The 54731-nt window shown below is 61.8% G+C and carries 57 protein-coding genes (2 of these 57 cut by a window edge); 25 read left to right on the top strand and 32 right to left on the bottom strand.

The genetic code is table 11. The features are described 5' to 3' along the window. On the top strand, positions 1-544 hold the final stretch of the coding sequence (locus ACYVM5_RS21365; protein WP_460620111.1) for a PP2C family protein-serine/threonine phosphatase. The gene continues 761 nt to the left of window position 1, outside the view; the window shows 544 of its 1305 coding nt (coding positions 762-1305); the start codon falls outside the window, past its left edge; the stop codon is at positions 542-544. 6 nt (positions 545-550) lie between these two features. Next, positions 551-1117, top strand: coding sequence for a DinB family protein (locus ACYVM5_RS21360; protein ID WP_460620110.1), 567 nt, complete (start codon positions 551-553; stop codon positions 1115-1117). On the opposite strand, the gene ACYVM5_RS21355 is transcribed toward ACYVM5_RS21360, so the two are convergent. Both ACYVM5_RS21355 and ACYVM5_RS21350 read right to left on the bottom strand, forming a co-directional pair. Continuing rightward, the gene (locus tag ACYVM5_RS21355) at positions 1114-2586 is read right to left on the bottom strand and encodes an O-antigen ligase family protein (protein ID WP_460620109.1); all 1473 of its coding nucleotides are present in this window, start codon (positions 2584-2586) and stop codon (positions 1114-1116) included. The two genes, ACYVM5_RS21360 and ACYVM5_RS21355, sit on opposite strands and share 4 nt — an antisense overlap. A gap of 8 nt (positions 2587-2594) precedes the next feature. Next, the gene (locus ACYVM5_RS21350) at positions 2595-3677 is read right to left on the bottom strand and encodes a GumC domain-containing protein (protein ID WP_460620108.1); all 1083 of its coding nucleotides are present in this window, start codon (positions 3675-3677) and stop codon (positions 2595-2597) included. A 189-nt stretch (positions 3678-3866) separates the two neighbouring features. Here ACYVM5_RS21350 and ACYVM5_RS21345 point away from each other — a divergent pair, with 189 nt between their 5' ends. The 5 genes from ACYVM5_RS21345 (at position 3867) to ACYVM5_RS21325 (ending at position 8857) form a co-directional block, all read left to right on the top strand. Beyond that, positions 3867-5297 (top strand): oligosaccharide flippase family protein, encoded by a 1431-nt coding sequence (locus tag ACYVM5_RS21345; protein WP_460620208.1) that lies wholly within the window; start codon positions 3867-3869, stop codon positions 5295-5297. Then, on the top strand, positions 5294-6454 hold the full coding sequence (locus ACYVM5_RS21340) for a glycosyltransferase family 4 protein (RefSeq protein WP_460620107.1): 1161 nt from the start codon (positions 5294-5296) through the stop codon (positions 6452-6454). The genes ACYVM5_RS21345 and ACYVM5_RS21340 overlap by 4 nt, the downstream gene beginning before the upstream one ends. Positions 6455-6516: 62 nt before the next feature. After that, entirely contained in the window at positions 6517-7062 is a 546-nt protein-coding gene (locus tag ACYVM5_RS21335; protein ID WP_460620106.1) for a hypothetical protein, read from the top strand. After that, the gene (locus tag ACYVM5_RS21330) at positions 7062-7742 is read left to right on the top strand and encodes a polysaccharide deacetylase family protein (protein WP_460620105.1); all 681 of its coding nucleotides are present in this window, start codon (positions 7062-7064) and stop codon (positions 7740-7742) included. The genes ACYVM5_RS21335 and ACYVM5_RS21330 overlap by 1 nt, the downstream gene beginning before the upstream one ends. Then, positions 7739-8857, top strand: a complete 1119-nt coding sequence (locus ACYVM5_RS21325) for a glycosyltransferase family protein (protein WP_460620104.1) — start codon at positions 7739-7741, stop codon at positions 8855-8857. Before ACYVM5_RS21330 ends, ACYVM5_RS21325 begins: the two co-directional genes overlap by 4 nt. Before the next feature lie 139 nt (positions 8858-8996). On the opposite strand, the gene ACYVM5_RS21320 is transcribed toward ACYVM5_RS21325, so the two are convergent. Further along, positions 8997-10490, bottom strand: coding sequence for a M56 family metallopeptidase (locus ACYVM5_RS21320; RefSeq protein WP_460620103.1), 1494 nt, complete (start codon positions 10488-10490; stop codon positions 8997-8999). Continuing rightward, positions 10480-10869 (bottom strand): BlaI/MecI/CopY family transcriptional regulator, encoded by a 390-nt coding sequence (locus ACYVM5_RS21315; protein WP_460620102.1) that lies wholly within the window; start codon positions 10867-10869, stop codon positions 10480-10482. Before ACYVM5_RS21315 ends, ACYVM5_RS21320 begins: the two co-directional genes overlap by 11 nt. A 152-nt stretch (positions 10870-11021) precedes the next feature. Between ACYVM5_RS21315 and ACYVM5_RS21310 the strand changes: the two genes are divergently transcribed. Beyond that, positions 11022-11789 carry a TatD family hydrolase gene (locus tag ACYVM5_RS21310; protein ID WP_460620101.1) on the top strand — a complete coding sequence of 256 codons (768 nt, stop codon included), beginning with the start codon at positions 11022-11024 and terminating at the stop codon, positions 11787-11789. A gap of 175 nt (positions 11790-11964) precedes the next feature. Here ACYVM5_RS21310 and ACYVM5_RS21305 read toward each other — a convergent pair whose 3' ends face one another. The 5 genes from ACYVM5_RS21305 to ACYVM5_RS21285 form a co-directional block, all read right to left on the bottom strand. Further along, positions 11965-12315: a hypothetical protein gene (locus ACYVM5_RS21305; RefSeq protein WP_460620100.1), complete on the bottom strand. Its 351-nt coding sequence runs from the start codon at positions 12313-12315 to the stop codon at positions 11965-11967. Between the two features lie 51 nt (positions 12316-12366). Then, the gene (locus ACYVM5_RS21300; RefSeq protein WP_460620099.1) at positions 12367-13692 is read right to left on the bottom strand and encodes a PAS domain-containing protein; all 1326 of its coding nucleotides are present in this window, start codon (positions 13690-13692) and stop codon (positions 12367-12369) included. Between the two features lie 120 nt (positions 13693-13812). Next, positions 13813-14172, bottom strand: a complete 360-nt coding sequence (locus ACYVM5_RS21295) for a hypothetical protein (protein ID WP_460620098.1) — start codon at positions 14170-14172, stop codon at positions 13813-13815. A gap of 101 nt (positions 14173-14273) precedes the next feature. Beyond that, complete coding sequence (locus ACYVM5_RS21290; RefSeq protein WP_460620097.1) at positions 14274-15584, bottom strand: PAS domain-containing protein; 1311 nt, start codon at positions 15582-15584, stop codon at positions 14274-14276. 213 nt (positions 15585-15797) lie between these two features. Then, the gene (locus ACYVM5_RS21285) at positions 15798-16409 is read right to left on the bottom strand and encodes a Riean_0653 family protein (RefSeq protein WP_460620096.1); all 612 of its coding nucleotides are present in this window, start codon (positions 16407-16409) and stop codon (positions 15798-15800) included. 176 nt (positions 16410-16585) lie between these two features. Between ACYVM5_RS21285 and ACYVM5_RS21280 the strand changes: the two genes are divergently transcribed. Next, a complete protein-coding gene (locus ACYVM5_RS21280) occupies positions 16586-18823 on the top strand; it encodes a TonB-dependent receptor (protein WP_460620095.1) in 2238 nt (745 codons plus the stop codon). An 814-nt stretch (positions 18824-19637) separates the two neighbouring features. Next, positions 19638-20210, top strand: coding sequence for a dihydrofolate reductase family protein (locus ACYVM5_RS21275; RefSeq protein WP_460620094.1), 573 nt, complete (start codon positions 19638-19640; stop codon positions 20208-20210). Positions 20211-20221: 11 nt separating this feature from the next. Here the strand turns inward: ACYVM5_RS21275 and ACYVM5_RS21270 are convergent, their stop codons facing one another. Next, entirely contained in the window at positions 20222-20899 is a 678-nt protein-coding gene (locus ACYVM5_RS21270; protein WP_460620093.1) for a porin family protein, read from the bottom strand. A 239-nt stretch (positions 20900-21138) separates the two neighbouring features. On the opposite strand from ACYVM5_RS21270, the gene ACYVM5_RS21265 reads away from it, so the two are divergent. From ACYVM5_RS21265 to ACYVM5_RS21255, 3 genes are all read left to right on the top strand, one after another. Further along, positions 21139-21852 carry a hypothetical protein gene (locus tag ACYVM5_RS21265; protein WP_460620092.1) on the top strand — a complete coding sequence of 238 codons (714 nt, stop codon included), beginning with the start codon at positions 21139-21141 and terminating at the stop codon, positions 21850-21852. Between the two features lie 165 nt (positions 21853-22017). Next, complete coding sequence (locus ACYVM5_RS21260; RefSeq protein WP_460620091.1) at positions 22018-23151, top strand: sensor histidine kinase; 1134 nt, start codon at positions 22018-22020, stop codon at positions 23149-23151. Positions 23152-23308: 157 nt separating this feature from the next. Then, entirely contained in the window at positions 23309-24106 is a 798-nt protein-coding gene (locus tag ACYVM5_RS21255) for a LytR/AlgR family response regulator transcription factor (RefSeq protein ID WP_460620090.1), read from the top strand. Between the two features lie 156 nt (positions 24107-24262). Here ACYVM5_RS21255 and ACYVM5_RS21250 read toward each other — a convergent pair whose 3' ends face one another. The 5 genes from ACYVM5_RS21250 to ACYVM5_RS21230 all read right to left on the bottom strand — a co-directional run bounded on the left by ACYVM5_RS21250 (position 24263) and on the right by ACYVM5_RS21230 (position 28020). Then, positions 24263-25075, bottom strand: coding sequence for a LytR/AlgR family response regulator transcription factor (locus ACYVM5_RS21250; protein ID WP_460620089.1), 813 nt, complete (start codon positions 25073-25075; stop codon positions 24263-24265). Between the two features lie 9 nt (positions 25076-25084). Beyond that, positions 25085-26125 (bottom strand): sensor histidine kinase, encoded by a 1041-nt coding sequence (locus ACYVM5_RS21245; RefSeq protein WP_460620088.1) that lies wholly within the window; start codon positions 26123-26125, stop codon positions 25085-25087. Between the two features lie 45 nt (positions 26126-26170). Beyond that, the gene (locus ACYVM5_RS21240; protein ID WP_460620087.1) at positions 26171-26986 is read right to left on the bottom strand and encodes a hypothetical protein; all 816 of its coding nucleotides are present in this window, start codon (positions 26984-26986) and stop codon (positions 26171-26173) included. A gap of 96 nt (positions 26987-27082) precedes the next feature. Continuing rightward, on the bottom strand, positions 27083-27547 hold the full coding sequence (locus ACYVM5_RS21235; RefSeq protein ID WP_460620086.1) for an anthrone oxygenase family protein: 465 nt from the start codon (positions 27545-27547) through the stop codon (positions 27083-27085). A 32-nt stretch (positions 27548-27579) separates the two neighbouring features. Continuing rightward, positions 27580-28020: an ABA4-like family protein gene (locus tag ACYVM5_RS21230; protein WP_460620085.1), complete on the bottom strand. Its 441-nt coding sequence runs from the start codon at positions 28018-28020 to the stop codon at positions 27580-27582. 153 nt (positions 28021-28173) lie between these two features. Between ACYVM5_RS21230 and ACYVM5_RS21225 the strand changes: the two genes are divergently transcribed. Beyond that, a complete protein-coding gene (locus ACYVM5_RS21225; protein ID WP_460620084.1) occupies positions 28174-28875 on the top strand; it encodes a hypothetical protein in 702 nt (233 codons plus the stop codon). 86 nt (positions 28876-28961) lie between these two features. Here the strand turns inward: ACYVM5_RS21225 and ACYVM5_RS21220 are convergent, their stop codons facing one another. The 3 genes from ACYVM5_RS21220 to ACYVM5_RS21210 form a co-directional block, all read right to left on the bottom strand. Next, complete coding sequence (locus tag ACYVM5_RS21220) at positions 28962-30596, bottom strand: S1C family serine protease (RefSeq protein WP_460620083.1); 1635 nt, start codon at positions 30594-30596, stop codon at positions 28962-28964. A 119-nt stretch (positions 30597-30715) separates the two neighbouring features. Further along, a complete protein-coding gene (locus ACYVM5_RS21215) occupies positions 30716-31561 on the bottom strand; it encodes a DUF481 domain-containing protein (protein WP_460620082.1) in 846 nt (281 codons plus the stop codon). A gap of 4 nt (positions 31562-31565) precedes the next feature. Continuing rightward, positions 31566-32669, bottom strand: coding sequence for an acyl-CoA synthetase family protein (locus tag ACYVM5_RS21210; protein WP_460620081.1), 1104 nt, complete (start codon positions 32667-32669; stop codon positions 31566-31568). Positions 32670-32752: 83 nt separating this feature from the next. On the opposite strand from ACYVM5_RS21210, the gene ACYVM5_RS21205 reads away from it, so the two are divergent. Then, positions 32753-32944: a hypothetical protein gene (locus ACYVM5_RS21205; protein WP_460620080.1), complete on the top strand. Its 192-nt coding sequence runs from the start codon at positions 32753-32755 to the stop codon at positions 32942-32944. A gap of 97 nt (positions 32945-33041) precedes the next feature. Here ACYVM5_RS21205 and menB read toward each other — a convergent pair whose 3' ends face one another. Genes menB through ACYVM5_RS21185 form a run of 4 tightly spaced genes read right to left on the bottom strand, consistent with a single transcriptional unit; the run spans position 33042 to position 37355 of the window. Beyond that, positions 33042-33866 (bottom strand): 1,4-dihydroxy-2-naphthoyl-CoA synthase, encoded by an 825-nt coding sequence (menB, locus tag ACYVM5_RS21200; protein WP_460620079.1) that lies wholly within the window; start codon positions 33864-33866, stop codon positions 33042-33044. A 22-nt stretch (positions 33867-33888) separates the two neighbouring features. Then, a complete protein-coding gene (gene menD / locus ACYVM5_RS21195) occupies positions 33889-35667 on the bottom strand; it encodes a 2-succinyl-5-enolpyruvyl-6-hydroxy-3-cyclohexene-1-carboxylate synthase (protein WP_460620078.1) in 1779 nt (592 codons plus the stop codon). 17 nt (positions 35668-35684) lie between these two features. Then, positions 35685-36920 carry a chorismate-binding protein gene (locus ACYVM5_RS21190; RefSeq protein WP_460620077.1) on the bottom strand — a complete coding sequence of 412 codons (1236 nt, stop codon included), beginning with the start codon at positions 36918-36920 and terminating at the stop codon, positions 35685-35687. Further along, complete coding sequence (locus tag ACYVM5_RS21185; RefSeq protein WP_460620076.1) at positions 36921-37355, bottom strand: hotdog family protein; 435 nt, start codon at positions 37353-37355, stop codon at positions 36921-36923. 164 nt (positions 37356-37519) lie between these two features. Here ACYVM5_RS21185 and ACYVM5_RS21180 point away from each other — a divergent pair, with 164 nt between their 5' ends. The 4 genes from ACYVM5_RS21180 to ACYVM5_RS21165 all read left to right on the top strand — a co-directional run bounded on the left by ACYVM5_RS21180 (position 37520) and on the right by ACYVM5_RS21165 (position 41747). Next, positions 37520-38143, top strand: coding sequence for a histidine phosphatase family protein (locus ACYVM5_RS21180; RefSeq protein WP_460620075.1), 624 nt, complete (start codon positions 37520-37522; stop codon positions 38141-38143). 145 nt (positions 38144-38288) lie between these two features. Next, positions 38289-40010 (top strand): pyruvate dehydrogenase complex dihydrolipoamide acetyltransferase, encoded by a 1722-nt coding sequence (locus ACYVM5_RS21175; RefSeq protein WP_460620074.1) that lies wholly within the window; start codon positions 38289-38291, stop codon positions 40008-40010. A 135-nt stretch (positions 40011-40145) separates the two neighbouring features. After that, positions 40146-40685, top strand: coding sequence for an ATP-dependent protease subunit HslV (hslV, locus tag ACYVM5_RS21170; protein WP_460608619.1), 540 nt, complete (start codon positions 40146-40148; stop codon positions 40683-40685). A gap of 90 nt (positions 40686-40775) precedes the next feature. Next, entirely contained in the window at positions 40776-41747 is a 972-nt protein-coding gene (locus ACYVM5_RS21165; protein WP_460620073.1) for a deoxyhypusine synthase family protein, read from the top strand. 72 nt (positions 41748-41819) lie between these two features. Here ACYVM5_RS21165 and ACYVM5_RS21160 read toward each other — a convergent pair whose 3' ends face one another. The 4 genes from ACYVM5_RS21160 to ACYVM5_RS21145 all read right to left on the bottom strand — a co-directional run bounded on the left by ACYVM5_RS21160 (position 41820) and on the right by ACYVM5_RS21145 (position 45937). Further along, positions 41820-43217, bottom strand: a complete 1398-nt coding sequence (locus ACYVM5_RS21160; RefSeq protein ID WP_460620072.1) for a DUF937 domain-containing protein — start codon at positions 43215-43217, stop codon at positions 41820-41822. A gap of 245 nt (positions 43218-43462) precedes the next feature. Further along, entirely contained in the window at positions 43463-43843 is a 381-nt protein-coding gene (locus tag ACYVM5_RS21155; protein ID WP_460620071.1) for a PH domain-containing protein, read from the bottom strand. A 51-nt stretch (positions 43844-43894) separates the two neighbouring features. After that, on the bottom strand, positions 43895-45202 hold the full coding sequence (locus tag ACYVM5_RS21150) for a PLP-dependent aminotransferase family protein (RefSeq protein WP_460620070.1): 1308 nt from the start codon (positions 45200-45202) through the stop codon (positions 43895-43897). A gap of 168 nt (positions 45203-45370) precedes the next feature. Continuing rightward, positions 45371-45937 (bottom strand): hypothetical protein, encoded by a 567-nt coding sequence (locus ACYVM5_RS21145; RefSeq protein WP_460620069.1) that lies wholly within the window; start codon positions 45935-45937, stop codon positions 45371-45373. Between the two features lie 79 nt (positions 45938-46016). Here ACYVM5_RS21145 and ACYVM5_RS21140 point away from each other — a divergent pair, with 79 nt between their 5' ends. Continuing rightward, positions 46017-46460 carry a helix-turn-helix domain-containing protein gene (locus tag ACYVM5_RS21140; RefSeq protein ID WP_460620068.1) on the top strand — a complete coding sequence of 148 codons (444 nt, stop codon included), beginning with the start codon at positions 46017-46019 and terminating at the stop codon, positions 46458-46460. Between the two features lie 114 nt (positions 46461-46574). After that, a complete protein-coding gene (locus ACYVM5_RS21135) occupies positions 46575-47336 on the top strand; it encodes a Rossmann-fold NAD(P)-binding domain-containing protein (protein WP_460620067.1) in 762 nt (253 codons plus the stop codon). Between the two features lie 90 nt (positions 47337-47426). Here the strand turns inward: ACYVM5_RS21135 and ACYVM5_RS21130 are convergent, their stop codons facing one another. The 5 genes from ACYVM5_RS21130 to ACYVM5_RS21110 form a co-directional block, all read right to left on the bottom strand. Continuing rightward, positions 47427-47600, bottom strand: coding sequence for a hypothetical protein (locus ACYVM5_RS21130; RefSeq protein ID WP_460620066.1), 174 nt, complete (start codon positions 47598-47600; stop codon positions 47427-47429). A 74-nt stretch (positions 47601-47674) separates the two neighbouring features. Next, entirely contained in the window at positions 47675-48133 is a 459-nt protein-coding gene (locus ACYVM5_RS21125; RefSeq protein ID WP_460620065.1) for a hypothetical protein, read from the bottom strand. Positions 48134-48178: 45 nt separating this feature from the next. Then, entirely contained in the window at positions 48179-48373 is a 195-nt protein-coding gene (locus ACYVM5_RS21120; RefSeq protein ID WP_460620064.1) for a hypothetical protein, read from the bottom strand. 76 nt (positions 48374-48449) lie between these two features. Then, entirely contained in the window at positions 48450-48686 is a 237-nt protein-coding gene (locus ACYVM5_RS21115; RefSeq protein WP_198070204.1) for a hypothetical protein, read from the bottom strand. A 156-nt stretch (positions 48687-48842) separates the two neighbouring features. After that, a complete protein-coding gene (locus ACYVM5_RS21110) occupies positions 48843-49760 on the bottom strand; it encodes a DUF58 domain-containing protein (RefSeq protein ID WP_460620063.1) in 918 nt (305 codons plus the stop codon). Between the two features lie 192 nt (positions 49761-49952). On the opposite strand from ACYVM5_RS21110, the gene ACYVM5_RS21105 reads away from it, so the two are divergent. The 3 genes from ACYVM5_RS21105 to ACYVM5_RS21095 all read left to right on the top strand — a co-directional run bounded on the left by ACYVM5_RS21105 (position 49953) and on the right by ACYVM5_RS21095 (position 52273). Next, positions 49953-50321: a DUF3276 family protein gene (locus ACYVM5_RS21105; protein ID WP_460620062.1), complete on the top strand. Its 369-nt coding sequence runs from the start codon at positions 49953-49955 to the stop codon at positions 50319-50321. 250 nt (positions 50322-50571) lie between these two features. Continuing rightward, on the top strand, positions 50572-51672 hold the full coding sequence (gene ychF, locus ACYVM5_RS21100; RefSeq protein ID WP_460620061.1) for a redox-regulated ATPase YchF: 1101 nt from the start codon (positions 50572-50574) through the stop codon (positions 51670-51672). 61 nt (positions 51673-51733) lie between these two features. Beyond that, positions 51734-52273, top strand: a complete 540-nt coding sequence (locus ACYVM5_RS21095; RefSeq protein ID WP_460620060.1) for a hypothetical protein — start codon at positions 51734-51736, stop codon at positions 52271-52273. Between the two features lie 94 nt (positions 52274-52367). Here ACYVM5_RS21095 and ACYVM5_RS21090 read toward each other — a convergent pair whose 3' ends face one another. Beyond that, the gene (locus ACYVM5_RS21090) at positions 52368-53837 is read right to left on the bottom strand and encodes a M48 family metalloprotease (RefSeq protein WP_460620059.1); all 1470 of its coding nucleotides are present in this window, start codon (positions 53835-53837) and stop codon (positions 52368-52370) included. Between the two features lie 262 nt (positions 53838-54099). Here ACYVM5_RS21090 and ACYVM5_RS21085 point away from each other — a divergent pair, with 262 nt between their 5' ends. After that, positions 54100-54731 carry the 5' portion of a hypothetical protein gene (locus tag ACYVM5_RS21085; protein WP_460620058.1) on the top strand. It continues 259 nt past the right edge of the window, so 632 of the gene's 891 nt are visible here — the first part of the coding sequence; its start codon is at positions 54100-54102; its stop codon lies off the right edge, out of view.

Here is a 54731-nt window from a genome sequence, read left to right as displayed (position 1 = left end):
CAAAGGCGTACCGGCCTCCCTGCTTATGTCAAACTTCCAGGCCGGCTTGCGCACGCTGCTGCGGCAAGGCGTGCCGCTGGCCACCATCGTGCCCGAGCTCAACCACTTGCTGTTCCGCAACTCGGGCGGCGAGAAGTTCATCACGGCCTTTCTGGGCATCTACAACCGCCGCACGCGCCGCCTGCAATACGTGAATGCCGGCCACAACGACCCGCTGCTGCTGGCCGATAACGGCACCGTGACCACGCTCAAAGACGGCACCGTGATGCTGGGCATCATGGAAGAACTGCCGCTGCTGCGGGTGGGCGAAATCAAAATTCCCAGCCATTCGCTGCTGCTGCTCTACACCGACGGCCTCACCGAAGTATTCGACGTCGAAAACAATGAGTTTGGCGAAGAAGGCGTGCTGGCCGTGCTGCACCGCAGCCGCTACCTGCCGCTGCCCAAATTGCACCAGGAACTGTTGCGCAGCATCAACGCCTTCAGCGCCCACAACGCGCAGTTTGCTGATGATGTGACGATTCTCAGCTGCCGGTTTAAGTAGGGCACCATGGCTCCTGCTTTTTTGATTGCCGAAATCAACCAACGGCTGACCACGGCCTTCGATGAACTCAATGATTGGTTTGCGGCCCCGGCCTTCCTGCGGAACTACCACCCGGCTAACGGCGGCTGGAACATTGACGAGATTCTCGAACACGTCGCCCTCACCAACCATTTTCTGCTTATCCTAATCGAAAAAGGGGCAGTTAAAGCGCTTAAAAATGCTCAAGGACTGGACTTGGCCACCGAACTAGCCGCCCGCCAGTCGGCGCGCGCACGTCTCGACGAGATTAGCCAGCCGGGGGCCTTCACTTGGATGCGGCCCGACCATATGGAACCGCAAGGGCTGAAAACGGGCACGGAAGTAGCAGCTACGCTTCGGAAACAATTGGCGCAGTGCCAGGCCGTGCTGGCCCGTCTGCCCAACGGCGAAGGTGTGCTATACCGCACCACGATGACCGTGAATGACCTGGGCAAAATGGACGTGTATGATTTCGTCTACTTCTTGGCTAAGCACGCCGAGCGACACCTAGCCCAAATTGCCAAAGTGGCAGATGAATGTAGCTTGCTAGGCTAAGCTTCCGTCACCGGTAATTCCGCCCCATCCTCCAGCCACGACTGCGCCCGCACCAGCAGAGCCAGGCAGATGAAAAATATCGGCCCAATCTTATCCACTTCAATCAGCTCATTGAGCGTGAGGTGGAAGATTATGACTACCAGCGACATCGACGCGGCCAGCACCACCCGGCGCACCTCCGGCTGTGCGCGGGAGCGGTGGTAGAGGTTTTCGGCGAATAGGAGGGAAGTAGCTATCAGCGTGACAAACAGCAGAAACCCCGGAATTCCCTGCTCGGCCAGCTGGAGCAGGAAGTAGTTGTGCGTGGTCGATTTTTCGGGGTTGTCGCTCACGTAGGTACGGAAGCTCTTCACCGTGTAGCGCTTGTACTCGGGGTAGAAAGTGGCCGCGCCGCTGCCGGTGATGGGCTTGTCTCCAATCATGCGAGCGGCGGCTACCCAACGGTACACCCGCTCCATGCCCGACACATCCTGCAATTTGTAGGTGGCTTCGAGGTGCTTTTCGAAGTTCTGGCCGTTAAAAACGGTGCGCTCATAGTTAGGCGCGAATTCCATGTATCGGTCGCCGGTCACCACGTAGGTCACGCCCAGCGTAACGCCCACGGCCACGGCCAGCAGCAGCACCCGCGTGAGTCGTAGGCGCATTACTAAGTAGAAAAGTCCCGCGATGGGCAACGACAGGATGGAAGCGCGCGTGTAGGAAGTGAGCAGGCCAAACAGCACAATACCCAGCCCTATGCGCCACGCCAGCCGCACACCACCCCGACTCGTGGCCTGAATTGCAAACCAGGCAAACGGCACCAGCAGCGCCAGCATGGCGGCATAGATAACGTGGTTGCGAAAAAACGGGTGCAGCGCCCAGTTAATTTCAGCAAAGCTGAAGCCCTTGGTGGCGTGGCGGCTGGCCACGTAGAGCACGCTCAGGGCGGCCCCGGCCACATACACCGCCGCAAAGCGCCAGGTTTCGTTCGGCCGCCGCACAATCAGGAGCGTGCCCAGCAGGAAGGGCACGATGTACCATGCCTTGGCCAGCAAATACTTGAAGGACTTGAGGGTGTCAACCGAAAACAGCAGGTCGACGCCCGTCCACAGCAGCATCAGGGCCAGAATGACCAGCAACGGGTTTAGCAGCTCGCGGCGCGGAATGTGGCCCACGCCCAGCATCAGGGCGCCCAGCACGCAGGCCGTGAGCACCAGCATCAGCGGCTCGGAGGGCACATCCATGCTCAAGCCGCCAAAAAGGCCGATTTCCTGCGAAAAAGGCAGCACGAAGAACAGCAGGTAGTAGAGCCAGCGCCATTCGACCAGGGCCACCAGCACGCCCACGGCCAGCAGCGCCGGCAGAAACAGCGCCGGCATCTCGGCCAGGGCCGCCGCCGCGCCACCGGCTAGCAACAGCCCCACAAACCCCATAAAGAGAAGTTGGGGAGTGTCGAAAGACCGCCAGAGCTGGCCCAGCCGCTCGTTCACGGGCGGGTTCACGCCGGGCGCACGGCCCCGGGCCGGTTGTAGCGGTACAGCTCCAGCAGCGCAATGAACACCACCGAAAGCGCGAAAGTGAGCAGCATGGAACCCAGCACGATAAGCGAGCGCACCGGCTTGAATTTCTTGGTGGCCGGGTAGGCCTTCTGCACCAGGTACACGCTCGAAAGGCGGCCTTTGATGCTTAGCTCCGCCGTTTCGAAAGCCGAGCGGGCGGCGATAAGGCGTCCCTGCAAGTCGGCCACGCGGGTCGTGAACATGGCCAGCGAGTCGGTACCCGCCACGTATTTTTCCAGGTTGATGAGGTTGCCCCCGTCGGCGCGGGTCAGGCCGCGGAGGCTGCGCTTGAGGCCGGCCACGTCGCCGCCGCTGGCTTCGGCCTTGCGCAGGGCGGCCTCGGTTTCGATGAGCTGCTTCACCATGTAGCGCCCTTGCATTTCGAGGCCGAAGATGCCGTAGCGGTGGCGGGCGCCCACCAGTTCGCGGCGGCTACGCTCGTAGCTGGTGCTCAGGTACTGGTAGCGCTGGCGGTAGAGGTTCAGGACGGTGCGGCGGTTCTCCAGCGTCAGCTGCTGATTAATCGAGTCAATGGCGTGGACCAGGGCATTGGCTACGGCCGCCGCCAGCTTCTTGTCTTTGTCCATAAACGTCAGCTCGATGGCGTCGCGCTCGTTGTGCACGATGCTCAGGTTGTTGCTGAACTCGCTTAGTACGAAGTTATCAACGGCATCATCGCCCGGTTCGCCGGCCTTATAGTGCTTATACAGGTTGAACTGCTTGATAATTATCTCGGCCACCGGTTGCGATTCGCCGATGGTGATGACGCGGTCCAAGTCTTCGGCCCGGCCACCGAGCTCCAGCTTGCTGCCCGACTGACTGCCCGGTTCCAGCAAGCGGTCAGGGTCAGCCGTTTGCGGATTGGTGGGGATGAATATAGCCGTGGAGCGGTACACATTGGGCAGCAGCAGCGCCACAATGATGCTCACAATGGCCGCCAGCGCCACGGCGCCGGCCACGAAATATTTCCAGCGGTTGATAATGGGCCCCAGGCCCACCAGCGAGAAAGAAGGTGCGGACATACAGAAAGGAAAACCGCTGGCTCTGCCTGCAAAAATTAGTTGGGCAGGGAGCGGGAAAGCGGCCGGCAAAGATAGCCGGAAAATCGCCCTTCATACCTAATAGTGCGGCTGCCCCGGCGCGGTGCGTAGCTTTGCGGGCCCCGCGCCACGCGCCGGGATGCATTTTCGAAATCTAGCTCTCCCTCCAGCATCAAACGGTTTTTCGGCAATATCAGCTTCGTCGTCCTGCTCAACCTGCTGGTAAAGCCCGGCTGGGTGGTGGTCGAAAACCTGGTGCAGGACCGGCTCGGGCACGCCACCTTCGGCCTCGTCACGGCGCTGTCGGCCCTCACGATGGTGGTAGCGGCCATTTCCGATTTGGGCCTGACGCCCTACGCCGTACAGCGCGTAGCGGCCGAGCCTAGCTTCATGGCCGAGACCTTTCCCACGCTGCTGCCCCTGCGCGGCGCCCTCAATTTTGTGGCCCTGGCCGCCATGCTCGTGGTGGGCTGGGTGCTGGGCTACCGCGGCCCCGAGCTGGCCTTGCTGGCGGCCGTGGGTGCGGCACTGCTGCTGGCCCAGTACGGGCAGTTTTTGCGCGGCACCCTCCAGGCCCACCAGAAATTCAACACCGACGCCGTGCTCTCGGTGGTCGAAAAATTCCTGTTGCTCGGGGCCGTGCTGGCACTGCTGCCGGTGGGCCTCACGCTGCCGCGCTACGTAGGGGCGCGGCTGGGTGCGGCGGCCTTCACCACAGTAATTCTGTATGGGCTGATGACGCGGTTTTTTGGCCGCGTGAAGTACCGCTGGAAAGGCCCCGTGGCCCGCACCGCCCTGCGCGCCAGCCTACCCTTCGCCCTCATGACGCTGCTCTACGGCGTGAACGAGCGCATCGACATGGTGATGCTCGAGCGCCTGGCCTCGCCCACCGAGGCGGGCTACTACGCCGGGGCCTACCGCTGGGTCGATGCCGTGATGATGTACGCCTGGACGGTGCTGCCGCTGTTTTTTGCCAAGTTTGCCAGCGTGCCGAAGGATGCCGGGGCCCAGCGTGAGCTGCTGCGCTTCGGGCAGCGCATCGTGACGCTGCCGCTGCTGTTCGTGGTGGCATTCATCCTGTTTCGGGGCGAGGTGGTGTTCTGGCAGTTCAAGCACAGCAGCCCGGCCGAAGTGGCCCGCATGACGCTCTGTCTGAAAATATTATTCATTAACGTGCTGGTCCACGGCTTCTTCGCTATTTATAGCACGCTGCTCACCAGTACCACCCACGAGCGCGCCGTGAGCTGGCTGGTGGCCCTCAGCATCGTCCTCAACATCGGCCTGAACCTGGTTTTTCTGCCTAAATTCGGGGCCGTCGCGGCTTCCGTCGATACCTTGGTTTGCGCGGCGGCGGTGTCGGTGGGCTACCTTGTGCTGGTGACGCGGCGCACCAGCGTGGGCGTGCCCGGGCGCCTGCTGGCCCGCCTGCTGCTGTGTTTCGGGCTGCTGTGCGGGGCGTGGGCCGGCCTGCAATACGGCATATACCTGAAATGGTGGCTGGAGGCGGGCATCATGGCCGTGGTATTTGGGCTGCTTGTGCTGGGCACCGGCCTGGTGCGCCGCAGCGAAATCAACCAGCTCATTCCGGGCAAAAAAGCATGACCTCTGCGCCGCTGCACATCGCCGTAAATACCCGCTTCCTGCTGCCCGGCGACCACCTCGAAGGCATCGGCCGCTTTACTTATGAGACGCTGGTGCGCCTCGTGGCGCAGCACCCGGAGGTCACGTTTCATTTCCTGTTCGACCGCGCTTACGATTCCCGCTACCTGTTCGGGCCCAACGTGGTGCCGCACGTGCTGCAGCCGCCGGCGCGGCATCCGTTCCTGTTTGTGGCGTGGTTTGAGGGCGCGGTGGCGGCGTGGCTGGCCCGGCACCGGCCGGCCGCTTTCCTCAGCCCCGACGGCTTTACGACGCTGAATACCAGCGTGCCCCGCGTCACGGTCATCCACGACCTGGCTTTTGAGCATTTCCCGCTCGATGTGGGCCTGCTCCAGCGCAAGTATTACCATTTTTTCTCGCCGCGTTTCGCCCGCGCTTCGGCGCAATTAGTAGCAGTATCCGAAGCCACGAAGGCCGACATCGTGCAGACTTACGGCATCGCGCCCGAAAAAATCAGCGTAGCCTACAACGCGCCCGCCGATTTATTTCAGCCCCAATCAGAAGTTGAGCAGCGGGAAATTCGCCGGAAATTCAGCCACGGGCAGCCGTATTTTCTGTTCGTCGGGGCCTTGCAGCCGCGCAAAAACCTGGGCAATCTGCTCCGCGCCTTCGACCAGCTCAAAGCCACCGGCGGCGCGGATGTGGCTGATGCGCAACTGCTCATCGTGGGCCGCAAAGCCTGGAAAGCCGGCCCCATCCTGGCTGCCTACCAGCAGATGCGCCACCAGAACGCCGTGCATTTCACTGGTCGCGTGGCCGATGCCGAGCTGGCCGGCCTCTACGCGGCAGCCCGGGCCACGGTGTACGTGCCTTATTTCGAGGGTTTTGGAATCCCCATTGTGGAGGCGCAGGCCAGCGGCTGCCCGGTGCTCACGTCGAGTGTCAGCTCGATGCCGGAGGTGGCCGGGGAGGGCGGGGCGCTGCTGGTCGACCCGCGTGATGTGGCCAGCATTGCCGCCGGCCTGGCCCGTTTGTGGAGCAATGCCGACCTACGCCAGCAGCTGGTGGCCCGGGGGCACGAGAATCTGAGCCGGTTTTCGTGGGCGCAGAGCGCCGAAGTGCTGTGGCAGTCGATAGAAAAGGCCATCCGCAATCCGTAGTATTTAGCGCGGCAAAAGGTGCCGCACGAAGCGCCGGCCGGCCGTACTTTTGCACCTACGTTATGGCCCGCTTGCACCCCTATAATTTCGCCCACGTTCTGCTGCCGCAACTGGCATGGCGTCGTCCCTCGTCGGTGCGCCGGGAGCTGAGCGACCCGTATCTGGCCAAGGAGCTGCTGCATTACGTGTGGGACAAAGCGGCCGAACACGTGGCCCCCGCCGACCGCGTGCCGCCCAAGGGCCTGCGCCTGAGCTGGCACGAGGTAGCTGGCCGCGTCACGGCCCTGTTTCACCTGCCCGCACCCCAGGCCACCATGGAGGCCCATTTTTCGGCCTTGGTATATGAGGAAGACGACGAGCCCGCCGAAACCGAAGCCGAAGAAACGCGCCCCCGTTACTTTACCCTCGAAGCCACGCTGGGCCTGAGCGGCCCCGCCGGCACGCCCACCGTGGTAGGCGAGTGGGCCGGCGACGTGCACCGCCACATAGTGCGCGGCCCCGCCGGCGGCCGGCCTAATACCGCCGACGCCTTCCTTGAAGCGCTGGCTACCGTGCTCGGCCCGCTGCCCAATACCAGCGTGCCCTTCATGCGCATCGTTCGCTCCTGATGGCGGGTGCCACTGCCTGGCTCGAAGCGGCCGTGCTCACGCGCCCGCCCCGGCTGCTGCACGCCCTGCTGCCCGGCTGCGAGTGGACGGGCCCTGCCGCCACGCGCGCCGGCGCGCCGGTAGTGTACCTCACGTTCGACGACGGTCCCATTCCCGAAGAAACGCCCTGGGTGCTGGAGCAGCTGGCATTGTTCCAGGCCAAAGCCACTTTCTTTTGCGTGGGCGAAAACCTGGTGCGCTACCCCGAAATTGCCCGCGCCGCCCTGGCCGCCGGTCACCGTATCGGCAACCACACCCACCACCACCGCAGCGCCTGGGCCACCGCCTACCCGACTTATCTGGCCGACGTAGCTGCCTGTCAGGCTCAACTTGATGGATTGCTGAAGGAAGCCGGGCAAACGTCCGTTCCGCTTTTCCGCCCGCCGTATGGCCGACTTACCTGGCCGCTGCTGCCCGCCTTGGGGCGCGATTTTCGCGTCATCATGTGGTCGGTGCTCACGCGGGACTATGACCCCGGCTTGAGTCCGGAAATTTGCCTGCGGTTTGCGCTGGAGGCTATTCGGGCCGGCGATGTGGTGGTGTTTCACGACAGCCGCAAGGCCAGTGCCCGGCTGCGCTTCGTGCTGCCCCGGGTGCTGGCCCACCTGGCCGCGCAGGGCTTTCAGTTTGCCACGCTGTGAGCGGCCTGCTGCTGAATTTTCTGCTGATTTACCTGGCCTTGTGGCTGCTGGGCATGGCGTTCACGGCGTGGCGGTTCGCCAGCCGGCGCGGAGCCAAGCCGGCCGCCGGCCTGCCCGCGCCGTTACCCCGCGTCAGCATCCTTATTGCCGCGCGCGATGAAGAAATGGCCCTGCCGCGCTGCCTGGCCAGCCTGCGGGGCTTGGATTACCCGGCCGAATTGCTCGAAATCCTCGTCGGCGATGATGGCAGTACCGACCGCACCGCCGCCGTGGCCGCCGCCGCCATGCAGGGCTTTGCGGGACAGTTTCGGCTGATTCCCATCACCGAGAATCGGGGCCAGGCGCGGGGCAAAGCCAACGTGTTGGCCCACCTGGCCCGGCTGGCCACCACCGATTTCTTCTTCATCACGGATGCCGATATCAGCCTGCCCAAAACCTGGATAACCGGTCTGCTGGCCCATGCTGCGCCGGGCGTGGGCACGGTCACGGGCATCACGGCCGTGCGCGGGCCGCACTTATTTGCCCAGCTGCAGGGCATCGACTGGCTGCTCTCTTTGAGTATGGTGCAGGTGGTGAGCGACCTGGGCCGCCCCGTGACGGCCATGGGCAATAACATGCTCGTGACCCGTGCCGCCTACGAGGCCACCGGCGGCTACGAAGCGCTGCCCTTCTCCGTGACTGAGGATTTTGCCCTGTTCCAAGCCGTGCTGGCGGCGGGATTCGGGTTTCGGCAGGTATTTGAGGCCGATATCCGGGCCGATTCGTTGCCCATGCCTACCTGGGCGGCGCTGCTGCGGCAGCGCAAGCGCTGGCTGCGCGGAGTGGCCGGGCTGCCGCTACGCCTGCGGCTGGAACTGCTGTTTTTCAGCGGCTTCTGGCCGGCATTGGCGGGCGTGGCGATAATGGCTGGGCCGAGCGCGGCGCTTGGTTTATGGGGCGCTAAAGTGCTGGTGCAGGGCGCGCTGGGGGCGGCGGCGCATCGCAGGGCCGGCCTGCGGCTGCGCTGGTGGCTGCTGCCGTTGTTCGAGCTTTACACGCTGGGCCTGACGGCAGCCATTATGGTGTTTCAGCTAAGCAGTGGAAAAGTGGTGTGGAAGGGGAGAAGCTACGAATAGCTGCCCAGATGTTTTAGTTCCCGCAGTGTGCGCAGTGAAAAAAGGCTGTGGTTCGCAGTGTCGTTCAACGAAGAACACTGCGAACCACTGCCTTTTTCACTGCGCACACTGCGGGAAACTTTTTGTGCGAGAACCTTGCCTATTTCGCTTTCTCAACCACCACCAGCGCAATATTCACCAAGTCGGTAGACTCGTTAGGGCGCATTTCGGGCGCGGGGTTGATGCCCACTTTATTCGGGTCGAACTGACCTTGCTGAGCTAAAATACGCTGCGTTTCCAGCAGCTTGGCCCGGCTGAAATCTTCGCCTGAGCGCAACGGAATCAGCTTGAGTAGGGCGGCCGTGGAGGTTTTGGTGTTGCCTGTGATGCTGATGCGGCCAATCTGCGCTTTGCGGCCTTCGGAAATATTGAAAGCCAGGTCGGTAGTGCCGTCGGGCTGGCGGGTGGCTGTGGGCGCTACCAAGAAAAACAGGTAGCCGTGGTCCATGTAGCGCGAGGTGATATCGCTGCCCTTGGGGTCGAAGCTCAGGCGGCGGGCCACGGCGGCGGAGTCGTAGGCGTCACCGGGCTTGAGGCCCAGTCCCTGGTTCAATTCAGCCGCCGTCAGGTAAGTATTGCCCTGCCAGCTGATGCGGCCAATGCGTCCCGCTGCCGCCACCGGCGCAGTTGTGGAAGTAGCTGATGCCTCGGCCGGAGCCGTCGTTTCCGAAGCCGGCGAGCCTACACAGGTCGTGGCCGCCCAAGTGAAGGCAAATACGGGCGCGATGAACAGAAAACGGAGTTTTTTCATGGGAGAGGAAGTTGGTTGGGTGAGCATGTGGATTCGCAGGAAAATTTGTTTGTGGGAGAAGGCATGGACCAAAGCAAAGGGCAGCTGCTGCGCCGCCAGCTTTATCAGCAGCTCGCCGTAGGGAGTAGCACTGACCTGCGTGCGCGCCACGGCCGCATCGGCCAGGTACTCGTGCACCACTTTCAGCTGCCGGCCGAGGTATGCCACCGCCCCGTTGAACCAGAACACCACGCCCAGCGCCTCCACCAGGAGCAAATCCAACGTGTGGCGCTGCCGCACGTGCACCTGCTCGTGCAGCAACAGCTGCTCCTGCTCGGCCGGGCTCAGGCCTTCGTGCAGCGGCGACAAAAACACGTGCCGCCCGAAGGAAAATGCCGGCAGGTTGGCTTCGGGCAGGTGTACAATGGCGAAGCTGCCCAAATCGGTTTGCGGATTTTGCCGCGCCAGCTTGCGCAACACCCGCACATTGCGCACGGCCCGCATCAGCTTATAGAGCGCCCCTAACCCGTAAACAATCACGGCCCCGATAAGCAGCAGCGCCAGCCAATCCGGTCCGCTGGCCGTGGGCGTTGCCGCCGCGTGGGCCAGCGGCGTAGTCAGCTGCCAGCCGAGGCGCAGCGGTAGCGGAGCCACACCCGGCGCGGCGGCCGGGTTGGCCAGCCAGGCCGCCAGGCCCGGAAAAGCCAGCAGCGGAATTACCACGCTCGTAGCCAGCGCCCCCAGCAGGTAGGCCCGGTTCCAGACGAAGTGGGTGAGGCCAGCCAGCAGCAGGCGGTAGGCCAGGGCAAATATTATCAGGCAGAAGCTCGCCTCGGCCAAATAAAGCAAAAGGCTAGTGAGCATCGCCATCGGGTTTGGGGCCGTTTTCGGAGTCGTGAAGCAGGTCGAGCAGCTGCTGTTTCTCGCGCTGGCTCAGGGTTTCTTCCACCATGAAGGACACCAGCGCGGTGGGCGAATTATCGAAATACAGCGCCAGCATCCGCTTCAGGCTGGCGGCCCGGTACTCCATTTTGCTGATGAGCGGGAAGTATTCATACGTCTTGCCATAGGCCTTGAAACCCACGTAGCCCTTGCGCTCCAGAATGCGCACCACCGACGAAATTGTGTTGTAGGGCGGCTTCGGGTCGTCGGGCAAATGGTCGATAACGTCCTTGACAAAAGCTTTTTTTAGCTTCCAGAGCGACTGCATGATGCGCTCTTCCGTTTTGGTTAATTCTTCCATATGTCAAATGTATAACGGATAAATCAGTTTCAAAACTTATTATTCAGTTTCGAAACTGATTTATCCGTTGGTATGTGTTTTTAAGCGTGCCAGCCGTTTTTTGCTTTGTAAGATTGTTGTGGGCCGCGCCCACGCCCGACCTTTGCCCCACTATGCACATTACCGATTCGCACGCCCATCTCTATTCCGAACAGTTCCGGCCCGACCGCCTTGAGGCCCTGCGCCGCGCCCAGGAAGCCGGCGTGCGCACCATCGTCATGCCCAACGTCGACCACAGCACCATCGACGCCATGCTGGAGCTCGAGGCTGAGGCGCCGGAAACCTGCTTTGCCATGATGGGGCTGCACCCGTGCTCGGTCACGCGCAATTTTGAGCAGCAGCTGTATGAAGTGGAAACGTGGCTGGGCCGCCGCCCCTTCGCCGCGGTGGGCGAGGCCGGCCTCGACTTACACTGGGACAAAACCCTGCTGGCCGAGCAGCAGCAGGCCCTGAAAATTCAGCTCGACCTGGCTAAAAAGCACAACCTGCCCATTGTGCTGCATACCCGCGAAGCCTTTGCCGAAACCGTGGCGCTGGTCGAAGCCGCGCAGGACGGCACACTGCGTGGCGTGTTCCACTGCTTTTCGGGCACGCCCGAGGAGGCCGAGCAGGTGATTAAGCTGGGGTTCAAGCTGGGTATCGGCGGGGTGGCCACTTTCAAGAACGGCGGGGCCGATAAGGTACTGCCCGGCATCGGCCTAGAGCATTTGCTGCTCGAAACCGACTGCCCGTACCTGGCACCCGTGCCGCACCGGGGCAAGCGCAACGAGCCGGCCTACCTGCCTCTGGTGCTGCGCCGCGTGGCCTCCCTGCTGGGCCTGCCCGAGGCGGAAGTGGCCGAGGCCACCACACGCAACGCAATGGCGCTGTTTAATCTGTAGGCAGAGTGTGAAGTAGAGACGCAATATTTTGCGTCTCGTCGTTGAACGTTCCTGAACCTAGCCACCTGCCACGCATAAGTGCGCAACCTAAACAACGTCAGCAACGACGAGTCGCAAAATATTGCGGCTCTACTCCGGTCAACGGCTTTAAGAAAGTGCCCTGAAAGTCCTGCTATTACGCGGCGCGTTCCAGGTCGGTGAGCAGGGTTTCAATCTGGTCTGAATAGGCGTTTACCTGGTCGAGGCCGGCGCGGGCTTCTTCGAGGTGGCCGCGCTGGTAGCGGGTGGCCAGGTCCTGGCCGGTGCTGAGCATGCGCTGCAGCACGTGTTCGAGCTCGCGTACGGCGGGCTGGCCGGCGGCCTGGGGCTTGAGCACGGTTTGAATCCACTGGCCCAGCGGGTTCTCGGTAAGGGAAAACAGGGCCGGCTCGGCTTCGCGCACGCCGTAGAGCACCGAGCGCAGCCGCGACTTAAACAGCACCTGCTTCACGCGGGCTTGCTGAAAGTCGAAAGAAGAGAGTGGCATGCTGGGGCTGAAAAAAAGTCGAGCAGAAAGGACCGCAAAGATACGCCGGTTTTAGCCGGCCGTGGCGTTGCCGAGGGCGTCGGCGGCGGCGTCGCGCACATGTTCCAGGGCTTTGCGGGCTATTACCAGGTCGGTGACTTCAAAGGCAAAGACCATAATACCAGCCGGCTCGCCGTTTTCGCGGAACTGCTGATAAATAAAATTGAAATAGCTGTCCTTGAGTACGCTGGTGGCGTCGCGCTCGAGCTGCAGCTTTAGTTCGTTGCCGTGGAAGGTTTCGCCGGTGCGGAACACGTCGTCGAGAATCGTGAGGATGCCCTGGTCCTTCACTTCGGGCAGGGCTTCGGCCACGTTGCGGCCCACTAGCTGGCGGTGGGGAAACAGCTGCTGGTAAGCCGGGTTCACAAACTCGTAGCGGTGCTCGGCCCCGCGCAGAATGCAAATCATGGCCGGGGCCTGCTGGAACAGGCTTTCGTAGGTTTCGCGCTGGCTTTCGGCCTTCTGGTACATCTGGTAGGCCTGCTCGGAGAGGGTGCCTTGCTGCTCGTTGGCGGTGAGGAGCTCCTGCACCATCTGGCGCTGCTCGTGGATGTCGGTGGCGCCGCCTACCCACATGGTGATATGGCCATCAGCGTCGCGCCGGGGCACGGCGCGCACCAGAATCCAGCGGTACTGGCCGTCGTGGCGGCGCAGGCGGTATTCCACCTGGTAGGCGTCGCCGGTTTTCACCGAGGTTTGCCAGGCGGCGAGCACACGGGCGCGGTCTTCTTCGTGCAGGCTCTCGGCCCATTGCAGGCCGGTTTGCTCGGTTAGGGGCTTGCCGGTGAAGGTGAGCCAGCGGGAATTGAAGTAGTCGCGTTGGCCGGCGGCATCAGCGGTCCAGATGAGGACGGGCAGGTTTTCGAGGATGAAGCGGGTGCGGTCCTGGGCCTCGTCGAGGTCGCGCTGCACCTGAGCGGCGCGCAGGGCCGCGCGGTGGGCTTCGGTCACGTTTTGGGTGCGTTGCAGGATGTATTCCAACTCGCCCTTTTCGTTCAGGATGGGGTAGTGGGTAGCCTGCCAATACATTTCCTCGAAGCCGCCGCCCTGCTCGGCGGGCAGGGCCAGGTCGTAGCGAATGAGGGGCATGGTGTGCGGCGCATGGTGCTGGCGCACATGCTCGTGCGATTGATAAATGACGTCGCCCTCGTTCTGGTCAACCGACGGGAAGGCTTCAAACAGCGTTTTGCCCACTACCTCGGCCCGGGGTTTGAGGGATGCTTCCACGTGGCCGTCGGTGTTGTCGACGATGGTAGCATCGGGCGTCATCAGCAGCAGGTTTTCGGGCAGGGAACGAAACAGGCGCTGATAATCGGGGGTGGCAACGAAAGCAGTCATTTTGTCAAACGGGGAAACAAACGCAATACAAATACAAGCAGAAAGGGCAGGCGGCCCGGCATTGGAGCCTTAAAAGTACGGCCGGCTCTGCATTGCGCAAAGCCGGCCGGTAGGCAGGTTTTAGGCCGCCGCCAAGCCACGCTCCAGGGAAAGGAGCAGGGTTTCGATGTGGTCGGCGAAGGTGTTGATTTGGTCGAGGCCGGTGCGGGCTTCCTCGATGTGGCCCCGCTGGTAGCGGGTGGCCAGGTCCTGGCCGGTGCGCAGCATCTGCTGCACGGTGCGGTCGAGCTCGCGCACCTCGGGGTGGGTGCCGTGCTGGGGCTGGAGCACCGTTTGGAGCCACTGGCCCAGCGGATTTTCCTGGGGCGAAAAGAGGCTGGCTTCGGCCTCTCGCACGCCGTAGAGCACGGAGCGCAGCCGCGACTTAAAGAGTACCTGCTTCACGCGGGCCTGCTGAAAGTCGAACGAAGTAAGAGGCATATAGAAGGGTGTAGAAAGAATAGAAGGGTGGCCACAGGGCCGGGTAATAGCGGATGAGGAGCCACAAACCAGAACAATGGTTGCGGGCGGCCTACCACAAATCAGGCCAAGGGCAAATCGGAGCCGGCGTCGCGGAGCTTTTCGAGCACCTGGCGGGCGCGCACGAGGTCGGAAACCTCGTAGGCAAAGACCATGATGCCGGCGGGCTGGCCGTTTTCGCGGAACTGCTGGTAGGTAAAGTTGAAGTAGTCGGTGCGCAGCTCGCCGCTGGCATCGCGCACGAGCTGCAGGGGCAACTCGTGCGCTTCGAAGGTTTCGCCGGTCTGATACACTTTGTCCAGCAGTTCAATAATGCCCTGGTCTTTGACTTCGGGCAGGGCTTCGGCCACGGGCAGGCCCACCAGCTGCCGGTGCGGAAACACCTGCTGGTAGCGCGGGTTCACGAATTCGTAGCGGTGCTCCGGCCCGCGCAGGATGCAGATGAGCGCCGGAGCCTGAGAAAACAGGTTTTCGTAGGTTTCGCGCTGGCTTTCGGCCTTTTGGTATTGCTGGTAGGCCTGGTCGGAGAGGGCGGCCTGGTGCTCGTTGGCGGTGAGGAGCTCCTGCACCATCTGGCGCTGCTCGTGGATGTCGTTGGCCGCGCCCACCCACATGGTAATCTGGCCGGTGGCGTCGCGCCGGGGCGAGGCCCGCAGCAGCAGCCAGCGGTACTGGCCGTCGTGGCGGCGCAGGCGGTATTCGTACTGGAAAGGCATGCCGGTGGCCAGGGCCTGCTGCCAGCCCTGGCGCAGGCCGGCCTGGTCGTCGGGGTGGGTGAGGGTGTCCCAATCCAGGGCCAGCATCTCGGCCTGGGTTTTGCCCACAAATTCCAGCCAGCGGGGATTAAAATAGTCGGGCGTACCGTCGGGGCGGTTGGTCCACACCAGCACGGGCAGGCTTTCGAGGATGAACTCAGTGCGCTGCTGCGACTCGTCGAGGGCCTGTTGGGCTTCGGCGGCAGCGAGGTTGGCGCGGTGGGCTTCGGTCACGTCCTGCGGCATTTGCAGGATGAATTGCAGCCGGCCCTGGGCGTCGAGAATGGGGTAGTGGGTGATTTGCCAGTACCGCTCCTCGGTGCCGCCGCCCATTTCGGCGGGGCGCTCCAAGTCGTAGCGCAGCAGGGGCATGGTATCGGGGCGCAGGGTGCGGCGCACCTGCTCGTGCGAGGCGTGTAGGTCGCGCTGGCTTTCGGGGGCCGAAGGGTAAGCGTCGAAAATATTGCGGCCCACGGCCTGCGCCCGGGGCAGCAGCGACACGGCTACGTGCTGGTCAGAATTGTCGAGCACGGTGCCATCGGGGGCCAGCAGCAGGTAGGAGCCGGGGAGGGCGTGAAACAGGGCCTGGTAATCGATGGGCAGGGAAGTATCAGCCATGACGAGAAAGACGAACGATGCCGCAAGCTAGGCGGGTGGGAGTGAGGAGTGCGTGAAGGAAGGGCCGGGAATGAACCGGAAAAGCTAAACTGTAGCGCAAAGATGCAATAACCGGCCTGCGTCCGGTAAATTGGTATTAGTCCCGCAGAAGAAAAGCTCATCATTCAGTACGAAGCAACGACGCGCGGGGACTGAGAAAGCGGGTTGGGTGGGCTAATATTTAATGTCGAACCGGCCGTCGGTCACGGCCAGGGAGTCGTGCCCGCTGGCTCCGCCATACAAATAGCCCTCAAACGTGCCACTGATGGTGCGCTGCTGGCGGTTGAGCCTGCGCACGAGGAGGCGCACGGGGCGGCGGTTGCTACTTGTGTATTCTTCGAAGTTGAGGAAACTCATGGCTCGCATCTGCTCCACAAACCCGCCGGAATGGTAGCGGGACGTATCGGCCCCCAGCAGGTGCAGGCCACCCAGGGTGTCGGAAGGCCGGAACAGTAGGTTTAGCTGCATGTCGTAGAACGGCTTGCTGTCGCGCACACCGGTCATCTGACCGCTCACATTTAGGAAAGGCGGTACGGAATAGCTGCCATCCACCTGCAACGTATTGGGCTGCCAGCTACTGCCTAACGGGCCTTTTGCCTGGGTGCTGCCCAACACCGTCCAGGTCTGAGAACCCAGCACACAGCCCATTGTCATGGCCCCGGTTTCGGTGTAGGGCGGCAGCTTGGCTTTTGCAAACTCCTCGTTATTGTCGTAATCGTTGCACGAGCGGGTGCAGGCGCTCAGCGGCAGCAGGCTGAGGTAGGTGAGGAAGGTGCTAAAGCGCATGGAGAAGGGCCGCAGGGAAAGGATGCGGCCCCTAAAATACGCGGAATCTACCCGCTGCCGCTGGTGGTTCATCGGCTGCCCCAACGGTTCATCCGCTTCATCCGACGGTTCGGCAACGGGAAGTTGAGCGCCGGGCAGGCCCCGGGCACTTTTGAGCCATCAAAATGCCCGCTGCCATGAAAACCTCGCTACTCCCGCTGCTCCTGCTGATGAGCGCCACGCCCGCCGCCTTCGCCCAAACTGCTCCGGCCCAGAAATCACTCAGCCACTCCGCCACGCAGTCGCTCCACGGCACCGTGCGCGATGCCGCCGGCCAGCCCCTGCCCGGCGTGAACGTGTTCCTGAAAAGCACCTTCGACGGGGCCAGCACCGACTCGCTCGGCCGCTTCGACTTCCGCACCGACCGCGCCGCCGGCCCGGCCGTGCTGGTGGTGAGCTTCATCGGCTACGTGCCGCAGGAGCTGCTGGTGAACCTGGGCGAAGGCCCCATCAGCCTGCCCAATATCCGGCTGAAGCTCAACCCCGCCGCCTTGGGCGACGTGGTGGTGACGGCCGGTGCCTTCGAAGCCAGCGACACCAAGCGCGGCACTTTACTCAAGCCCCTCGACATCGTGACCACGGCCGGGGCGCTCGGCGACGTGGCCGGCGCGCTGAATGCCCTGCCCGGTACCACGCGGGTGGGCGAGGACGGCAAGCTGTTCGTGCGCGGCGGGGCGGCTTCGGAAACCAAGTACTACATCGACGGCCTGCCCGTGCAGACGCCCTACGGCGGCGCGGTGCCGAATGTGGCTTCGCGGGGCCGGTTTTCGCCTTTTCTGTTCAAGGGACTGGTGTTTAGCACGGGCGGCTACTCGGCCGAGTACGGGCAGGCACTGAGCGCGGTGGTGGTGCAGAATTCGACGGATTTGGCCCCCGAAACGCAGTCCAGTATTTCGCTGATGTCGGTGGGCGGCAGCCTGGGGCGCACCTGGCGCTGGGAGCGCACCTCCGTAGCCGTGAGCGCCGACTACACCAATCTTGCCCCGTACTACAACCTCGTGCCCCAGAACCTGGGCTGGGACCGCGCCCCGCTGGCCCTGGGCGGCTCGCTCAAAGTGGCTCATAAGGTAGGGGAGGCCGGCATGCTGAAAATCTACAGCACCTACAGCCGCCAGCGCCTGGCCCTGCGCCAGCCCGACCCCAGCCCGACCTACGCCACCAACGGCCACCCCATCACGCTGGCCAACGACAACGCCTACCTCAACGCCACCTACCGCGCCCCGCTGCGTCGCGGCTGGAGCCTGAACACCGGCCTGGCCCTGACCGTAGACGACAACCTCATTTGCCCCGACGTGCAGTCGGTGCGCGACCTCGACCAGTCGGCCGTGGCCCGACTGGTGCTCACCAACGACTCGGCCAGCACCTGGTTCAACCTCAAAATGGGCCTCGAAGGCTACGCCCAGCGCTACCGCCAGCAGTACCAGCCCAACGCCGAGGCTCCCACGCTGGCCCTGGCCGTGGATGAGCAGCGCGGCAGCGGCTTCGCGGAAAGCGAGATGGTGCTGAGCCACCGCCTGGCCGCCCGGGTGGGGGCGCGGGCCGAGTATTCGGCGTTGCTAAACCAGTTCAACGCCGCGCCGCGCCTGGGCCTGGCTTACAAAACCGGCGAGCACAGCCAGCTTTCGGCCGCCTGGGGCTACTTCTACCAGACGCCCACCACCGACCTGCTGCGCGTGAGCCACGCCCTCAACTTTGAGCGGGCCGAGCATTACAGCCTGCTGTACGAGCGCACCGTGCAGGACCGCACCCTGCGCGCCGAGCTCTACCAGAAAAACTACCGCCAGCTCGTGACCTACGACCGCACCAACATCTACAACCCGGCCGGCTACCAGAACGCCGGCAGCGGCTACGCCCGGGGCCTCGACGTGCTGTTCCGGGACCGTACCACCTTCAAAATGGCCGACTACTGGGTGAGCTACGGCTTCCTCGACACTCGCCGCCAGTATAGGGCCGACCCTGTGGTGGCCATTCCCACCTTCGCCGCCCGGCACAACCTGAGTATAGTGGGCAAGTACTACGTGGCCAAAATGCACACCCAGTTCGGCTTCACCTACAGCTACGGCAGCGGCCGCCGCTACTACGACCCCAACCTGCCCGGCTACAACCAGGCCACCCTGCCCGCCTACCAGGACCTGAGCCTGAACGTGAGCTACCTCACCCACTGGTTCAAGCAGTTCACCATCGTCTACGTCTCGGCCTCGAACGTGCTGAACCGCCAGAATATCTACGGCTACACCTTCGCCGGCACGCCCGATGCCGGCGGGCAGTTCCGTAGCGCCGCCGTGCTGCCGCCCGCGCCGAGGATGCTGTTCGTGGGGGTGTTCATCTCGATAAACAAGACCACGAAAGTGGATTTGGAGAAGCGGCCGGATTAGCGCGCCCGCCCCGGGAAGGCTTTTTGCTGCTGCCTGGGCGTGCTCAGCCAATAATCAGCCGGGCGCGGGCGTTGCGGTCCAAACCACTATTCCTGATTTACACCCATGACTACTTCATTACGCTGGCTGACGCTGGCGCTGCTTACCAGCAGCGCGTTTGGCCTTACTAATTGCAAAAAAATCCAGTGAGCCGGAACCCCGAAAACCTTCTCAGCGGGAGGTATGGCTGACCACCCCGGGATGGAAACTGGAGGGATTTGCGATAGAGGAAAAGACTGTTGCGGGCGTAGTTTCAACGACCAATTATCCGCTCACACTCTTCGAGCCCTGTGGCCTGGATGACATCGATTATTACCATGCCGACAAGACTTTTACCAGAGACGAAGGAAGTGATAAGTGCAGTACCATCTACCCGGGTTTTTTGATTAGCGGAACCTGGGCTTTCGCGTCAGACGAAACGGAGATTGTTATCAACCCCAATCAGCCAAAAATATTTCCCAACCATATCCGGACCCTGACGGCTACGGCTATGTCCCTGGTATCACCAGCCGATACGTTTCCTAACGGAACCACGTCCGTTATAATAAGAACATATTCTGCTCATTGAAAATACCTCCTGCCAGGTAAGTCCTTGCTCTATTAAGGACTCGCAAGCGCGCGCCTGCGAGTCCTTATTCTGAGCCGGTAAAGCAAGAGTGGGAACTCAGCTGAAAAATAACGTCCAGTGGCCGCAAACGGCCCTTCTTTTTGGCACAATTGCCCCGTCGCCGTGTGCGCCATGCGTATTAACCTTGTGTAGCCATTCACCCTACCCATGAGAAAGCTCAGCATCCTGGCCCACGTTTCCCTCGACGGCGTCATTCAGCACGAAAACGACGCCCACTTCACGCACGGCGACTGGACGACGCCCTACCGCACCCCGGCCGGGCTGGCCGCTGTGCTGGAGGCCCAGGGCCGCCGCTTCGATTTGCTGCTGGGCCGCCGCACCTACGACATCTGGGCCGGGTACTGGCCCAACGCTGGCGATACCCCGATTGCGAACGGAATAAACACGGCCACTAAATACGTGGCCACCCACCGGCCCGACAGCCTCACCTGGGGTCCGGCCCAAGGCCTGGGCCCCGACGTGGCGGAAGACATTCGCCGCCTCAAGGCCACCGCTGGTCCGGACCTCATTGTGTGGGGCAGCACTTCGCTGACCTCGGCGCTGCTCGACGCGGGGCTGGTGGATGAGGTGGTGCTACTGACGTACCCGGTGCTGCTGGGCCAGGGCAAACGCCTGTTTTCGGACCGCATCGCCGCGCGTGAGCTGGCCTTTGTCGGTTCACAGGCCACGCCCTCGGGCGTGCTCATCAACACGTACCGGCATGTGGGAGCGCTGCGATAGGGCTATCAACGCTACCGCCCAAACCGGTAGCGCAGGCCCAGCGCGGCACCGCCGATAAAATCGGAGATGGTGAGGTCACGGTTGGTGGTGATGTCGAAATTCAATTCGAAGCGGGAGCTGAGGCGGTAGCGTGCGGCCAGGCCCGCCGTGAGGAGCCAGTTGTTGGAGGCGCTACGGACAGCAAACGGCGCGGGCTGGGTGCTGCCGGAAAACCCGTCGAGTCGGGTGCCGCGGGAGTATCGCGCGGCGTGCACCAGTCCAACGCCGCCCAGCACATCGAACTGCAGCCGGTGGGCGGGCTGGCGCGTGAGGGTGTAGCGGGCCAGGGCTGAAACCGACGTGGTGCGCACGGTATAGGTATTGCTGTATTGATAGTTAACGGCTGTGCCGGAGCCATCATAAAATTGGCCGTCGTAGGCGTAGCTGCTGGTACGGCCGCTGTAGGCTGCGCCCAGCTCCAGAGCCAGGCGGGGCCGCAGCTGGTAGCCGGCCGTGAGCTGCACCGGCACCCGGAAGCCGGTGTCGCCATAGCGCAGGTCGCCCAGGTTTTGGTAGTTGCTGTGGTAGGCCCCCAGGCCTACATAGAAGCGCGGAGCGGCGGGCGCATCGGCAGTGGCAGTGGTTTGGGCGATGGCGGGCAGGGCGGCCGTGCAGAGCAGGCCGCCGAGCGCGAAGGGAAATAAACGCATGGATGTAGAAAGGAAAGTGGGCCGGAATATAGTCAAGAGCACACTAGCCGCCCCAGCGTTGCACGGCCAACACCAGGATTTGCAAAAAGCGTCCCCCGCTGGTCGGCCCCGGCCGACGGTTCATCCCCTTCATCCGACGCTTCGGTCGCAGGCATTTTTCATGGGCCCGCGCCGCCGCCACCTTTGAATCATCAACCACGGCAAATATTCCTTCATTCTCACCAACCAGCCCGCATTTTATGAAAACCCTCGTTCTCACGCTCGCTTTCGCCGCCGCCTCGCTTGCTGCCAGCGCCCAGGCCCAACCGGCTGTTTTTACTCCGGCTGCCAAAGCCGCTGCGCCCGCTGATGCCTACACAACGATGATGAGCGCCACCATTGCCGAGCTGATGAGCACCGGCGACCCGGCCGTTCTCAAGGCCGTGGCGGCCAAGCTGGAGCGCGCCGCCACCGTGGCCCCCACCGACTGGCTGCCCCGCTACTACCAGGCGTATGCGCTGGTGGTTAATGCTTTCACCAGCAAGGAGGACGGTGATGCCAAAGACAAAACCCTCGACCAGGCCGAAGCGGCCCTTGCCCAGGCCCGCCAGCTGCACGGCGACGAGTCGGAGCTGCTCACGCTGCAAGCCTATGCCTACCAGGCCCGTCTGAGCATTGCGCCCATGGCCCGCTCGCAGCAATACTCCGAAATGGTGGGCGAAGCCGTGGCCAAAGCCCAGGCCCTGAACCCCGCCAACCCGCGCCCCTACCTGGTGGAGGCCAACAACGTGTACTTCACGCCCAAGATGTTCGGCGGCGGGGCCGAGGCGGCCAAGCCGCTTTACGACCAGGCCCAGGCCAAATTTGCCGCCTTCAAACCCGCCGGCCCGCTCATGCCGAACTGGGGCGAGCGCCAGCTGCAAGGCCGCATGAAGCAGTACGAAACGCCCGCCCCCACGGCCGCCGCGAAGTAGGGGGCGAACCAGTAGTAAAAAGACTGTCATGCAGAGCGCAGCGAAGCATCTTTACTGTGTAACTAATCCATTCGATTAGGTTTACTATCGCGGTAAAGATGCTTCGCTGCGCTCTGCATGACCGCCATTTTAAACAGATTTTTCATCCGTCGGCCCCTTACTTTGATGGAAACTTGCCTGCCTTCCGCCGTGGCCCTGCCCCGTACTGCTATTCCTGCTCCTACCGCCGCACCGGCCCGGCCCTGGGTCACCACCGTCGAGCGGTCGCAACTGCGCTCGGTGTGGGAGCGGCGCTGGTGGATATTGCTGGGCACGGCCGGCTTTGCGCTTTCCAACGAGCACCAGCCCTGGCTGCACCCCGTCAATTACGGCATCAGCTTCGTGATTTCGCTGCTGTACTTCGTGGGGTTGTGGCTGGCCAACGGCTACACGTCCGACTGGCTGAACCGCCGCCTGGGCTGGACCGCGCGGCCAGTGCGCCGGCTGCTGCTCACGGTGGGCGCCTCGCTGCTGGCCTCGCTGGTAGTGATTCTGCTCATTGGCGAAGCCATTACGGTGCTGCTGTGGCACCAGTCGCCGGGCTTTATTTTCCAGCACAACCTAGCCGGCCAGATGGTGGCCCCGCTGGTGATGACGGTGATTGTGTCGCTTTTTATGCATTCGCGCTCCTTCCTGTTGGGCTGGCGCGAGGCCACGGTGCGCGTCGAGCGCCTCGAAAAAGAAACCGCCGTGGCCCGCCTCGATTCCCTGCGCCGGCAGGTGGACCCGCATTTTCTGTTCAATTCGCTGAACGCGCTGACCAGTCTGGTGGAAGAAAACGACCCCGCCCGCGCTGTGCGCTTCATTCGGCAGCTGAGCCAGGTGTACCGCTACGTGCTCGACAGCGAAAGCCAGGAGCTGGTGCCGCTGGCCGATGAAGTGGCCTTCGCCGAAAGCTATTTGTACTTGCAGAAAACCCGCCTCGGCGACGCCCTGGCCGTGGAAATGCACCTGCCGCCCGCCGCCGTGGCCCCGTACTACGTGCCGCCGCTGGCCCTGCAGCTGCTGCTCGAAAACGTGCTCAAGCACAATGCCGCCTACCAAACCGACCCGCTGCACCTGCGCGTGACCCTGGACCCGGCGGCCCACACCCTCACCGTGCGCAACACCCGCCGCCCACGCCGCCTGGCCCCGGGCGAGTCGTCGGGCCGGGGCCTGGCCAACCTGGCCGCCCGCTATGCTTTTCTGACGGATAAGCCGGTGGTGAGCGGCGAGGAGAACGGCGAGTTTGTGGTGACGCTGCCGCTGCTGGTGCTGTAGCGCTGGCGAAGCGAGCGCGAAAAAAGACCGTCATGCAGAGCGCAGCGAAGCATCTTTACTGTGTAACTAATCCATTCGATTAGGTTTACTATCGCAGTAAAGATGCCTCGCTGCGCTCTGCATGACGTTCTTTCGTATCCAAACCACACCGTCCCCCATGCCCATCCGCGCCCTCATCATTGAAGACGAACCCCTCGCCGCCCGCCGCCTGGCCGACATGCTGGCCCGCCAGCCCGAGCCGCTCGAAATCCTCGGCACGGCCGAATCGGTGGCCCAGGCGGTGAAGCTGTTGCAGCAAATCTCGCCCGACGTGCTGTTTCTCGACATCAACCTGGCCGATGGGCTGAGCTTCGAGATTTTTGAGCAGGTGGAGGTGCGCTGCCCGGTCATCTTCACCACGGCCTACGACCAGTATGCCCTGCAAGCCTTTAAGGTGAACAGCGTGGATTACCTGCTCAAGCCCATCGATGCCGACGAGCTGGCCGCCGCCCTGGCCAAGTTGCGCCAGCGCCTGCCCGCTGCGCCTGCCCCGGTCGCCGCGCCGGCCTTCGACCCTGCCCTGCTGGCCCAGCTCGTGCAGCAGATGCAGCAGAGCACCCCGCCCGCCACCAGCTACAAAACCCAGTTTGTGGTGCGCGTGGGCGAGCACCTGAAAGTGGTGCCGCTCGACCAGATTGCCTACTTCTTCAGCCTCGAAAAAGCCACGTTCCTGCAAACCACCGAGGGCCGCAAGTTCGTGGTCGACTACACGATGGACCAGCTCGAAACGCTGCTCGACCCGCGCCGCTTCTTCCGCCTCAACCGCGCCTACCTCGCCCAGCAGTCGGCCATTCAGGACATCATCCACTACGCCAACTCGCGCCTGCAAACCGTGCTCAAGCCCACCGCCCCCGATGCCCAGGTGCTGGTGAGCCGCGAAAAGGTGAACGTGTTCAAGAGCTGGCTGGATAGGTAGGGGTGAGTTCTGTCATCCTGAGCGTAGCGAAGGACCTTATCACGTTCGAACGACAACCGTTATAACATGATAAGGTCCTTCGCTACGCTCAGGATGACAGACGAAAAAAATACTTCATTCGCAGCCAGCGCAGCTCCAGCGCGAAGCCGCCTAATCCTACCCCTCCAGCCAGGCTTTCAGGGCGGGGGCTTTCTCGCGGCTCACCAGCACTTCCTCGGCCGGGGCGGGGTGCAATTCGACCAGCAGCTTGCCGCCGAAATGCGGGTGCAGGCGGCGCACGGCCGGCAATTGGGCAATTACCTGGCGGTTGAGACGGAAAAACCGGGCCGGGTCGAGCAGGCCTTCGAGCTGCTCCAGGGTGTAGTCGAGCACGAAGCGGCGGCCGTCGTTGGCCACCAGCGTCACGGTTTCGTTCCGGCTCAGAAACCAGGCTGCTTCGGCCACCGGCAGGGGCAGCAGCTGCTCGCCCTGCCGCACCAGAAACCGCGTTTTGTAGGGCCGCAGGGTATCAAGCATGCGCTCGATGGAGTTAAGAGTCAGGAGTGAAGAGTTTGGAGGTAAAACTGCAGAATCTGCCGCATCAACTCTTAACTCTTCACTCCTGACTCTTAACTCCGACCATTGCCGCAGCTTGGTCAGGGCGGCTTGCAGCTCGGCCAGCTTCACGGGCTTGAGCAAATACGCCACGCTGTGGGCCTGGAAGGCCCGGATGGCATAGGCATCGAAAGCGGTGGTGAAGATGACCGGGCTGGGCACCACGGCCTGCTCCCAGATTTCGAGGCTGAGCCCATCGGCCAGCTGAATATCGCTCAGGATGAGGTCGGGCGCGGCATTGGCGGCCAGCCAGGCCAGCGCGCCGGCCACGGTGTCGAGCACGGCCAGCACCTGCGCCTCGGGGGCGGCTTGCAGCAGCAGGCGTTGCAGGCGCTCGGCGGCAGGGTACTCGTCTTCGAGGAGGAGAACGGTCATGAGAGTGAGTTAGCGCTGAGCCGGCAACAGGGGCAATTTTACCAGAAATTTGCTGTCGATAGCACTGGTTTCTACGGCCTGCGCCGCGCCCAGCAGCGCGTAGCGACGGCGCACGTTGGCCAGGCCGGTGCCCGTGCCGGGCGCAAAACCGGCCTGGCGCAGTCGCAAAGTGTTTTCAACCACCAAAATAGCTGGCGCCTCGGCGGTCACGACCACCCGTAGGTGCAGCGGGTGCTCGCGCGAGGCCACGTTGTGCTTTAGCGCATTCTCCACCAGCAGCTGCACGCTGAGCGGGGCGACGTGCCGGGAGTGAGCGGCTGGCGCAATGCTCATTTCGACCCGCAGATTATCCCGAAAGCGGGCTTTGTGCAGCGCCAGGTAGGTGTCGACGAAAGCCAGCTCCTCGGCCAGGGGCACGGTGGCGCGGCCCTGGGCCAGCAGCACGTAGCGGTACACGTCGGCCAGCTGCTCCACGAAGTCCTGGGCCGGGGCGTTGCCGGGCTCGATGAGGGCCGAGAGCGTGTTGAGGTTATTGAACAGGAAATGCGGGTCGAGCTGGCTTTGCAGGGCTTCGAGCTGGGCCTGGTTCTGGGCGCGGCCCAGCTCCTCGGCGCGGTGCAGGCTGGTTTTCCACTGCTCGAAGAAATACATGGTTTCGTAGAGCGTGAGCACGGCCACGGTGGGCACCAGGCTGAACCGGACCTGTTTCAGCAGCGCCGGGAGCGTGAGGGGGAAGTAGTCGGGCAGCAGCGCGTGCAGCGGCAAAAGCAGCAGCACCGACGTGACGGCCGTGACCAGCACCGCCAGGCCGGCCAATAGCCAGAGGCGGCGCGGCGTCTGCTCGGGGCGAGGGAAGCGGGCCAGCAGCGCCAGCCACAGCTGGCGGTTGGCCAGCCAGTAGCCCGTGGTGAAGTACAGCGAAATGGCCCAGTGCGTCAGCACCAGTGGCCCGCGCCCATCCGCCCCGGCGGGCAGGTCCACGACGGCAATCACGAAGCTCAGCAGCGGAATGCCTCCCAGCAGAAACCGACGGTCATTGAGGACAGGCATGGGCGGGCGGCGGGGCTTGGTGAGCAGTCAAAAGTAGCGGGCGAATTATTGCATGGCCCACAGCGGCCGGCCCGCCAGGGCCAGGGCAAACAGTCCGGCCACGGCTGCGGCATACAGCCCCGCCCCGGCCCAGGTGAGGCCGGTGGCTTGTTGCGGGGCCCAGCGGCTCAGGGCCCAGCCCAGCAGGGGCAGGGTTTGCAGGGCGTGCATGCCCAGAAAGTGGGCGGCGCGCAGGTCGCCGGCGCGGGTGCTCCAGCCCAGGCCGGGCAGGCCGGGGCCGCCATCGGGCGCGCCCACGGTGTGCTGCTGGTTATGAATCATGAAGCCGCCCAGTACGCTGCCAATCAGAAAAACCAACAACCCCAGGCGCATGCCCCACACGTAGCCGGCCGGCCCGAACGGCTGGTAGCGCCAGGCCAGGTACAGGGCCCACACGCTCATCAGGGTATTCACCAGAATAAACACGCCCATCAGCCCAAACAGGATGCTGTTGAGCGCCGAGGAAGCGTTGTAGTGCGAGGTGGTGCCCCGCGCCGCCTGCGTAAAAATCACGGCCTGCTCCACCACCATGCTCACGGCCACGCCCCAGCTGATGAATTGCACGCTGCGTTGGGCCGCGGCCGGCAAATCGGCCAGCAGCCAGCCCAGCGTCCAGGCAAAGACGGTGATGGAGAGGGCGAATTTCAGCGGCTTGAGCCAGACCAGCGCCCCCACAACGTGGCGGTGGTCGAAGGGGAGCAGCGCCAGGGCCAGCACGGCCAGCGCCACGTTCAGCCAGCCCGTCCAGGACAGCACCGGGTTCACGCTGTGCAGCACGCGCAGCGAAGAAACGAGTTTTAGCGCGGCCGAATCATCAGCCATTGAAAAAACGGAAAGCGGAAGCAAGGCGGTTTTCATGCTATTCAGTAAATGGGTGAAGACAATGGTTAACCGTGTGAAAGGGCCGCCGCCGTGGGCCTATACCGGCAGCGAAAAGGCCCGCAAAGCCGCCAGCCACGCCAGCAGCGTGAGCAGATTGCGGCCGTAGTTCAGGCGCACCCACCACGCCACCAGCCGGGCGGTTGGGGCATCATCGGCGGCCCGCTGCAGCCGCAGGGCCACGGGAATGAAAAAGGCGAAGGTGCCGAGCCGTTCCGCCAGCGCGAGCATGGCGGCGGCCAGCCACCAGCCGTGCCGGGGCCCCGGGGCCGACCACGCCATCGCCAGATTGGCGAAGGTGAGCAGCGTGAGCGGCAGCGTGGTAACCGGCCCCCAAAACCGCCGGCCCACGTCGGTGCGCGCCATGGCCGGGCCATCGACGCGGTAGCCCTCGGCCGAGCGGTTGAACCACTGCGGCAGGATGATGCGCGTTTCGTAGAGCCCGGCGCCAAACGCCACGCCCAGGTTTAGCACAAACAGCCAGAGCAGAATTGCGGAAGCCATTATCAACTTATGAATTGTTAAAAGGAGCGTTATTAATGCGCAATAGCCGGTGCCGGGTAGCGGCTGCGCACCCCGAAATACAGCAGCAGCCCCACCGGCCCAAACATGAACGTGAGCCCTAAGCAGGGCACCAGCAGTCCGTGCGGCACGCCGCGTCGCTGGGCATCGCGCAGCTCCCAGGCCCCGGTCCACATATCGAAGCAGAGGTAGTGCACCCAGCCGGCCAGCAGCGCCCACCGGTCGCGGAACAGCGCCGCCACGTCATCGAGCGAGCCGAAACCGCCCTCGCCGCCGTGCGGCCCCAGGTAGTGCGCCGCGATGAGCACGGCATAGGTAGCGGCCAGCAGCAGCGGCAGCGCGCCGCTCAGCACCACCGCGCGGGTGCCGCGCCAGCGCGGAGCCAGCACCAGCAAGGCCCAGCCCAGCAGGGCCGCGGGGTTGGCAAGGGAAAACAGGAAATCGGGCGTGAGCATGGGAGCAGGGCGAAGAAGTTGGTCAAAGCTAGCGGCCAACCATAGGCCCACGCCAGCCGTTTCGGGGCGAAGCGGCCAAACAACCGGGCGAAGCGGCGGTTGTGGCCGGGTGAAATTCCCGACCTTTGCCGTTGGTCGGTTTTTTGGTTTGCTATGTTCCGGTTGTTGCGTCTTGTGTGGTTGAGTGTGGGGCTGCTGCCGGCGGGGGCGTGGGCGCAGGGCATTGGCCCGGCCCGGCCCGACTCGGCGGTGGTGCGTCGGCCCAACATCGTGCGCCTGCCGCACAACCGCTTCGTGGTGCAGTACGACTCGCGCTACTCCATCCTCAACCACCACCTCACCACCATCAACGGCCTCAAGCTGGGCATCGAGTTCAAGAGCCGCTTCCGGACCGGGGCCGCCATCTACTTCCTCAGTACCGGCGTGCCCTCGCGCCAGGCCAAGCCCGACAACGCCGCCGAAGATGCCGATGCTGAAATTCGCTTCCGCTACCTGGCCGCCTACGCGGGCTACGTACTGCTCGAAAACCGCCGCTGGGAGCTCAGCGCCAACCTGCAGGTGGGCCTGGGCTCGGCCTACGTGCTCTACGAGGCCGACGACGGCGACCTCGACAAAACCCCGCGCGAGTTCATGGGCATCGTGGAGCCCACGCTGGCCGCCCAGTACCGTGTGTTTCGTTGGGGCGGGGTGGGCACGGGAGTAGGCTGGCGGCAGCCGGTGTTCGTACCCGTCGCCATCCAGAAAGAGCTGAACGGCCCGGTGTTTTACCTGCGGGCCAACCTGTTTCTGGGCGAATTATTTAAGGTGATGAAGGACAAGGAACCGCTCTTCACCCAAACCAACATGCGCCCCTAACGCCAAAACGCCCAACGACGGGCTGCTCCTGCTGAGCAACCGGCCGTTGGGCGTATAAAGGTCCGGCCCTGAAGGCCGCCCTGGAGTTAGTCGATAAACTTCAGCTGCAAGGCGTCGGCCACCTGCTCGGCCGGAATGGCGAAGCCGATGCCCTCGATGCCGCGGCCCACGAGCTTGGCATTCACGATGCCCAGCAGCTGGCCGCCGTGGCTTACCAGGGCCCCGCCGCTGTTGCCGCCGTTGATGCTCACGTCGGTTTGCAGCAGCGTGTGGCCTTCAATTTTGCGCCGGCCGCTGATGATGCCCTTCGTGATGCTCTGGCCCAGCTCCTTATCGGCGGGCGTGCCGATGGCAAACACGTCGGCCCCGATTTCGGCGCTGCTCGCGGTGGGCAGCTGGAAGGCGGTGAGGCCGTCGGTATTGATTTTGATGAGGGCGAGGTCCATCTCGGCGTTCACGCGCACCACGTGGCCTTTGGCCTCCAGGCCGTCGGCCATCAGCACTTTCACGTCGGCTTCTTCGCCCACCACGTGGGCATTGGTCACGATGTAGCCGTCGTTGGAAATAATGCAGCCGCTGCCGTGGCCGTCCGTGGTTTCCACAATGACCACGCTCTTGGCGGCCAGGCTCACGCTGGTAGCCGTCGTGGCCTTGGGCAGCGCCGCGCGGTGCACCGCAATGGCGGCGGGCTTGTCGGCCTCGGCCGCAGCGGCGGGGCTGGTGCCGGCGGGCTTGGCCAGCGCGGTGGTCACTTCTTTATTGGAAAGGAAGGCATAGAGCGAGTTTTCAAAGGCATCTTCGAAGGCCGCGCTGCCGCCTTTCTCAAACTTCACGCTCGAGCCGCCGTCCTTGTGCTCGAAAACGGTCTGGCGGTTCTGGCCCACCAGTTTCCAGGTTACTTCCACGGCGCAGCGCGTTTCGTAGTGGGCGCGGTATTCGTAGATGTTGGAGGCGTAGATGTCGTACTTCACGTCGCGCATTTCGCCCTGCAGGGTGTAGCGCGAGTTGCTGCCCGTCGAGAACACGCTCTTGCCTTCCGACGTGGGCACGGCGTAGCCGAGGTCCTTCAGCAAGGAGTTGACGTTGCCTTTCAGGTGGTCGGCGTCCACATCCAGCGTCTTGCCGAAGTAGAGAATATCGGTGTTGTCCTTGCCCACGATGAAGTTACCCATCTTGTCGCCGCCCTTCAGGCGCACGTTCACCAGGCCGCACTGAATGGTCTGGCTGCTGGCCATAGCCTTGGGCAGGGCCGGCATCACGGGCTTGATTTCGCTCTTCGTGAATTTTTTGCCCGAGCCCAGAATAGCATCAACGCAGTAGCCGCCGATGCCGACTGCCCACCCGTAAATCAGCGGGTTGCTGTTGACGTTGCCGTTTTCGTCGGTGCTCACGCCCTTGAACGTAGCTAGCACCGGCACCCAGTTCAGGTAGGTCAGGCCGTTGCTTTTTTCGGGATACAGCACTTCGGAATGTTCCTTGTAGCCGTCGTGCTTGATTTTGATTTCGGCGTTTTTCTTGCGCCGCACCCGCACCTTAAAATCGTTGGTGCCCGCGATGGGCTTGGTTTTAACTTCCTTGTCGTTGACGTAGACCGTGCTGCCCGCGGGCGCACCCGTCACGCGCACACTCTGGTAAGGGGTGGCAATGATGGTGGCGCAGCTTTGCAGTAGCATCGCCCCCATAATGGTGCCATTCAAGATGATAGTAGATGGTTTTTTCATTAAGTACCGGGTAAACGTGTGGAGAATTGACTAAAAAGGACCAGAAAATGAATTATGAAAAGTGCGCATTTGTGCAAATTCGGTTCAATACTACTACCAAAAAATTCCTATTCCTACATTCATTTGCCCGTGCTGTAGGCAAAGCCCACCGAGAGCGTGCCGTTGGCCCGGCTGCGGTTCTGCACCACCACGCTTTCGTAGGAAAACGAGTAGGCCAGGTTCAGGGCCAGGTGCTGGTAGAGCTTGAAGGCCAGCACGGTGGCGCTGTTCAGGCGGTAGTCGCCGCCGGGGTCGCGCAGGCTGGGCTGATAAAAGAACAGCTCCGATGCACTGAATACGCCCCGGTTCAGGCGCAGCTTGAGGCGGGTGGAATTGCGCACCACGTGCCGCGAAAAATCGGGCTCGGCGTTGTAGTCGGTTTGCTCGTTGAGCAGGAAGGTGCTCAGGGCCACCTCATTGCTGAGGGTGTCGGTGTGAAGCTGGTAGCCTACGCCGCCACCCGTCACCACGCGCCGCGTGATGGCGCGCAGGTTGCTGGTTTCGAACTCGCCCAGCGCGTAGAATTTCCACCGGCGAATGCGGTAGTCGGGCGTGCTGAGTAGCAGCAGCTCCCGCTCGCGCAGCGCCCCATCCTGCCGGCCGTAGCTGTAGCTCAGGGCCGCCGGAAACTGCCAGTGCCCGGCCGTGAAGCCGCCCGTGTGGCTGGTGCTGAAATACACCCGCTCCACCGTGCCCGTGGTGTAAATGCCGGTGAGGGCCGCCGTGTAGCGCACTCCAGTGCCGTCCACGTTATAGGTTTCAAACTCGGCCGAAGGCAGCCCGGCCGGCGGCGGGGCAATGCTACCCGCGCCGTTCACCACCGCCGAATCGGGCGCGGCCGTGCCGGTCGAGTCCGGCTCCTGGGCATGCGCCGCTAGGCTGGCCAGCAAGCCCATCAGCAGTCCGAAAATCTTCCAGATTTTCATTCCGCTACAGCGTGCGCAACGTGGCCGCTCGGTTGAGCTTGCCCGTGGCTGTCATCTGAAATTCGGGCAGGTAAGTGAACTGCCGGGGCTGCTCGTAGCGGCCCAGGCGCTCGGCCAGCAGGTATTTAAGCAGGGTTTCCTGCTCAGCCGATAATGCCGGCCCTTCGATAAAAGCCGTCACGGCCTGGCCCAGCCGCTCATCGGGCTGCCCGGCCACAAAGCAGCGCCGCGACTGCCCGATTTCGGCCAACGCCACGTCCAGCACCAGCTCTACTTTCTCGGCCGGCACCTTCACGCCGCCGGAGTTTATCACGAAATCGGCGCGGCCCAGCCACTCGAACGTGTGCGCGTCGGCACTCAGTTGCACCACGTCGTTGGTCACGATGAGCTGGTCGTCGGTCACGTCGCCGCGCAGCGTGAGGCAGCCGCGCTCGTCCTGCCTCGCCGCAATGCCCGGCAGCACCCGGAACGTCGGCCCGGCCTGCGGGCCATTGAGCCGCCGCAAGGCTACGTGCGAACAGGTTTCGGTCATGCCATACGTCAGCCACGCCGCAGCTTTCAGCGGCTGCAGCTCCTGCGTCAGCGCCGCATCGGCCGGCGCGCCGCCTACCAGAAAGGCCTTCATTTTATCGAGGCGCGCGGCGTGGCCGTCCGCCAACACAGCCTTTAGCTGCAACGGCACGAAAGCCGAAAAATCGAATTCCGCGTCGGCGGCCACGTAGGCAAACGGGTCGGCGTGCGGCTCCACGATGGTGAGGTGCATATTCCGCTCCAGCCCGCGCACCAGCATCATCATCCCGCCGATGTACTCGCAGTTGAGGCAGACAAGCGCCCGGTCGCCGGGGCCGAGGTCGAAAAAATCGGCCGTGCGTCGGGCCGACGCTTCCAGCTGCCGCCGCCGCAGCACAATAGGCGAGGGTGGCCCCGTGCTGCCCGACGTGGTGAGGGTAAATTCCTGCGTTCCGTTCAGCCACTGCCGGATAAAGTCCAGCACTTTGGCCTCGTAGCCGTTCACGGGAGCATCAAGTTGGGCGGGGTACTCACGAATGGCGGCGTAGGCATATTCGCGGCCGTTGAGCAGGAGGGAAGAGGGCAGGGTAGCAGGCATGGCGCGAAAGTACGTCGGCCGGCCGGGTTGACTTTCGGCCAGAATTTTCGTATTATTACAGAAACACTTAGCCTCCCGCCGCCATGCAATCCCACCCGCAACCCGCCGCTGGCGTGGCTCCCGTAGCCGGCAGCCCGCCCGCCAAAGTCCGCAGCTTCGAGCTATCCGAAATCAAGGCCCGCGCCAAAGCCATTAAAAAGGCCCGCAAGCAGGAAGACCGGCGGTATTTTTTCAGCTGGTGCGCCTGCCTGCACGCGATAGGGTTCAGCTACTAAGCGTTTTCCTAAAATAATTTCCCAATAGAAAAGCGCGTCAGCTTTCTACCTTTTGGCAGAAAGCTGACGCGCTTTTTAGTTAAGCTCCGGGCTGAGCTTACGGGAATTTTGGGAATTTTGAGAAGTCCGGCTGGCGCTTTTCCATGTAGGCGTTGCGGCCTTCCTTGGCCTCGTCGCTCAGGTAATACAGCAGCGTGGCGTTGCCGGCCAGCTCCTGAATACCGGCTTGGCCATCCAGCTCGGCGTTGAAGCTCGATTTGAGCATCCGCAGCGAGAGCGGGCTTTTCTGCAGAATCTTGTGGCACCAGGCCACGGTGGTTTCTTCCAGCTTATCCAACGGCACCACCTTGTTCACCAGGCCCATGTCGAGGGCTTCCTGGGCATCGTACTGGTCGCAGAGGAACCAGATTTCGCGAGCCTTTTTCTGGCCCACCACGCGGGCGAGGTAGGAAGCGCCGAAGCCGCCATCGAACGAGCCCACGTTCGGGCCGGTCTGGCCGAAACGGGCGTTTTCGGCCGCAATGGTGAGGTCGCACACCACGTGCAGCACGTGGCCGCCGCCAATGGCCCAGCCCGCCACCATAGCCACCACCGGCTTGGGAATGGAGCGGATGATTTTCTGCAGTTCCAGCACGTTGAGGCGGGGCACGGTGTCCTCGCCCACGTAGCCGCCGTGGCCGCGCACGCTCTGGTCGCCGCCCGAGCAGAAGGCCCGGCCGCCCTCGCCGGTGAGGATGATGACGCCGATATCGGTGCGGTCCTGGCAGATGCGCATGGCCTCAATCATTTCCTGCACCGTGAGCGGTGTGAAGGCGTTGTGCACCTGCGGCCGGTTGATGCTGATTTTGGCGATGCCGCCAAACTGCGAGAAGAGAATTTCTTTGAACTCCTTAATTAGGGTCCACTGAATGGGTTCGGTCATAGGGAAGATGGGAAAAAGAACGTTATGCGAATGCGGCTTTCACCGCACTACGGTATTCCTCAAAAAACGCCGCGTTGGTCTTCGAGTCGGTGAAGACTTCCAGAACGGCCGCGCCGGTTTCGACTGCAAAGAAAACCGGTAGCGCGGCTTCAAGTTCTTCGAACGACGAAACCGGGAAGTAGCGCAGGTTAAAATCCTTGGCTGTGTTCTCAGCCGTGAGCAGCTGGCGCGTCTCAAAAAACTCGTCCAGCTCCGGCTGCTGGCGCGGCCCGTCGATGATGCGAAAGATGCCGCCGCCGTGGTTGTTGAACAGCACCACCCGCAGGTTGGGCAGCGGGTAGTTGTGCCAGAAGGCGTTGCGGTCGTAGAAAAACGCCACGTCGCCCGTCATCAAAACCACCGGCCGCTCCGGCTGGGCCAGCGCGGAGCCCACTGCCGTGGAGTTACAGCCATCAATGCCGCTGGTGCCGCGGTTGGCGAAGACTTCAATTTGCCGGCCTTGCGGAATGCCGAGGATGTTGGCATAGCGCACGGCCATGCTGTTGGCGAGGTGCAGAGCCGTTTGGTCGGGCACCTGTGCCAGCGCGTGGCGGAAGGCCGAAAACTCGTTGAAAGAGGGCGATTCGCTCGTGAAAAAATGTTCCAGAAACTTCGCGGCGGCAGCGTCAGCCTGTTGCCAGGTTGCATATTCAGTGGAACCAACTGGACCCGAACCGGAAGCAAGTTGATTATTAGCAGAGAAGGAGGGATTCGAGCCTTCGGACCTTCCGCCCTCACTGGTTTTCAAGACCGAAAGCTGCTGAAAGAACACCGCCGGCTGCACCCGTACCACCCGGGTAAGCGAGCGGAAAGTATCGGCAGCTTCGCCCGCGGCTTGCAGGTGCCAGTGTTGCGCTGGGGCCGCATCACGCAGGAAGAGTTTCAGACTCTTGGAAATCAGCGACTGGCCGAAGGTGATAAGCAAATCGGGTTTCAGTGCCGCTTTGTCGTCCTTGCTCAGGCCCGCCAAGAAAATGTCCTGCCGCTGCACCGCCGAAACTTCGCCCACATTGGCAATGATGTCACCTACCACTGCCACCTGCCGGGACTTCGCAAATTCATATAGCGCCGCCAGCAGCCCAGGGTCAGTTGGTTGCTGGCCAGCTACTACCAGCACGCGGCCGGCAGTCCGCAATTGCTGGCGCAAGTCCAGGATTTCAACCGGCGCAAGAGTTGAATGAGAAGCATGTTCGTGAACAATCTTCACGTCCTTCTCATATCCAGTCGTCTCGCCGACCTTCGGATAAAACGGCTCGCGCAACGGCACATTCACCTGAACCGGTCCAGCAGGCGCTGCCTGAGCCAGATTAATGGCCTCGTTCACAATGCGGGCCGAGTGCCACTTGGCATCTGCATGCGAGGTGTCGACTGGTAACTCAAACTCGCCCTTGGCATGCGCGCCGTACAAATTGCGCTGCCGGATGGTCTGGCCGTCAAGCTGGTCAATCCATTCGGGCGGGCGGTCGGCGGTAAAAATCACCAGCGGAATGTGCTGAAAAAAGGCTTCCGCCACGGCGGGCGCGTAGTTCAGCCCCGCCGTGCCTGACGTGCATACCAGCGCCACCGCCCGCCGCTGCGCCTGCGCGATTCCCAGGCCGATAAAGGCAGCGGCCCGCTCATCGGGCACCACGCGCACGTTCAAATCGGGGTGCCGGGCGAAGGCCAGCGTAAGCGGCGCCGAGCGCGAACCGGGCGACAAAACGACATCGGTAATGCCGTGCTGGGCGCAGATTTCGGCGATGTTATAAATGGCTTGCATCATTCTTAATCAATCAAACATCATTGAAGTACCGCGCCCACGGTTTGCAATTTCATTTCGGTTTCCTGCCACTCGCGGGCGGGGTCGGAGTCGACGGTGAGGCCGGTGCCGGCATAGAGGATGGCCTCAGTGGAGCGCAATTGCAGGCAGCGCAGGTTCACAAAGAGGCGGGCGATGCCGGGCGCGGCTACGTTAACCGGTCCCAGGAAGCCGCTGTAGTAGGCGCGGTCGTAGCCCTCGTGACGGCGCAGGAAGTCGAGCGCTGCCATTTTGGGCATGCCGCCCACGGCCGAGGTGGGATGCAGCAGCCGCAGCATATCGGTGCCCAGCGAGGCGGCGTTGGGTACATTCTCCAGGTCTACTTCAAAGTCGGTGCGCAGGTGCAGGAGCTGCCCGGCGGCCACGGTGCGCGGGCCGGTTTCGTGGTATTCGCGCAGTCGCAATTGCTTGAAACAGCTCACGATGTAGCGGGCCACCAATGCCTGTTCTTCAATCTCCTTCTGCCGCCAGATGGCATCCTGCGGGCGTGTATCTGGCAGCAGCGGCTGCGTGCCGGCCAGCGCCATGGTGTGAAAGTGGCCGTCGGCTGTCACCTCAGCCAGCACCTCGGGCGAGGCCCCCAGCCAGGTGCCAACGCCCGGCACGCTCACCAATGACACGAATGCGCGCGGGTATTTCTCACTCAGTTCCGTGAACGCCGCCAGTGGGTCGAAGCCCGGCGGCAGCGGGCGGCGGGCGGCCCGCGAGCTCACCACCTTCACCACTTCCCGGGCCTCGATGGCCGCCACGCCGTGCCGCACCAGCGCGGTGTATTCGGCCTCGGTGGCGGCGGGTGGGGCAGGCTGCGGGCCGTAGTGCCAGGCCAGCTCGGGCGGCGTGGGCAGGCCCAGCCAGGCGGTGAGGCCCGGCACCAGCTCGCGGGCAGCCGGGGTCACGGTCACGGCGTCGGGCTCGGCCAGGTCGTAGCCCACGTCGGCGGGCAGGAACAGGGCCGGGTTGTGGTCCGAATCGCGGAAGGGAAAGAAGGCGAAACCGGCCGGCGCCTGTGCATCCAGCGCCGGCGGCAGGCCGGTGTAGGCGGCCTCGAGGGAACGGGCTACCAGCAGACGCGGGTGCGCCGCCCCCGGCTCGCGCCACAGTGCCAGCGGGCGGTTGGTGCGCAGCGCGCCGGCCACGAGGTGGCGCAGCCGGGCCGGGGCATCCAGCTCAGCCGCTGCCGCTGGCCAGGGCAGGTATCGAAGTTGACCCGCTGGCATTTAAACGGCTTTGGCGCTAGTTGCCGGCAAGTCAATCACCGCCATGGTGATGCGGCTGATGCAGACCAGTGCCCCGGTTTCTTCGTGTGAAATGCGGATTTCCCACACCTGCGTGCTCCGACCGATGTGCACCGGCGTGGCGCGGCCCCGCACCCAGCCATCGCGCACACCTTTGAGGTGGTTGGCGTTGATTTCGAGGCCCACGCAGGCTTGCTTGCTGCGGTCCACGCGCAGGGTGGCGGCAATGCTGCCCAGGGTTTCGGCCAGGGCCACCGAAGCGCCGCCGTGCAGCAGGCCCATGGGCTGGTGGGTGCGGCCATCCACGGGCATCCGGCCTTCGAGGTACTCGTTGGTCACGGCGGTGATTTCCATGCCGAGGGCATCGGCCAAGGTGGGGCGGGAGGCCGTCCAGCTTCTTACTTCTTCCAGATTCATGCAGTAGTAATAAACGGTTAGCGGTTAGCAATGAATGGGAGGATTTGACTCGAGCGTACTCTTTGTAAATAACTAATCATTCATCGCTAACCGTTAACCACTAAAAGTCAAACTCCGTACTTTGAGTAATTGTTGACCGATTGTTACGCAAAACTACCGCGAAAGTGAAGCCCCGGACCATCTTCCTTCTGCGCCACGGCCAGACCGATTTCAACGTGCGCGGCATCGTGCAGGGCAGCGGCGTGGATTCGAGCCTGAACGATACCGGCCGCCGTCAGGCGGCGCAGTTCTTCGCGACTTACGGTCACGTGCCCTTCGACAAGGTATATACCTCCACCCTGCGCCGCACCCACGAGTCGGTGCAGCAGTTCCTCGACCTTGGCCTGCCCCACGAGGCCCATCCCGGCCTCAACGAAATCAGTTGGGGCGTGCGCGAGGGCACCCGCATCACCATGGAAGAGGACGCCGAATACCGCCAGGTGCTGGCCGGCTGGGTGGCCGGCAACACCCACGCCCGCCTCACCGGCGGCGAAAGCCCCGAGGAAGTGGCCGCCCGCCAGCGCCCGTTCATCGAGCTGCTGAAGGCGCGTGAAGACGAAGAAACCGTCCTCGTCTGCATGCACGGCCGGGCCATGCGCGTCATGCTCTGCCAGCTGCTCAACTACCCGCTCAGCTGCATGGAAGGCTTTGAGCACAGCAACTTATGCTTGTATAAATTGGAGTACACCGGCTCGGTGTTCACCATCAAGAACTTTCTGGACGTCTCGCATTTGCAGGCGGCGGGCTAAGCAGATGCAACGGCGTTAGAGAACGGCCGATGTCACTTATAAATGTGTTAGATGGGCGTCGCACAATGTTAGGTCCTGCTTTAACATTGTGCGGCCAACTTTTCGGGCTAATTTTGGCCTTCTCAATCCAAGCGCTACAAATCCGATGGCCGAAATCATAAAAATGCCCAAAATGAGCGACACGATGACCGAAGGGACCATCGCGGCCTGGCTCAAGAAAGTGGGTGATAAAGTTAAATCCGGGGACATCCTGGCCGAAGTCGAGACCGACAAAGCCACCATGGAGCTGGAGAATTACGAAGACGGCACGCTGCTCTACATCGGGCCGAAAGAGAAGGATTCCGTGCCGGTTGATGGCATTCTGGCCATTGTGGGCAAAGAAGGCGAAGACATTTCGGGCCTGCTGAATGGCCAGAGCGGCGGTGCTGCCCCGGCTGCTGCGCCCGCACCAGCCCCCGCCGCCGAAGCTCCCAAAGCACCAGAAGCTGCTCCGGCTGCTGCGCCGGCTCCGGCCCCTGCGCCCGCTGCCGCTGCTCCGGCGGCGCCCGCCAATGGCAAAAAGGCCACCGTGGTGCGCATGCCCAAAATGAGCGACACGATGACCGAAGGCACTATTGCCGCCTGGCTGAAAAACGTAGGCGACAAAGTGAAGTCGGGTGATGTGCTGGCCGAAGTCGAAACCGACAAAGCCACCATGGAGCTGGAAAACTACGAAGACGGTACCCTGCTCTACACCGGCCCTAAAGCCGGCGAAGCGGTTGCCGTTGACGGCATCCTGGCCATTATCGGCGAAGAAGGCGCTGACATTCAGGCCCTGCTCGGCGGTGGTTCGGCTCCGGCTGCTGCGCCCGCTTCCGCCCCGGCTGCTCCCGCCGTAGAAGCTGCTCCGGCTCCGACTGCCGCCGCTCCGGCTACTCCTGCTGCCGCGCCCACCAACAATGGCCGCATCCTAGCCTCGCCTTTGGCCAAGAGCATTGCCAAGGAGAAAGGCATCAACCTCTCGCAAGTAGTAGGCAGCGGCGACAACGGCCGCATTGTGCAGCGCGACGTGGAGAACTTCCAGCCCTCCGGTGCTGCTGCCGCGCCCGCGCCGCAAGCTGCTCCGGCCGCTGCTCCAGCCCCGGCCGCCGCTCCGCAAGCTGCTGCTTCGGCCCCGCAGGCTGCTCCCGCCGCCCCGGCCTCGACCGATACCTACACCGACACGCCCGTGTCGCAGATGCGCAAGGTGATTGCCAAGCGCCTCTCCGAAAGCCTGTTCACGGCTCCGCATTTCTATCTCACGATGGAAATCAACATGGACAAGGCCATGGAAGCCCGCGTGAAACTCAACGAGCTGTCGCCGGTGAAACTGAGCTTTAATGACCTGGTGCTGAAATCGGCGGCTATTGCCCTGCGCTCGCACCCGGCCGTGAACTCCTCGTGGCTCGGCGACCGCATCCGTCAGAACAAGGTCATCAACATCGGCGTGGCCGTGGCCGTGGACGAAGGCCTGCTGGTGCCCGTGATTCGCAATGCCGACCAGAAAGGCCTCGCCACCATTGCCAACGAGGTGAAAGAGCTGGCCGGCAAAGCCAAATCCAAGAAGCTGCAGCCGGCTGAGTGGGAGGGCAGCACCTTCACCATCTCGAACCTGGGCATGTTCGGCATCGACGAATTCACCGCCATTATCAACCCGCCGGATGCCTGCATCCTGGCCGTGGGCGGCATCAAGCAAACTGCCATTGTGAAAGACGGCGCACTCGCCATCGGCAACATCATGAAGGTGACACTGAGCTGCGACCACCGCGTGGTGGACGGCGCCACCGGCGCGGCCTTCCTGCAAACGCTGAAAAGCCTGCTGGAAGACCCCATGCGTTTGATGATTTGAGGTAATTGATAAATCGTTGTCATCCTGAGCGTAGCGAAGGGCCTTATCACGATTGAACGGATTCGTTCAAGAAGCTTGCTGCCGTGATAAGGTCCTTCGCTTCGCTCAGGATGACCGTTTTTTAACCAAATTGTAATGACCAGAATCCGCTCTACTACCGTCCTCGGCATCCGTCACAATGGCGAAATAGCCGTGGGAGCCGATGGCCAGGCTACCATGGACAAGCACGTAGCCAAGAACAACGTGCGCAAAATCCGTAAGCTGCAGGATGGCAAAGTCGTGACCGGTTTCGCCGGCTCTACGGCCGATGCCTTTATGTTGCTCGACCGTTTCGACGAGAAGCTGACCAGCTACGGCGGCAACCTCAAGCGCGCCGCCATCGAGCTGGCCAAGGACTGGCGCAAAGACCAGTACCTGCGCAAGCTCGAAGCCATGATGGTGGTGGCCGATAAGGACGAGCTGCTAATCCTCAGCGGCACCGGCGACGTATTAGAACCCGACTCCGATGTGGCCGCCATCGGCTCCGGCGCGATGTATGCGCAGGCCGCCGCGCTGGCGCTTAAGAAGCACGCGCCGCATTTAACGGCCCGCCAGATGGTGGAAGAAGGGCTGCACATCGCGGCCGATATCTGCATTTACACCAATCATAATCTGATGATTGAGTCGCCGTCGTAGCGCTTGTCATCGTTTATAAAAGAACGGTCATGCCTCGGCTGCGCTCAGCATTACGTTCAACATAACACGGAAAACAACCCCCAACATCCCATGCAAATCACCAACTTCCTCAAGCATCATTACCGCCACTTCAACGCCGCTGCGCTCATCGACGCGGCCGATGGCTATAACAAGCACCTCGCCGAGGGGGGCAAAATGATGATTACTCTGGCCGGAGCTATGAGCACCGCCGAAATGGGCATCCAGCTGGCCGAGCTGATTCGGCAGGATAAGGTGCAGATTATCAGCTGTACCGGTGCCAATCTGGAGGAGGATATCTTCAACCTGGTGGCCCATGATTTCTACGAGCGGGTGCCCAATTACCGCGACCTCACGCCCGCCGACGAGCAGGCCCTGCTGGAGCGCCATATGAACCGCGTGACCGATACCTGTATTCCCGAGGAAGAGGCCATGCGCCGCCTCGAGCACGTGGTATTGAAGTTCTGGGAAAAAGCCGACCAGGAAGGCAAAGCCTATTTCCCCCACGAGTTTTTCTACCAGATTCTGCTGAGCGGCGAGTTGGAGCAGTACTACCAGATTGACCCCAAAGACTCCTGGATGCTGGCCGCCGCCGAGAAAAACCTGCCCATCATCTGCCCCGGCTGGGAGGATTCCACGCTGGGTAACATCTTCGCGGGCCACGTTATTTCGGGCGATGTGAAGAACGTGCACACCATGAAAACCGGTATTCAGTACATGATTTACCTGGCCGACTGGTACACCGCCCAAGCTACGGAAGAGAGCAAAGTGGGCTTCTTCCAGATTGGCGGCGGCATTGCCGGCGACTTCCCCATCTGCGTGGTACCCATGCTGCACCAGGATTTGGGCCGCACCAGCGTGCCACTGTGGGGCTATTTCTGCCAGATTTCGGATTCCACCACCAGCTACGGCAGCTACTCGGGCGCGGTGCCGAACGAGAAAATTACCTGGGGCAAACTGGGTGAGAAAACGCCGAAGTTCATCATCGAGAGCGACGCGACGATTGTAGCGCCGCTGATTTTTGCCATCGTGCTGGGGCAATAGATTCGGCCTTGGATTAAAGCAAAAAGTCCGCCGCTGAATTCAGCGGCGGACTTTTTCGTGTCCGGTCCAATGCTATTTCTTCGTCACACGCACATCTACGCGGCGGTTTTGGGCGCGGCCTTCGGGGGTGTCGTTGCTGGCGATGGGGTGGGCATCGCCGTAGCCTTCGGCGGCGATGCGGCCGCCGTCGATGCCATTGCCGACAACGGCGTCGCGGGCAATTTTGGCACGGTCGGCGCTCAGAGCCATGTTCATGGCGGCCTTCCCTTTGTTATCGGTATAACCACCGAATTTCAGGGTGGCGTTCGGGAAGGCTTTGAGGATGGCGGCCACGTTCTTTAGCTGGGCCTGCGACTCGGCGGTGAGCGTCGATTTTCCGGTGTTGAAGTACACGCGGTCGAGGCTCATCCAGCCCTGGGTTTTGTCGTCGCTCACGGTCTGATTTTTGTCGTTGAGGAAGTTGAACAGGCGCGATTCGAACGAGTTGCTGCCTACGTTCAGCACGGTGCCGTCGGGCAATTTTACCTCGGTGTTGGCCCCCGTGTCGTAGATGTAATTGCCACTGGCTTCGTCGTAGCGGCCGGTGGGCGCGGCAGGAGCGGGAGCAGGGGCCGGCGCAGCGGCCGTCATCGTGGTGTCCGTGGTGGTGGTGGTCGCAACGGGCTCGGTGGTTTCCGGCGTTTTGTTGCAGCTGCGCATGAAGTAGAACAAGCCCGCCAGCACGGCCAGGGCGAGCAGCAGCCACGGCCAACGGCTGGGCGAGCTGGCCACCGATTCCACGTCGCGCACGGCGCTGCGGCCGGCTTCGCCGGTGCGGTTGGCCGCCGCCGATACCGTGTTGCCGAACGTATTGGCTGCTGCGCTGGCTGTGTTGCCGATGCCAGCGGCCACCGAGCCGAGGCCCAGACCGGAAAGCATGGTGCCCAGCCCACCCGGCAGGCCCCCTAGCGCCCCCACGATGTTGCTGCGCTGGCTGCTGAGGTAGCTGCCGAAGCCGTTGGCGTCCAGGTTGTTTTCGGCGGCGTGCTTGCCCAGCAGGCCCAGCGCCACCGGCACGGCCATGCCCAGCAGGCTGCTGGTGGTCGATTCGCGCACGCCGGCTTGCTGGCTCACGCCCTCCACGGCAGCGGTGTAGTGCGTGCCGAGCACGGAGCGCAACAGCTCGGCACCCTTGTTCAGTAAGCCGCCATCGCTGGCCGGCGCGGTGGTGTGCACGCTGCTGGTGCCGCCCAGCAGGCTGCCCAGGTTGCTGAGAATGCCGTTGCTGTGCGCCTGATTTGCCATACCAAACAACTCGGCGGTACCGCCGGGCTGTTGCGAACGGGCAAACAGCCCGCCTAGGGCTAGCGGAACAATGCTGCGCAAAGCGGTGCCAATACTGCTTTCGCTCTCTCCCAACGCCGTACTCGCCTGGCGCACGGTAGCGCCTCCGAAGTAATTCTGAACTAGTTCAAGCAGGTTCTGGCTCATGTGGATGGGGGTGAAAAGTGAGAGGATGGGTTTGGGAACAGCTGAGTTTCCTCGCTTTCTTGAATTAAATATAGTTGTTTTTGTATAAATATAGGCTGTGCACTATGTTGGCACTTAATAGTTTTCTGATAGATAGGTATTCGTTTAACTATCTGTAAGGGCTTATTAAGGCCAGGTTACGCGGGTGTCAAAGCCAAAGAGCCTGCCGCTTCATCAGCGGCAGGCTCTTTGGCTTTTTTAATTAACTACCCCAGCACGTGTTCGGCTAATACTTTTTGCAGGTCATAAATATTTACCTGTTTATTGAATTTGCGTGTCACGCTGGGAAGAGCTTCGCTTGACACCCAGATTTTTAATTCTGCATCAAGGTCCATATGCCCGGCGGTTTCGATGGCGAAGCGGGAAATACTTTTATAAAGCACCGAGAGGTATTCTACTTTCTTACCCGTTAATCCTTGCTTATCAACTAATATGAGGCGTTTGTTTGTGAAAATAAATACATCCCGCATTAGCTTGAAGCCAATTTCAATGACCTCGCCATTGGCGAGCAAAACGCCATATTCCGTATTTAACTCGGCTGGCTGTGCAACCCCGGCGTTGCCTAGAATAACAGAAAAAAAACCCATGATTTTTGGTTATTAAAGTGAGTTTCAAATGTAGCTCACTACCATTAGGGTTTACGCCATTTCCAGTTCCCGTTCCTTCACCGTGCCCACGGCTTCGAAGGCCTGGCTCAAGTCCAGCATCAAGTCCTGCGGGTCTTCGACGCCGATGCTGAGGCGAATCATTTGGGGGGTGATGCCCATTTCGGCTTGCTCGGGCACCGAGATGTCGGAGTGCGTCATGGTGCCGGGGTGCTCGGCGAGGCTTTCGGTGCCGCCGAGGCTCACGGCCAGCTTGATTAATTTCAGGGCGTTGAGGAAGCGAAAGGCTTCGGCCTCACCGCCTTTGATGTCGAAGGAAATCATGGAGCCGGGCGAGAGGCAGTGGCGGCGGTAGATGTCCTGCTGGGCGGGGCAGTGCTCCAGGTGCGTGAGGTAGTAGGTGCGCGCCACCAGCGGATGGGCGCGCAGCCAGTCGGCGATGGTTTGGGCGGACTGGGCGGCGCGCTCCATGCGCAGCTTCAGGGTTTCGAGGGAGCGCATGAGCATCCAGCCGGTGTTGGGGTCGCACATGGTGCCCATGAAGGTGCGCATGGCTTTGATTTCCTTCATGAGGGGCTTGCTGGCCAGGGCCGCGCCCGCAATGAGGTCGGAATGCCCGCCCAGAAACTTGGTGGCCGAGTAGAGCACCACGTCGGCCCCGTGTTTGAGGGGATGCTGAAATACCGGCCCGAGGAAGGTGTTATCGGCCACCAGCCGGATGGGGTTTTCGGGGGTGCTGTGCTGACGGGCCAGGGCGGCGCAGGCTTCCAGGTCGACGAGGTGGTTGGTGGGGTTGGCGGGCGTTTCCACGAAAATCATGGCCAGGCGGCCTTGCTCAATGCCGGCCACCTGGGCCGTGAGCTCCTCCGGGGTGGCGGTGGGGCGGAAGCCCACGGCGGTGATGCCGAACTTGGGCAGCACGTTTTTGAGGAAGAAATCGGAGCCGCCGTACACGGGCTCGGAGTGCAGCACTACGTCGCCGGGCTTCAGCAGGGCCAGCAGCGTGGTGCTGATGGCGGCCATGCCACTGGCGAAGCTGGCCGCTTCCTCGGCCCCGTCCCAGAGGGTGAGGCGGTGCTCCAGGATTTCCAGGCTGGGGTTGTTGAGGCGGGAGTAGATGAGGCCCATCTCCTCGTCGGGGTTGGCTTGGCGCAGGCCGTAGGCCAGCTCGAAGAAGGCCTTGCCCTCCTCGGCGCTGTTGAAGACGAAGGTGGAGGTTTGGAAAATGGGCGGCTTGATGGCTCCCTCGCTCCAGGCGGGGGTGTAGCCGTAGCTCATCATAAGACTTTCGGGGCGCAGTTGTTGGCCGCCGATGTGGGCGTGGTCGTGAAGGGTGGGCATGAAGTGGGTGTTGGGTGGGATGGGGGAAATGTGGGACGAAGGTAGGATTTTGTTTTGAGGACGGGCCACAAAAAGCCCCGCCGCGGGAGAGCGACGGGGCGTAGGGGCAGATGGTGCGAGGCAACTTCACTGCGGCCTTATATTTCCGCACTTCGCAAACGATTTTATTTATTTTTGAAGTATTGGGCTCACTTTATCGTTGCCAAATAAAGCGTTGATTCGAGGTTGGACAGCCCAGATACCGATTGGGAAAAACCAAATTATAAAAATCTCGCCGAGGTAATCCGCGAATACTACCGGGCGTTGCAGCTCCGCCGCTTTTAAAGACTTTGCGTTAAAATAAATACAGTAAAAAATGCCGGCCATCGACAATAGATGAATCGGTGCGATAACTACGAGGACTGATGCTGTCAGCCCATTCGTAGCACCAAGCGGTATGCCGAGCATGTCGGCTATGATTAATGAGATGTAGACAACTGGGATGAATATGGCTACTTTAAAGCGAGTTTTATTCATCGGCACGGTAGGGGGAAGCTTTTGTTGTAAACCGGTAGCTAAGGCATAAAGCCAACCAAAAAAAAGGCCTACAAATAATAGTAACATGGCTGCGAATACCCGAAAGGAGAAGTAGTCGCCCGATGCATGCGTGCTAATAGTAGCAAAGTCAGCAATAAGAACGGGGGTAAATAATAACGTGAAAAGCTGCCAGTGCTTAAGTGTTAATAACAATTTCATTATCGAATGTGTGGTCAGGATAAGAATTTCGGTGCTACCTCAGTTTCACAAATAGCCGCATAGCAAGTTTTTCAAAGATATGCCCACCCCCATCCCCAAAAAGCTCCTGGTCCGCCAGCACGAAATCACCGCCGATTTCCTGCGCGAAGTGGACCGTCACCTGGCCGACATCGTGGCCGGCCGGGCCACCGAAATGTTCGAAATCCGCGACCTGGCCGGCGTGCTCCGCATTCACCCCACGCACCTGAGCAACACCATCAAGCTGGCCACCGGGCATGCGCCGTGCTACTTCTTCGAGGCCCGCATCATGGACGTAGCGCGGGAATTGCTGCGCGACCCCGCCCGCCCGGTGGCCGCCATCGCCGCCAACCTCACCTACGACCCCTCCAATTTCACCAAGTTCTTCAAGCGCTTCCAAGGCTGCACGCCCAAGCAGTACCGCGAGCAGTTGTGGGCCGCCGAGACTGTCATCCTGAGCGCAGCGACGGACCTTATCACTGCTGAACAGCCTGCTCTGACGTGATAAGGTCCTTCGCTGCGCTCAGGATGACAGCTGATAATACTGAACTACTCACCATAAACCCCGCCGCCCCGGGCCGGACCTTTGCCTCATCATTCACCCCAACCAATTCGTAAGATGAGCACCTCCAAAATCGCCCTCGTCACCGGCGGCAGCCGTGGCCTGGGCAAGAACATGGCCCTGAACCTGGCCCAAAAAGGCCTCGACGTACTCCTGACCTACCACAGCCAGCGGGCCGAAGCCGAAAGCGTGGTGGCCGAAATTCAGGCCCAAGGCCGCAAGGCCGCCGCCCTGCAGCTCGACGCCTCCAACGTGAGCAGCTTCGCCGCCTTCTTCGGGCAAGTAAAGAAGACGCTGAAGGAAACATTCGGGGCCGAGAAGTTCGATTTTCTCATCAACAACGCCGGCACGGGCCTCTACCAAGCATTTGCCGAAACCACCGAGCAGCAGTTCGACGACATTCTGAACATCCACTTCAAAGGGCCGTTCTTCCTCACCCAGCAGGCCCTGCCGCTGATGAACGACGGCGGCGGCATCGTCAACATCTCGTCGGGCCTCACGCGCATTGTCATGCCCGGCTCGTCCACCTACGGCAGCGCCAAAACGGCCATCGAAAGCCTCACGCGCTACCAGGCCAAGGAGCTGGGCGCGCGCCGCATCCGCGTGAACGTGGTGGCCCCCGGTGCCATCGAAACCGATTTTGGCGGCGGCCGCACCCGCGACAACAAGGAAATCAACGCCCACATCGCCAGCCTCACCGCCCTGGGCCGGGTGGGCCTGCCCACCGACGTGGGCCCCGTGGTGGCCTTCCTCTGCACCGACGAAGCCGGCTGGGTGAACGGCCAGCGCCTCGAAGTATCGGGTGGGCAAGCCATCTAAGGGGGTAGAACGCTGTTGAGCAACACAAAAAAAGCCTTCCCGCTGCGCAGCGGGAAGGCTTTTTTTGTGTTTTTGAGGTCTTGAGTCGCGCTATTTTCCGGCCACTTTCCGCGTCCGATAAGAATCGACCTGCTGCCGCAGCACGGCCAGCAGGGAGCCGTAGCGCTGGCGGGCTTCCTGGGTGCTTTCCAGCCGTTGCAGGCGGGAATTAATCAACTCCGAGAAGTCTTCGACGGAGTACGAACGTTTCGGCGCGGTGGACACGGACTGAAAACAAAGAGGAACCGGGCAGTATAGCGGGGGGCTACGGCATATACGGAGCCACTCAAACTTAAGACTTAAAACCGGAACAAAGGCCGGGCCGGGTTCCAGATGCCCCACGGAATCATGAGCAGCACCAGCACCAGCGCCACGCCGAAATAGAGCAGGGCTTTGCGGTGCTTTTGGGTGCTGTCGCTGGTTTTCTTCACGGCGATGCGGCCCACCTGGGCCACAATGGCGGCCAGAATCATCACTATCACGTGCTCCATGCCGAAGAAGCGGACGGTGGCATCCTTCATGGCGCCGGCCTGCTTCATGGCGTTCAGGCCCACGGGGCTGAGGCCGAAATACAGGCCCATGCCAATGATTACCTGCAACCACATAAAGCCGGAGAAGGCGGCGCTCATGCCGTTGTCGGCACTCACAAAGGGGCGGCGGCCGGTATAGCCCGCGTAGGCGCGGAACACGGCAATGAGGCCGAAGATGAGCACGAACCAGCGGGACCAGGAGTGCAGAACGAGAAGCGTTTGGTACATAAAAAGGGGAAGAGGTGAGCAGAGAATTTTGCTTGCAAAAGCGGCTTATGCGGTGGCCAGGGCCAGCTTTTTCTTGTCGCGGTGCACCACGAACATAACCACGAACAGCGACACGTAGGGCAGGGCGCACCCAATGCCAAACCACCGCCAGAACGAGCGGCCGTGGTTGTACGCCATAAACGCCGTCATAATCGGCATGAAAAACAGCGGCGTCAGAATAACAATAAGGGCCTCAATCATTGAATAAACGGAGCTGAATAGCGCCGCAAAGGTAGGGCCGCCAGCCGTGCGGTCAACCCGGGCGCGGGCCGCGCGGCTAGAGCTGCTCGGGCCAGCGGTGAGGCGGCAGCTGTTGCCGGGCGGCTTTTTCTTCCCGGTATTTGTCGCGCATGGCCATGAAGAGTGCGATAAATACCGACACAAACGGCAGTAGCAGCCCCAGCCCAAACCATCGCCAGAACGACCGGCCGTAGTTGTAAGCAATGTAGCCGGTGATGGGCGCGAAGACGAGCAGCGAAACTCCGAAAATGAGCAGCAGGCGAAGGAAGAACACGGGAATTGAGGGGAATGGGATTGAATGTGTCATGCAGAGCGCAGCGAAGCATCTTTACCGCACGCACAATTAATCCAATCGAGAGGATTTAGTTGCACGGTAAAGATGCTTCGCTGCGCTCTGCATGACATTGTAATTAATTTCAAAAACGGAGCGCTACCGCACCTTGCCGCGCTTTACCAAATAGGCATACAGCACTTTCTCGAACGGCTCGCGCACGTCCACGGGCACGAAATCGATGCGCAGCTGGCCGCAGCGCTGGGCCAGTTCCTGCTCGTAGGTGGTCATGGCGGCCTGGTACTGCTCCTTCACCTGCGAAGGCTGAAGCTTGATTTCGAGGCCGGTTTCCACGTCTTCGAAGATGTAGGGCCGCTCAGAAAACTCGAAATTGGCCTCCGTGGCGCGGTCGAGGACGTGGAAGAGCAGCACTTCGTGGTGCTGGTGCTTGAGGTGCTGGAGGGCGGCCAGGGCAGCTTCCTGCTCGTCGGCCCCGCGCCCCAGCATGTCCGAAAACAGGATGACAAGCGAGCGTTTCGGAATCTGCTGGGCAATGGCGTGGATGGTGCCGGCCACGTCGGTGCCGCGGCCGGTTTTGGGCGCGGGCGGGCGCTCCAGCAGCTGTTGCAGGGCCAGCAGCAGCGTGTGCCGGTGGGTGCTGGTGGAGCGCACCGGCGTTTGCAGCTCAATGGTATCGGCGAAGGTGACGAGGCCCACGGCATCGCGCTGGCGGGTGAGCAGCGTAGTGAGCGCAGCAGCGGCCAGAATGCTGAATTTGAGCTTGTCGAACCCCGGCGCGGGGTAGTACATGCTGGAGCTCACGTCGAGCAGCAGGTGGGCGCGCAGGTTGGTTTCCTCCTCATAGCGCTTCACAAACAGCTTGTCGGTGCGGGCAAATACCTTCCAGTCGATGTGGCGCGTGCTCTCGCCGGGATTATACAGGCGGTGCTCCGAAAACTCCACCGAAAAGCCGTGGTAGGGCGACTGGTGCAGGCCGGTGATGAACCCATCGACCAGCTGACGGGCCAGAAACTCAATGTTCTCAAAGGAGCGGATAGCGGCGAGGTCGAGGGGCATGGGCGGTGGAAGAGGGCTTTTTGACGCTGTAAAGAACGTCATGCTGCGCGCAGCGCAGCATGACGTTCTTTACCATTGGTTAGTTCAACACCAACGCTACCCCCGGCGTTTATCTTTGCCGCAACTTTCGTAAGTTAGTCCCTTCAACCAACCGACCGATTCTATTTCCCACTCATACCCCACCCAATTCCAGTGGACGACCGTCACGACCAGGAAGAAATTTATTCCCAACGCATTAAAGCCGGCAAGCGCACGTACTTCTTCGACGTGAAAGCCACCCGCGGCCAGGATTACTACCTGACCATCACCGAGAGCAAACGCCGCCAGAACGGTGACGACTCCGTCTCATACGAAAAACACAAGATTTTCCTTTATAAGGAAGATTTCCTCAAGTTTGTGGATGCCCTGCAGGATGCCGTGGACTACGTGCGCGAGGAGCTGCTGAGCCCCGAAGAAGTGGCCGAGCTCGACCGCCCCCGCGACTACGACGACCGCGACCAACCCCGCCGCGAGTTCGAGCGCCCCGCCTTCGACCCCAACCGCAGCGACGACGCGTATTAGGGCTTTTGAATAAGCAGAATGCCCGTCATGCAGAGCGCAGCGAAGCATCTTTACCTCAATAGTAAACCAATCAACCGGAGTTAGTATCGAGGTAAAGATGCTTTGCTGCGCTCTGCATGACAGATGCCCCCAAAACGGCGCGAATGGATTCTAATCCGTTCGCGCCGTTTTGCGTGGCTACAAGCCGTACCTTTGCGGCCGAATTGCCTGCAATTCACTCAATCACTTCGTCACTCATTCACTCCCAACTATGGGCCTCCGCTGCGGTATCGTCGGCTTGCCGAACGTCGGTAAATCCACCCTTTTCAACGCGCTTTCGAACGCCAAGGCCGAATCGGCCAACTACCCGTTCTGCACCATCGAGCCCAACGTGGGCGTTATCACCGTGCCCGATGAGCGCCTCCAGATTCTGGAAGCCCTCGTGAACCCCAAGCGCGTGCTGCCCACCATCATCGAGTTTGTCGACATCGCCGGCCTCGTGAAAGGTGCCAGCAAGGGCGAAGGCCTGGGCAATAAATTCCTGGCCAACATCCGCGAGGTAGACGCCATCATCCACGTGGTGCGCTGCTTCGACGACCCCAATATCGTGCACGTAGCCGGCGGCGTGGACCCCGTTTTTGATAAGGACGTTATCGACACCGAGCTGCAGCTAAAAGACTTGGAAAGTGTCGAGAAGAAGTTGCAGAAGTCGGAGCGCAGCGCCAAGGCCGGCGACGCCGTGGCCAAGAAGGAAGTAGTATCGCTGCAGAAATTCAAGGCGGCCCTGGAAGGCGGCCAGAATGCCCGCGCCGTGGACGCTTCGGCCGACGACCTCGAAGCCGTGGCCGATTTGCAGCTGCTCACCATCAAGCCCGTGATTTACGTGGCCAACGTGGACGAAGCCAGCATTGCTAGCAACGGCAACAACCACGTCACCGCCCTGCGCGAGCACGTGAAAGCCGAAGGTGCCCAGGTGGTGCTGGTATCGGCCGCCATCGAAGCCCAGATTGCCGACATGGAAGACCCCGAGGAAAAAGAAATGTTCTTGGGCGAGTACGGCCTCACCGAGTCAGGCCTGAACAAGCTTATCCGCGCCAGCTACGAGCTGCTGAACCTGATTACCTACTTCACCGCCGGCGTGCAGGAAGTACGCGCCTGGACCATTCATCGCGGCGACAAAGCCCCCGCTGCGGCCGGCGTTATTCACTCCGATTTCGAGAAAGGCTTCATCCGCGCCGAGGTTATCAAGCTGCCGGATTACCAGGAATACAAGACCGAAGTGAAAATCAAGGAAGCCGGCAAAATGGCTGTGGAAGGCAAGGAATACGTGGTGCAGGACGGCGACATCATGCACTTCCGCTTCAATGTGTAACTGCAGATTCAATAGTTTTTAGTGTTACTTTATAGCCCCGGCCTGTATTGGTTGGGGCTATTTGTTTTCTGAATTCAATGCGCTTCACATGAGAACAGATGTGCTGATTATATTACTTACCGTCTGTGCATTCCCAGTGACTGGCCAGAAATCCCGGCCTGTAATCAATAAAACAATACCACAGAAACAAATACTCATAATTTCTTACTGCGCGTGTACCGATGGCGGCGATTTTACTGCTGACAGCGGTGAGGTAATTGTGCCTGAACAATTTCGGCAATCTTACATTGACGCACGCAGCAAATACGCGAAGCTATATGGAACGACGCGGGAGCAGATTGCCAAACGCGCAATACTAAGCGGCTATAGAGTGTCAGCGTTGCGTGCGGCAACTTCAGCCGCTTGGGATTCATTATTTACTCCTCCTAAGCGTAACAGTCAAAATCCTGTTTCCAAAGATGAAGACAGCGCTATCCAAGGCAGCTATTGGCGCAGAAGATATCGAATTATTGGTGCCGTGATAGGCATGGATGGCCCTTATCCGGTATTCAAAATTCAAAAGGCCGTTCGGATTGCAGATGTGAATTACGAAGAGAAATAATTTCAATCGAAAAATAGCCACCGAAACGCAAAGAAGCCACTCATTTGAGTGGCTTCTTTGCGTTTCACTACAACATAATATAAATAAAGGAGGCTTATTTACCCACCACTTTATATAGCATACCTTTCGGCAGCTTATCGGTGGTTTTCATGCCGTTCACGATGGCCAGTTCCTCGTAGCGCTTCGACGGAACACCGGCCGATGCCAGGGCCGAGGCCAGCGTTTGGGTGCCGGTGGCGGTGCGGATGTGGATGTGCTCGGGCTGGCGGTTCAGCTTGTTAGCATCGGTGAGGCGGGCGTAGCCCTGGGCGGCCTGCTGAAACTGCGGCGCGTAGGTGCTGAACGAAGCCGGGGCGGCCAAGCCCACGAAGGCGTAGATGCTTTTGCCGTCCTGAATGAGCTGGGCCAGCACGTGAGCAGGCGTGCTGCTTTGGTCGGTGGCCTGCTGGTCGCCTTCAAACACAAGGGCGGGGAAGCCGTTGATGGTGGTTTTGCTGGCATTGGCCGAGGCCAGGCCGATGGCTTTGGCGAGGCTCTGACCGGCTTCATCCAGCGACGAGCCGCTGGCTCCGAGGAAGACCAGCAGGGCTTTGCCGTTGGGTTCGGCCATCTGGAATTTGTCGGGGGCGTTCTGCGATTTCCAGCCCGAGGGGATGGGGAAGCGGAACTTGAGGTCGGGGTGGTAGAACACGCCGCTTTCCACGAAGCCCTGGCGTGGGTCTTCGCCGAAGGTCAGGCCCTCGATGGAGCGCAGGTAGGCGTCGCGGTTCACGGCCAGCGTGCGGTTGCCTACGCTTTGCTTGGCCTGGGCGGCCAGTTGCTTCACGCGGGTGTAGCGGTCGGCCGAGTTGGGGTGAGTGCTCAGGAAGGTGGGGATGCTGCTGCCGCTCTGGGCTTCGGTGCGCTCCAGGGTCTGGAAGAAATCGGCCATGTGGCTGGCATCGTAGCCGATTTTGGTGGAGTATTTCACGCCCAGGCCGTCGGCTTCGTTCTCGTCGTCGCGGCCGTATTTCAGCATGCCCAGACCTACTACCTGCTGCGCCACGCCGCCCACCGACTGCATCACGCGCGGGGCCAGCACCGAACCCAGTATCATACCGATGCCGGCGATGGTGCTGCGCGTCTGCTGCTTTTTGCCGTGCTGGGCGGTGATGTGGCCGAGTTCGTGCCCGAGCACGCCGGAGAACTGGGCTTCGTCATTAAAATACGCCATGATGCCGCGCGTGAAGTACACGTGGCCGTCGGGCGTGGCGAAGGCGTTGATGATGGGCGAGTCGACGACGGTAAAACCGTAGTCGCCGGGGCGGTCAGAGATGGCCGTCATGGCTTTGCCCCGCGCCGTGATGAGGCTTTGCAGCTTGGCGTTATCATACAGGCCAAACTGGGCGATAACGGCCGGGTCGGGCTTGGCACCTTGCAGTGGGCGGGCGGTAGGAGTGGCCGCAGCGGGAGCAGTAGCCGGGCAGCGGGCGGCCCAATCGGTGATGGTGGACGAGCTGGCCAGCGGCAGTAGCAGCGACAGCAGCGCGCCGGTGCGCAGAGAAGGAAGAAGCGAAAGATTCATGGGAATAAATAAAGCGGAATTACCGGTGAAGGTCAGCGAATGGGCTTGCAACGGCGGCGGGGCAAATGCGGTTACGCCGCGCTACCGTCGGGCCTGATGGGGCCGGCGGCTGGCCGGCTGATGTGGCCGGCCGGGGCAAGTCCCGCCGGGGTTATGCCATTTTCCTGCCAGTTTGCAGCCAAACCAGTCACATTCACCTAAAACACACGCAATGCCCAGCAACATTGCGGCTGATTTTGCCCGTTTGTTTTCCGTTTTTGCAATGACTATTTCCCGTTCGTGGCCCGTGTGGCTGCCCGCTGCTTTTTTATTTCTGGCGTGCAGCCGTCAGCCCACCGCCAGCAGCGCCAGCCGGTTTGTGCCCGCGCCGCCGGTAGTCGACGGACTCGCTACGGAGTGGACCGACTCGCTCCACTACGACCCCACCAGCAAGCTGCAGTACCAAGTACTGAACAACGGCCGCGCGGTGTACCTGCGCCTCAAAGCCGCTGACCCCACCACCCAGGCCAAAATAGTGCGGCTGGGCCTCACGGTCTGGCTCGATACCACGGGGCGCAACCAGCACCAGTTCGGGGTGCATTTCCCGCTGGGCCAGTTAGGCGAGCGCACCCCGGCCGAAGGCCGCGACCAGCAACCCGACAACGGCGCCGAGGCTCCCGCCGACCGCCAGAATGCCCGGCGCGAGCGCATGACGCGCATGATTGCCAACATGCGCGAGATGGAGCTCCTCAACTACAAAGGCAGCAAGGAGCCCACCCTCACCGATGCCCAATCGCAGCTCGGCGTGAAGGCCGCCCTGGCCGTGGATGCGCAGGAAGACCTGATTTATGAGCTGGCCGTGCCGATGCGCCTGCTCTACCACAAGCTGCCCGCGCTGGCTACTGGCCAAAAAGC

The sequence above is a fragment of the Hymenobacter ruber genome (assembly GCF_054783255.1).
This window is presented reverse-complemented; position numbering and strand designations above follow the sequence as displayed.

What these genes read in the sequence shown, in the direction of transcription:
- ACYVM5_RS21305 (WP_460620100.1), bottom strand. Translation starts at nt 12,315, where the DNA reads ATGCCACTCTCTTCTTTCGACTTTCAGCAAGCCCGCGTGAAGCAGGTG.
- ACYVM5_RS21090 (WP_460620059.1), bottom strand. Translation starts at nt 53,837, where the DNA reads ATGAATCTTTCGCTTCTTCCTTCTCTGCGCACCGGCGCGCTGCTGTCG.
- ACYVM5_RS21165 (WP_460620073.1), top strand. Translation starts at nt 40,776, where the DNA reads ATGCAAATCACCAACTTCCTCAAGCATCATTACCGCCACTTCAACGCC.
- ACYVM5_RS21210 (WP_460620081.1), bottom strand. Translation starts at nt 32,669, where the DNA reads ATGCCTGCTACCCTGCCCTCTTCCCTCCTGCTCAACGGCCGCGAATAT.
- ACYVM5_RS21280 (WP_460620095.1), top strand. Translation starts at nt 16,586, where the DNA reads ATGAAAACCTCGCTACTCCCGCTGCTCCTGCTGATGAGCGCCACGCCC.
- ACYVM5_RS21135 (WP_460620067.1), top strand. Translation starts at nt 46,575, where the DNA reads ATGAGCACCTCCAAAATCGCCCTCGTCACCGGCGGCAGCCGTGGCCTG.
- ACYVM5_RS21235 (WP_460620086.1), bottom strand. Translation starts at nt 27,547, where the DNA reads ATGGCTTCCGCAATTCTGCTCTGGCTGTTTGTGCTAAACCTGGGCGTG.
- ACYVM5_RS21320 (WP_460620103.1), bottom strand. Translation starts at nt 10,490, where the DNA reads ATGCTCACTAGCCTTTTGCTTTATTTGGCCGAGGCGAGCTTCTGCCTG.
- ACYVM5_RS21360 (WP_460620110.1), top strand. Translation starts at nt 551, where the DNA reads ATGGCTCCTGCTTTTTTGATTGCCGAAATCAACCAACGGCTGACCACG.
- ychF (WP_460620061.1), top strand. Translation starts at nt 50,572, where the DNA reads ATGGGCCTCCGCTGCGGTATCGTCGGCTTGCCGAACGTCGGTAAATCC.
- ACYVM5_RS21300 (WP_460620099.1), bottom strand. Translation starts at nt 13,692, where the DNA reads ATGACTGCTTTCGTTGCCACCCCCGATTATCAGCGCCTGTTTCGTTCC.
- ACYVM5_RS21230 (WP_460620085.1), bottom strand. Translation starts at nt 28,020, where the DNA reads ATGCTCACGCCCGATTTCCTGTTTTCCCTTGCCAACCCCGCGGCCCTG.
- ACYVM5_RS21245 (WP_460620088.1), bottom strand. Translation starts at nt 26,125, where the DNA reads ATGCCTGTCCTCAATGACCGTCGGTTTCTGCTGGGAGGCATTCCGCTG.
- ACYVM5_RS21265 (WP_460620092.1), top strand. Translation starts at nt 21,139, where the DNA reads ATGAAAACCCTCGTTCTCACGCTCGCTTTCGCCGCCGCCTCGCTTGCT.
- ACYVM5_RS21255 (WP_460620090.1), top strand. Translation starts at nt 23,309, where the DNA reads ATGCCCATCCGCGCCCTCATCATTGAAGACGAACCCCTCGCCGCCCGC.
- ACYVM5_RS21140 (WP_460620068.1), top strand. Translation starts at nt 46,017, where the DNA reads ATGCCCACCCCCATCCCCAAAAAGCTCCTGGTCCGCCAGCACGAAATC.
- menD (WP_460620078.1), bottom strand. Translation starts at nt 35,667, where the DNA reads ATGATGCAAGCCATTTATAACATCGCCGAAATCTGCGCCCAGCACGGC.
- hslV (WP_460608619.1), top strand. Translation starts at nt 40,146, where the DNA reads ATGACCAGAATCCGCTCTACTACCGTCCTCGGCATCCGTCACAATGGC.
- ACYVM5_RS21185 (WP_460620076.1), bottom strand. Translation starts at nt 37,355, where the DNA reads ATGAATCTGGAAGAAGTAAGAAGCTGGACGGCCTCCCGCCCCACCTTG.
- ACYVM5_RS21250 (WP_460620089.1), bottom strand. Translation starts at nt 25,075, where the DNA reads ATGACCGTTCTCCTCCTCGAAGACGAGTACCCTGCCGCCGAGCGCCTG.
- ACYVM5_RS21285 (WP_460620096.1), bottom strand. Translation starts at nt 16,409, where the DNA reads ATGCGCTTTAGCACCTTCCTCACCTACCTCAGCCTGCTGCCGCTGAGC.
- ACYVM5_RS21310 (WP_460620101.1), top strand. Translation starts at nt 11,022, where the DNA reads ATGCACATTACCGATTCGCACGCCCATCTCTATTCCGAACAGTTCCGG.
- ACYVM5_RS21190 (WP_460620077.1), bottom strand. Translation starts at nt 36,920, where the DNA reads ATGCCAGCGGGTCAACTTCGATACCTGCCCTGGCCAGCGGCAGCGGCT.
- ACYVM5_RS21330 (WP_460620105.1), top strand. Translation starts at nt 7,062, where the DNA reads ATGGCGGGTGCCACTGCCTGGCTCGAAGCGGCCGTGCTCACGCGCCCG.
- ACYVM5_RS21225 (WP_460620084.1), top strand. Translation starts at nt 28,174, where the DNA reads ATGTTCCGGTTGTTGCGTCTTGTGTGGTTGAGTGTGGGGCTGCTGCCG.
- ACYVM5_RS21335 (WP_460620106.1), top strand. Translation starts at nt 6,517, where the DNA reads ATGGCCCGCTTGCACCCCTATAATTTCGCCCACGTTCTGCTGCCGCAA.
- menB (WP_460620079.1), bottom strand. Translation starts at nt 33,866, where the DNA reads ATGACCGAACCCATTCAGTGGACCCTAATTAAGGAGTTCAAAGAAATT.
- ACYVM5_RS21145 (WP_460620069.1), bottom strand. Translation starts at nt 45,937, where the DNA reads ATGAAATTGTTATTAACACTTAAGCACTGGCAGCTTTTCACGTTATTA.
- ACYVM5_RS21160 (WP_460620072.1), bottom strand. Translation starts at nt 43,217, where the DNA reads ATGAGCCAGAACCTGCTTGAACTAGTTCAGAATTACTTCGGAGGCGCT.
- ACYVM5_RS21315 (WP_460620102.1), bottom strand. Translation starts at nt 10,869, where the DNA reads ATGGAAGAATTAACCAAAACGGAAGAGCGCATCATGCAGTCGCTCTGG.
- ACYVM5_RS21205 (WP_460620080.1), top strand. Translation starts at nt 32,753, where the DNA reads ATGCAATCCCACCCGCAACCCGCCGCTGGCGTGGCTCCCGTAGCCGGC.
- ACYVM5_RS21275 (WP_460620094.1), top strand. Translation starts at nt 19,638, where the DNA reads ATGAGAAAGCTCAGCATCCTGGCCCACGTTTCCCTCGACGGCGTCATT.
- ACYVM5_RS21110 (WP_460620063.1), bottom strand. Translation starts at nt 49,760, where the DNA reads ATGCCCCTCGACCTCGCCGCTATCCGCTCCTTTGAGAACATTGAGTTT.
- ACYVM5_RS21175 (WP_460620074.1), top strand. Translation starts at nt 38,289, where the DNA reads ATGGCCGAAATCATAAAAATGCCCAAAATGAGCGACACGATGACCGAA.
- ACYVM5_RS21125 (WP_460620065.1), bottom strand. Translation starts at nt 48,133, where the DNA reads ATGTACCAAACGCTTCTCGTTCTGCACTCCTGGTCCCGCTGGTTCGTG.
- ACYVM5_RS21215 (WP_460620082.1), bottom strand. Translation starts at nt 31,561, where the DNA reads ATGAAAATCTGGAAGATTTTCGGACTGCTGATGGGCTTGCTGGCCAGC.
- ACYVM5_RS21340 (WP_460620107.1), top strand. Translation starts at nt 5,294, where the DNA reads ATGACCTCTGCGCCGCTGCACATCGCCGTAAATACCCGCTTCCTGCTG.
- ACYVM5_RS21220 (WP_460620083.1), bottom strand. Translation starts at nt 30,596, where the DNA reads ATGAAAAAACCATCTACTATCATCTTGAATGGCACCATTATGGGGGCG.
- ACYVM5_RS21260 (WP_460620091.1), top strand. Translation starts at nt 22,018, where the DNA reads ATGGAAACTTGCCTGCCTTCCGCCGTGGCCCTGCCCCGTACTGCTATT.
- ACYVM5_RS21295 (WP_460620098.1), bottom strand. Translation starts at nt 14,172, where the DNA reads ATGCCTCTTACTTCGTTCGACTTTCAGCAGGCCCGCGTGAAGCAGGTA.
- ACYVM5_RS21150 (WP_460620070.1), bottom strand. Translation starts at nt 45,202, where the DNA reads ATGCCCACCCTTCACGACCACGCCCACATCGGCGGCCAACAACTGCGC.
- ACYVM5_RS21290 (WP_460620097.1), bottom strand. Translation starts at nt 15,584, where the DNA reads ATGGCTGATACTTCCCTGCCCATCGATTACCAGGCCCTGTTTCACGCC.
- ACYVM5_RS21270 (WP_460620093.1), bottom strand. Translation starts at nt 20,899, where the DNA reads ATGCGTTTATTTCCCTTCGCGCTCGGCGGCCTGCTCTGCACGGCCGCC.
- ACYVM5_RS21240 (WP_460620087.1), bottom strand. Translation starts at nt 26,986, where the DNA reads ATGGCTGATGATTCGGCCGCGCTAAAACTCGTTTCTTCGCTGCGCGTG.
- ACYVM5_RS21155 (WP_460620071.1), bottom strand. Translation starts at nt 43,843, where the DNA reads ATGGGTTTTTTTTCTGTTATTCTAGGCAACGCCGGGGTTGCACAGCCA.
- ACYVM5_RS21350 (WP_460620108.1), bottom strand. Translation starts at nt 3,677, where the DNA reads ATGTCCGCACCTTCTTTCTCGCTGGTGGGCCTGGGGCCCATTATCAAC.
- ACYVM5_RS21120 (WP_460620064.1), bottom strand. Translation starts at nt 48,373, where the DNA reads ATGATTGAGGCCCTTATTGTTATTCTGACGCCGCTGTTTTTCATGCCG.